This is a genomic window from Corynebacterium spheniscorum (genome assembly GCF_900113445.1).
In the GTDB taxonomy this organism is placed as follows: Bacteria; Actinomycetota; Actinomycetes; order Mycobacteriales; family Mycobacteriaceae; genus Corynebacterium; species Corynebacterium spheniscorum.
On record NZ_FOPJ01000012.1, the window covers coordinates 5402 to 63072 of the forward strand.

At 58.0% G+C, this 57671-nt stretch carries 51 protein-coding genes, 1 tRNA gene and 1 CRISPR repeat array (1 of these 53 cut by a window edge); of the genes, 30 read left to right on the forward strand and 22 right to left on the reverse strand.

Annotated features, from left to right (window positions below):
- The first annotated feature begins 2 nt into the window (after positions 1-2).
- Positions 3-1641: direct repeats of the CRISPR family, unit length 28 nt; unit sequence GTGTTCCCCGCGTGAGTGGGGATGATCC.
- Between the two features lie 414 nt (positions 1642-2055).
- Complete coding sequence (locus BMZ01_RS08625) at positions 2056-2295, forward strand: hypothetical protein (protein WP_092286488.1); 240 nt, start codon at positions 2056-2058, stop codon at positions 2293-2295.
- Positions 2296-2507: 212 nt separating this feature from the next.
- Here the strand turns inward: BMZ01_RS08625 and BMZ01_RS08630 are convergent, their stop codons facing one another.
- The 3 genes from BMZ01_RS08630 to BMZ01_RS08640 form a co-directional block, all read right to left on the reverse strand.
- The gene (locus tag BMZ01_RS08630) at positions 2508-3800 is read right to left on the reverse strand and encodes an MFS transporter (protein WP_092286584.1); all 1293 of its coding nucleotides are present in this window, start codon (positions 3798-3800) and stop codon (positions 2508-2510) included.
- Positions 3801-4012: 212 nt separating this feature from the next.
- The gene (locus BMZ01_RS08635; protein WP_092286490.1) at positions 4013-4561 is read right to left on the reverse strand and encodes a TetR/AcrR family transcriptional regulator; all 549 of its coding nucleotides are present in this window, start codon (positions 4559-4561) and stop codon (positions 4013-4015) included.
- Entirely contained in the window at positions 4548-6200 is a 1653-nt protein-coding gene (locus BMZ01_RS08640) for an MFS transporter (protein ID WP_092286492.1), read from the reverse strand. Before BMZ01_RS08640 ends, BMZ01_RS08635 begins: the two co-directional genes overlap by 14 nt.
- 184 nt (positions 6201-6384) lie before the next feature.
- Between BMZ01_RS08640 and BMZ01_RS08645 the strand changes: the two genes are divergently transcribed.
- The 4 genes from BMZ01_RS08645 to BMZ01_RS08660 all read left to right on the forward strand — a co-directional run bounded on the left by BMZ01_RS08645 (position 6385) and on the right by BMZ01_RS08660 (position 12339).
- Entirely contained in the window at positions 6385-8121 is a 1737-nt protein-coding gene (locus BMZ01_RS08645) for a pyruvate dehydrogenase (RefSeq protein WP_092286586.1), read from the forward strand.
- Between the two features lie 190 nt (positions 8122-8311).
- Entirely contained in the window at positions 8312-10048 is a 1737-nt protein-coding gene (locus BMZ01_RS08650) for a pyruvate dehydrogenase (RefSeq protein WP_092286494.1), read from the forward strand.
- Positions 10049-10232: 184 nt separating this feature from the next.
- Positions 10233-10934, forward strand: coding sequence for a response regulator transcription factor (locus tag BMZ01_RS08655; protein ID WP_092286588.1), 702 nt, complete (start codon positions 10233-10235; stop codon positions 10932-10934).
- 4 nt (positions 10935-10938) lie between these two features.
- Positions 10939-12339: a sensor histidine kinase gene (locus tag BMZ01_RS08660; RefSeq protein ID WP_223845927.1), complete on the forward strand. Its 1401-nt coding sequence runs from the start codon at positions 10939-10941 to the stop codon at positions 12337-12339.
- A 91-nt stretch (positions 12340-12430) separates the two neighbouring features.
- Here BMZ01_RS08660 and BMZ01_RS08665 read toward each other — a convergent pair whose 3' ends face one another.
- Together BMZ01_RS08665 and BMZ01_RS08670 are read right to left on the reverse strand one after the other, a co-directional pair.
- Positions 12431-13126, reverse strand: coding sequence for an esterase/lipase family protein (locus BMZ01_RS08665; protein ID WP_223845928.1), 696 nt, complete (start codon positions 13124-13126; stop codon positions 12431-12433).
- Positions 13127-13203: 77 nt separating this feature from the next.
- The gene (locus BMZ01_RS08670) at positions 13204-13629 is read right to left on the reverse strand and encodes an HIT family protein (RefSeq protein ID WP_092286500.1); all 426 of its coding nucleotides are present in this window, start codon (positions 13627-13629) and stop codon (positions 13204-13206) included.
- A gap of 82 nt (positions 13630-13711) precedes the next feature.
- On the opposite strand from BMZ01_RS08670, the gene purD reads away from it, so the two are divergent.
- Positions 13712-14965, forward strand: a complete 1254-nt coding sequence (gene purD / locus BMZ01_RS08675; protein ID WP_092286590.1) for a phosphoribosylamine--glycine ligase — start codon at positions 13712-13714, stop codon at positions 14963-14965.
- Entirely contained in the window at positions 14965-16404 is a 1440-nt protein-coding gene (purB, locus tag BMZ01_RS08680; protein ID WP_177180132.1) for an adenylosuccinate lyase, read from the forward strand. The genes purD and purB overlap by 1 nt, the downstream gene beginning before the upstream one ends.
- Before the next feature lie 151 nt (positions 16405-16555).
- On the opposite strand, the gene BMZ01_RS08685 is transcribed toward purB, so the two are convergent.
- From BMZ01_RS08685 to BMZ01_RS08695, 3 genes are all read right to left on the reverse strand, one after another.
- Positions 16556-16756 carry a type II toxin-antitoxin system antitoxin gene (locus BMZ01_RS08685; RefSeq protein WP_092286502.1) on the reverse strand — a complete coding sequence of 67 codons (201 nt, stop codon included), beginning with the start codon at positions 16754-16756 and terminating at the stop codon, positions 16556-16558.
- Positions 16757-16768: 12 nt separating this feature from the next.
- Positions 16769-17779 (reverse strand): SPFH domain-containing protein, encoded by a 1011-nt coding sequence (locus BMZ01_RS08690; RefSeq protein WP_092286504.1) that lies wholly within the window; start codon positions 17777-17779, stop codon positions 16769-16771.
- A 417-nt stretch (positions 17780-18196) separates the two neighbouring features.
- Complete coding sequence (locus tag BMZ01_RS08695) at positions 18197-19090, reverse strand: phosphoribosylaminoimidazolesuccinocarboxamide synthase (RefSeq protein ID WP_092286506.1); 894 nt, start codon at positions 19088-19090, stop codon at positions 18197-18199.
- Between the two features lie 156 nt (positions 19091-19246).
- Here BMZ01_RS08695 and BMZ01_RS08700 point away from each other — a divergent pair, with 156 nt between their 5' ends.
- The 7 genes from BMZ01_RS08700 to trhA all read left to right on the forward strand — a co-directional run bounded on the left by BMZ01_RS08700 (position 19247) and on the right by trhA (position 27846).
- Entirely contained in the window at positions 19247-19735 is a 489-nt protein-coding gene (locus tag BMZ01_RS08700) for a MarR family winged helix-turn-helix transcriptional regulator (protein WP_177180133.1), read from the forward strand.
- Between the two features lie 175 nt (positions 19736-19910).
- Positions 19911-21197: an MFS transporter gene (locus tag BMZ01_RS08705; protein ID WP_092286510.1), complete on the forward strand. Its 1287-nt coding sequence runs from the start codon at positions 19911-19913 to the stop codon at positions 21195-21197.
- Between the two features lie 10 nt (positions 21198-21207).
- Entirely contained in the window at positions 21208-23436 is a 2229-nt protein-coding gene (locus BMZ01_RS08710) for a S9 family peptidase (RefSeq protein ID WP_395891012.1), read from the forward strand.
- 312 nt (positions 23437-23748) lie between these two features.
- Positions 23749-23997, forward strand: a complete 249-nt coding sequence (gene purS, locus BMZ01_RS08715; RefSeq protein WP_092286514.1) for a phosphoribosylformylglycinamidine synthase subunit PurS — start codon at positions 23749-23751, stop codon at positions 23995-23997.
- On the forward strand, positions 23994-24659 hold the full coding sequence (gene purQ / locus BMZ01_RS08720; RefSeq protein WP_092286516.1) for a phosphoribosylformylglycinamidine synthase subunit PurQ: 666 nt from the start codon (positions 23994-23996) through the stop codon (positions 24657-24659). Before purS ends, purQ begins: the two co-directional genes overlap by 4 nt.
- Positions 24660-24669: 10 nt before the next feature.
- Positions 24670-26937 carry a phosphoribosylformylglycinamidine synthase subunit PurL gene (gene purL, locus BMZ01_RS08725; RefSeq protein ID WP_092286518.1) on the forward strand — a complete coding sequence of 756 codons (2268 nt, stop codon included), beginning with the start codon at positions 24670-24672 and terminating at the stop codon, positions 26935-26937.
- Positions 26938-27114: 177 nt separating this feature from the next.
- The gene (gene trhA / locus BMZ01_RS08730; protein WP_223845929.1) at positions 27115-27846 is read left to right on the forward strand and encodes a PAQR family membrane homeostasis protein TrhA; all 732 of its coding nucleotides are present in this window, start codon (positions 27115-27117) and stop codon (positions 27844-27846) included.
- Here the strand turns inward: trhA and BMZ01_RS08735 are convergent.
- Positions 27843-28856, reverse strand: a complete 1014-nt coding sequence (locus BMZ01_RS08735) for an acyl-CoA thioesterase (RefSeq protein ID WP_092286522.1) — start codon at positions 28854-28856, stop codon at positions 27843-27845. The genes trhA and BMZ01_RS08735 overlap by 4 nt on opposite strands.
- Positions 28857-28963: 107 nt before the next feature.
- A complete protein-coding gene (locus BMZ01_RS08740) occupies positions 28964-29320 on the reverse strand; it encodes an SdpI family protein (protein ID WP_177180134.1) in 357 nt (118 codons plus the stop codon).
- A 123-nt stretch (positions 29321-29443) separates the two neighbouring features.
- Between BMZ01_RS08740 and BMZ01_RS08745 the strand changes: the two genes are divergently transcribed.
- Genes BMZ01_RS08745 through purM form a run of 4 tightly spaced genes read left to right on the forward strand, consistent with a single transcriptional unit; the run spans position 29444 to position 34249 of the window.
- Positions 29444-31285, forward strand: coding sequence for a heavy metal translocating P-type ATPase (locus BMZ01_RS08745; protein WP_223845930.1), 1842 nt, complete (start codon positions 29444-29446; stop codon positions 31283-31285).
- Positions 31286-31290: 5 nt separating this feature from the next.
- The gene (locus BMZ01_RS08750; protein ID WP_092286528.1) at positions 31291-31668 is read left to right on the forward strand and encodes a sterol carrier family protein; all 378 of its coding nucleotides are present in this window, start codon (positions 31291-31293) and stop codon (positions 31666-31668) included.
- Between the two features lie 11 nt (positions 31669-31679).
- A complete protein-coding gene (purF, locus tag BMZ01_RS08755; RefSeq protein ID WP_092286530.1) occupies positions 31680-33188 on the forward strand; it encodes an amidophosphoribosyltransferase in 1509 nt (502 codons plus the stop codon).
- Positions 33188-34249 (forward strand): phosphoribosylformylglycinamidine cyclo-ligase, encoded by a 1062-nt coding sequence (purM, locus tag BMZ01_RS08760; protein ID WP_092286532.1) that lies wholly within the window; start codon positions 33188-33190, stop codon positions 34247-34249. Before purF ends, purM begins: the two co-directional genes overlap by 1 nt.
- Before the next feature lie 53 nt (positions 34250-34302).
- Here purM and BMZ01_RS08765 read toward each other — a convergent pair whose 3' ends face one another.
- Both BMZ01_RS08765 and ygfZ read right to left on the reverse strand, forming a co-directional pair.
- Positions 34303-34527 carry a DUF3073 domain-containing protein gene (locus tag BMZ01_RS08765; RefSeq protein WP_092286594.1) on the reverse strand — a complete coding sequence of 75 codons (225 nt, stop codon included), beginning with the start codon at positions 34525-34527 and terminating at the stop codon, positions 34303-34305.
- A 261-nt stretch (positions 34528-34788) separates the two neighbouring features.
- Positions 34789-35841, reverse strand: coding sequence for a CAF17-like 4Fe-4S cluster assembly/insertion protein YgfZ (ygfZ, locus tag BMZ01_RS08770; protein ID WP_092286534.1), 1053 nt, complete (start codon positions 35839-35841; stop codon positions 34789-34791).
- A 41-nt stretch (positions 35842-35882) separates the two neighbouring features.
- On the opposite strand from ygfZ, the gene BMZ01_RS08775 reads away from it, so the two are divergent.
- Positions 35883-36791, forward strand: coding sequence for an aminodeoxychorismate lyase (locus BMZ01_RS08775; RefSeq protein ID WP_092286536.1), 909 nt, complete (start codon positions 35883-35885; stop codon positions 36789-36791).
- A gap of 173 nt (positions 36792-36964) precedes the next feature.
- On the opposite strand, the gene BMZ01_RS08780 is transcribed toward BMZ01_RS08775, so the two are convergent.
- A complete protein-coding gene (locus BMZ01_RS08780; protein WP_092286538.1) occupies positions 36965-37633 on the reverse strand; it encodes a heme-binding beta-barrel domain-containing protein in 669 nt (222 codons plus the stop codon).
- 77 nt (positions 37634-37710) lie between these two features.
- Between BMZ01_RS08780 and BMZ01_RS08785 the strand changes: the two genes are divergently transcribed.
- On the forward strand, positions 37711-38757 hold the full coding sequence (locus BMZ01_RS08785) for a diacylglycerol/lipid kinase family protein (RefSeq protein ID WP_092286540.1): 1047 nt from the start codon (positions 37711-37713) through the stop codon (positions 38755-38757).
- Positions 38758-38763: 6 nt separating this feature from the next.
- Here the strand turns inward: BMZ01_RS08785 and BMZ01_RS08790 are convergent, their stop codons facing one another.
- Complete coding sequence (locus BMZ01_RS08790; protein WP_223845931.1) at positions 38764-39486, reverse strand: LmeA family phospholipid-binding protein; 723 nt, start codon at positions 39484-39486, stop codon at positions 38764-38766.
- A 30-nt stretch (positions 39487-39516) separates the two neighbouring features.
- On the opposite strand from BMZ01_RS08790, the gene mshD reads away from it, so the two are divergent.
- The 3 genes from mshD to BMZ01_RS08805 are packed head-to-tail and all read left to right on the forward strand — an operon-like array spanning position 39517 to position 44290.
- Positions 39517-40368 (forward strand): mycothiol synthase, encoded by an 852-nt coding sequence (gene mshD, locus BMZ01_RS08795; protein ID WP_177180135.1) that lies wholly within the window; start codon positions 39517-39519, stop codon positions 40366-40368.
- A 44-nt stretch (positions 40369-40412) separates the two neighbouring features.
- Positions 40413-43127, forward strand: a complete 2715-nt coding sequence (locus tag BMZ01_RS08800; RefSeq protein ID WP_092286542.1) for a GNAT family N-acetyltransferase — start codon at positions 40413-40415, stop codon at positions 43125-43127.
- Positions 43124-44290 (forward strand): acetoin utilization protein AcuC, encoded by a 1167-nt coding sequence (locus BMZ01_RS08805; RefSeq protein ID WP_223845932.1) that lies wholly within the window; start codon positions 43124-43126, stop codon positions 44288-44290. The genes BMZ01_RS08800 and BMZ01_RS08805 overlap by 4 nt, the downstream gene beginning before the upstream one ends.
- Before the next feature lie 29 nt (positions 44291-44319).
- Here BMZ01_RS08805 and BMZ01_RS08810 read toward each other — a convergent pair whose 3' ends face one another.
- Together BMZ01_RS08810 and BMZ01_RS08815 are read right to left on the reverse strand one after the other, a co-directional pair.
- Positions 44320-45078 (reverse strand): SDR family NAD(P)-dependent oxidoreductase, encoded by a 759-nt coding sequence (locus BMZ01_RS08810; RefSeq protein ID WP_092286544.1) that lies wholly within the window; start codon positions 45076-45078, stop codon positions 44320-44322.
- A 13-nt stretch (positions 45079-45091) separates the two neighbouring features.
- On the reverse strand, positions 45092-46261 hold the full coding sequence (locus BMZ01_RS08815; RefSeq protein ID WP_092286546.1) for an acyl-CoA dehydrogenase family protein: 1170 nt from the start codon (positions 46259-46261) through the stop codon (positions 45092-45094).
- A gap of 162 nt (positions 46262-46423) precedes the next feature.
- Between BMZ01_RS08815 and BMZ01_RS08820 the strand changes: the two genes are divergently transcribed.
- The 3 genes from BMZ01_RS08820 to BMZ01_RS08830 all read left to right on the forward strand — a co-directional run bounded on the left by BMZ01_RS08820 (position 46424) and on the right by BMZ01_RS08830 (position 49561).
- Entirely contained in the window at positions 46424-47020 is a 597-nt protein-coding gene (locus BMZ01_RS08820) for a TetR/AcrR family transcriptional regulator (protein WP_092286548.1), read from the forward strand.
- A 145-nt stretch (positions 47021-47165) separates the two neighbouring features.
- Positions 47166-48920 carry an AMP-binding protein gene (locus BMZ01_RS08825; RefSeq protein WP_092286550.1) on the forward strand — a complete coding sequence of 585 codons (1755 nt, stop codon included), beginning with the start codon at positions 47166-47168 and terminating at the stop codon, positions 48918-48920.
- 137 nt (positions 48921-49057) lie between these two features.
- Positions 49058-49561 carry a MarR family winged helix-turn-helix transcriptional regulator gene (locus BMZ01_RS08830; RefSeq protein ID WP_395891003.1) on the forward strand — a complete coding sequence of 168 codons (504 nt, stop codon included), beginning with the start codon at positions 49058-49060 and terminating at the stop codon, positions 49559-49561.
- A 54-nt stretch (positions 49562-49615) separates the two neighbouring features.
- Here BMZ01_RS08830 and BMZ01_RS08835 read toward each other — a convergent pair whose 3' ends face one another.
- From BMZ01_RS08835 to dusB, 4 genes are all read right to left on the reverse strand, one after another.
- Positions 49616-50395 (reverse strand): enoyl-CoA hydratase, encoded by a 780-nt coding sequence (locus BMZ01_RS08835; protein WP_092286552.1) that lies wholly within the window; start codon positions 50393-50395, stop codon positions 49616-49618.
- A gap of 23 nt (positions 50396-50418) precedes the next feature.
- Positions 50419-51399 (reverse strand): enoyl-CoA hydratase/isomerase family protein, encoded by a 981-nt coding sequence (locus BMZ01_RS08840; RefSeq protein WP_092286554.1) that lies wholly within the window; start codon positions 51397-51399, stop codon positions 50419-50421.
- Positions 51400-51410: 11 nt separating this feature from the next.
- Positions 51411-52571, reverse strand: a complete 1161-nt coding sequence (locus tag BMZ01_RS08845; protein WP_092286556.1) for an acetyl-CoA C-acyltransferase — start codon at positions 52569-52571, stop codon at positions 51411-51413.
- A gap of 108 nt (positions 52572-52679) precedes the next feature.
- Positions 52680-53825 carry a tRNA dihydrouridine synthase DusB gene (gene dusB / locus BMZ01_RS08850; RefSeq protein ID WP_092286558.1) on the reverse strand — a complete coding sequence of 382 codons (1146 nt, stop codon included), beginning with the start codon at positions 53823-53825 and terminating at the stop codon, positions 52680-52682.
- Positions 53826-54135: 310 nt separating this feature from the next.
- Here dusB and BMZ01_RS08855 point away from each other — a divergent pair, with 310 nt between their 5' ends.
- From BMZ01_RS08855 to BMZ01_RS08865, 3 genes are all read left to right on the forward strand, one after another.
- Positions 54136-54351: a hypothetical protein gene (locus BMZ01_RS08855; RefSeq protein ID WP_092286560.1), complete on the forward strand. Its 216-nt coding sequence runs from the start codon at positions 54136-54138 to the stop codon at positions 54349-54351.
- Between the two features lie 469 nt (positions 54352-54820).
- Complete coding sequence (locus BMZ01_RS08860) at positions 54821-56329, forward strand: succinyl-CoA:acetate CoA-transferase ScpC (RefSeq protein WP_092286562.1); 1509 nt, start codon at positions 54821-54823, stop codon at positions 56327-56329.
- Positions 56330-56451: 122 nt separating this feature from the next.
- Positions 56452-56527, forward strand: a tRNA-Lys gene (locus BMZ01_RS08865).
- 37 nt (positions 56528-56564) lie between these two features.
- Here the strand turns inward: BMZ01_RS08865 and BMZ01_RS08870 are convergent.
- Positions 56565-56876 carry a hypothetical protein gene (locus BMZ01_RS08870; protein ID WP_092286564.1) on the reverse strand — a complete coding sequence of 104 codons (312 nt, stop codon included), beginning with the start codon at positions 56874-56876 and terminating at the stop codon, positions 56565-56567.
- Positions 56877-56994: 118 nt separating this feature from the next.
- Here BMZ01_RS08870 and relB point away from each other — a divergent pair, with 118 nt between their 5' ends.
- Positions 56995-57222: a type II toxin-antitoxin system RelB family antitoxin gene (gene relB, locus BMZ01_RS08875; protein WP_092286604.1), complete on the forward strand. Its 228-nt coding sequence runs from the start codon at positions 56995-56997 to the stop codon at positions 57220-57222.
- Positions 57223-57631: 409 nt separating this feature from the next.
- Here the strand turns inward: relB and cydC are convergent, their stop codons facing one another.
- On the reverse strand, positions 57632-57671 hold the 3' end of the coding sequence (cydC, locus tag BMZ01_RS08885; RefSeq protein WP_092286565.1) for a thiol reductant ABC exporter subunit CydC. 1496 nt of this gene lie beyond the right edge of the window; only the last 40 of its 1536 coding nucleotides appear in the window; its start codon lies off the right edge, out of view; its stop codon occupies positions 57632-57634.

Here is a 57671-nt window from a genome sequence, read left to right on the forward strand (position 1 = left end):
CGGTGTTCCCCGCGTGAGTGGGGATGATCCGAACTTAGGGCTATGCAGTCGGTTGGCGCTTCGGGTGTTCCCCGCGTGAGTGGGGATGATCCGGTGCAGTTCCCCGGTCATTTCATCGAAGCCTGCGTGTTCCCCGCGTGAGTGGGGATGATCCTTATTAAACCCACCTGGGACGCGCTTGGCCAGGGGTGTTCCCCGCGTGAGTGGGGATGATCCCAACCCCAGGCGCGTATCCGCCCACGTACCGTCCGTGTTCCCCGCGTGAGTGGGGATGATCCCGAATTTCATCTGCTTGCCACGGTTTTTCCATGAGTGTTCCCCGCGTGAGTGGGGATGATCCCCCTTGCGGCGTGTAGTCTTTAGGGTCTGGTGTTGTGTTCCCCGCGTGAGTGGGGATGATCCGAACACCGACTCATCAACCTTCACGGTCGGATCAGTGTTCCCCGCGTGAGTGGGGATGATCCGACGTGCTCTACACCATCCTCGAGGAACAGAGCGGTGTTCCCCGCGTGAGTGGGGATGATCCCACTGGCAGCGCAACCGAATGGACGTGCGACAAAGTGTTCCCCGCGTGAGTGGGGATGATCCGTTCGGAGTGCTTCGACATGACGACTTCGTCCGCGTGTTCCCCGCGTGAGTGAGGATGATCCGCGAACCGGGGGCACCGCGCACCCCGGCAGCTGAGTGTTCCCCGCGTGAGTGGGGATGATCCGGCCCGCCACGACGGAGTTATCGAAGTGATCGCCGTGTTCCCCGCGTGAGTGGGGATGATCCTGCGCTGCCATAATCAAGCAAAACGCTAATAAGAGTGTTCCCCGCGTGGGTGGGGATGATCCGTACACGCTCGATGCGATTATGGGTGAGTTCATTGTGTTCCCCGCGTGAGTGGGGATGATCCGTACTCATTGACAGGTACGGCGATAGGCACGGCCGTGTTCCCCGCGTGAGTGGGGATGATCCCACGATTGACACAGGTCAACGCGCCGTTTGGGTGTGTTCCCCGCGTGAGTGGGGATGATCCGCGTCCGCAACTACCGGCTCTAGCCGCCCGGGGTGTGTTCCCCGCGTGAGTGGGGATGATCCCCCATTTCGATGCCGAGCACCCAAATGCGTAACCGTGTTCCCCGCGTGAGTGGGGATGATCCGAACGCCGACGATGGCCGCCACATCATCTGGGACGTGTTCCCCGCGTGAGTGGGGATGATCCTACGGAATACGATTTAGCCACTTTTCAGGTAGATGTGTTCCCCGCGTGAGTGGGGATGATCCGGCCGCGAGTGCTACCGCGGGGTCCTGGGTTTTGGTGTTCCCCGCGTGAGTGGGGATGATCCGCCGACATCACTGACCTGGAAACTATTGAGTATGGTGTTCCCCGCGTGAGTGGGGATGATCCCGTCCGCCATCACCGCAGCGACAGCCTGGAAAACGTGTTCTCCGCGTGAGTGGGGATGATCCCCACACCCCGATGCACCCATAGTGCAGGACTACCGTGTTCCCCGCGTGAGTGGGGATGATCCGAGCAGGTACCCCTCCGAAGAATCGAGACATCCAGTGTTCCCCGCGTGAGTGGGGATGATCCCGGACGATCCCGCCAGCCACCCTCCGCACACGGCGTGTTCCCCGCGTGAGTGGGGATGATCCGCCCATCTGGGACGCGCTGGCCACGGCTGCGAATGTGTTCCCCGCGAAAGCGGGGTTTTTCTTTTATGTCACTCAGGTACTCTCGCAACCCCTGCATTCGAACTGGTTTAAACGTCAACGCCGACTGTATGGACTCGCCTCAAGAGCCCCAGTACCAGTCGGCACCCCTGCTCAACCGCGTGCGCTTAGCTTTATGAAGAACTCATTTATGGCCTGCGTTGAAGTGCAGCTGCTCTCAAATGCGAGCATTCTCGACTTCCTATTTCTGGCGGTGGTTTCCCCCTTATTGCCTATCTCCGCATTCCTGGTCTCATTTCTCAGTGGCCGGGAAAATAATCGCTTGACTATTTGGTGTTCAGTGTTCTTCTAGTTGCTGCTAAAGTGTTAGCTAGTTGCTAAAAACTATGGTCGAACATGCAGGTAGTGGCATGGGGAGAGGTGGTTGTGGTGTCGGTATTCATTGTGGTTGTTTTGTTGATGGCGCTGGCGGTGTATCTGGCTCGTCGTACCGATAAACCGATCGTGCGTTACTTCTTGCTATTCATTGCTTTGCCGCTGGCGGTACTCTTCTTCATTTCCTACGCAATAGCATCACTGCTTATACCCAAGGATAAAGTGCGCGTACGTGAATATAGAAGATATTATTATGATTAAACTTAAATATCCGCATTTACATATGTGGAAACGCTAAGAGCCTCACCAAGTTTTGGTAAGGCTCTTTGTTTTCTTGCTACTCGCGTTGGAGACAAAGTGCGTGCGGCAGACCTTAGTCACCTGCCCTGCGCAGCGAATATGCGAGGGCCTTGCCCGCCGAGCTCGGGGAAAGCTTTAATGCGAGGCTCGGCGAGTGCGGACCTTAAGGGAACTTAAGGTTTGATGCGGGTGGGGTCTTGGACACGGATCAGTGCCAGGGCACCGGCGGCGAGGATGAGTGCGATGCCGAGGATGCCGGCGCGGTCGCCGCCGAAGAGTCCGGCGAAGATGCCGAAGGCGAGTGGGGCGAGCCAGCTGACGGCGCGTCCGGTGGTGGCGTAGAGGCCGAACATTTGGCCATCTTGGCCGTCGGGGGACAGACGGGAGAGGAAGGTTCGGGAGGCTGATTGCGCGGGGCCGACGAAGAGACAGAGGATGAGGCCGAAGATCCAGAACATTTGCGGGCCGTGGACGAAGTAGAGGACCGCGGCGTCGAGGATCATAAGCAGGAGGCAGGCCAAGATGATGGGTTTGGGGCCGATGCGGTCATCGAGCCAGCCGCCGACTACGGCGCCGATGGCGGAGACGACGTTGGCGACGACACCGAAGATGAGGACATCGCCGGGGTCGAGTTCGTAGACCGTGACGGCGAGGATGGCGCCGTAGGTGAACACACCGGCGAGGCCATCGCGGAAGATGGCAGAAGAGATGAGGAAGAAGATGCAGTTGCGGTCGTTATGCCAGAGGCCTTTGAGGTCGCGGAAGAGGTTGCGGTAGCTTTCGCCGACGGAGTCCGTTTTGCCGCCCGAGGGGCGGATTTCGGGGACGCGGAAGAATACCGGGAGGCCGAAGAAAAGGAACCAGCAGGCGGCAAGGACGGCGACCATGCGGATATTGAAGCCGTGCTCGGTGCTGAGTTTGAGGAGGCCGGCGGTGCCATCGCCATTGGTTTTAACGAAGCCGACGTAGCAGGCGAGTAGCAGGACGATGCCGCCGAAATAGCCCATGGACCAGCCATAGCCGGAAACTTTGCCGACGTTATCTGGAGTGGAGACCTGTTTGAGCATCGCGTAGTAGTTGACTTCCGCGAATTGGAAGGTCAGAGAGGCGATGGCCATGATGCTGACACCGAGGATGAACCAGATGGGGGCATCGTTGCGCACGAAATAGAGCGAGGCCATGAGCGCGAAGGTGACGAGTGTCCAGATGCGCACGGCTTTGCGGCGGGTGCCGCGGATATCGGTGCGACGACCCATGATGGGGGCGACACCGGCGATGGCGACACCGGATAGTGCCATGGCTAGTGAGTACCACTGCGTGGGGGTGAGTGCGCTTTCGCCGAGGGATTTGCCGACGGAGTCGGTGAGGTAGACGGAGAAGATGAAGGTGACTAAGACCGCGTTGAAAGCGGCCGAGCCCCAATCCCATAGTCCCCAGGCGGCGACGGTGACTTTATCCGTACGCATGGATTCTGGATCCCAACGATTAGCGATATAGGCTTCGCTGCCTATGCCGGTGGCGCTGGTGTGGAACGGGATCTTATTGCCCATCTCTTCGGCGGCGTTCATGGTGGCAACTTTAGCCGCCGAAGAGCTGCGGTATCACGCTGACGCACGGGGATGTGCGCGGTGGACAGCCGAGAAACCTTCGGTACCGAAGGTTACGGATGGGGAACTTATTAGTGCTTGCCTGTGGGTATCAGGTTAAGAACTGCTTCGGTGAGGGCATCTCTTTGGCCGGGGGTAAGGGGGGTGGCGTTGACGTGGTCGTGGAGCCAGAGGCCCTCTGCGAGGAGCTGCACGAGATAGGCGGTACGGGCAGCGTGGTCATCTTCGACCTGCGCGGGGTTGGGGGCCCAGCGGCGCATCACTGATTCCCAGGCTTCCGCGGCTTCGGGTTCTTGGGCGATATTGAGCGCGCAGACTAAGTCCGCACGGTTGGCGCTATGGGCCATGGTGCAGACGAAGGCGCGCAGCCGTGCTTCGGGAGTGAGTTCCGTGGCGGGAGCGCCGGCGATGGTGCAGAGTTCTTCTTCCCATAAGTCGGCGAGGTGTTGGTGCACGGCGATGATGAGTTGTTGGCGGGAGGGGAAGTGGTAGATGAGGCCGGATTTGGATAGGCCAGAGGCTTCGGCGAGGGAGTCGAAGGTGAGGGCATCGAGTCCGCCTTTTTCGCCGATGATGTGGATGGCGGCTTCGAGGATGTCGGTCTTTTTACTCGGGCGCATGAGGGGAAGGGAAGGGGTTGGTGTTGTTGGTTGGGGTGGTGGTTTGGGTTTGTGCGGTTGGGGCGGTGTCTGTTGTGTCCGCGGTGTCTGCAGTCATGCTCGGGCTGTGCAGGGCCGTGATGGCGGCGCGGGGGCTCTTCTTGGTGGTGCTGGCGTGCAGAATATCCGCAATGGTCTTGGGGTTGCCGCGGAAACAGATCAGCGCGGTGATAACACCCATGACCGCAAACAGACAGACCACCAACAAGACCTTCAAATAGCCTTCATCGAAGGCCTCGTCCGCTAGTGCACGGATGGCGGGATTTGGGTGCAAGGTACCGCGGGTGGGTTCTAGCGGCACCCCAGCAGGCACAGCGCGGGCGTAGAAGAAGGTTTGGAGACTACCGGCAACAGCAACCGCAATAAGTGTGCCGAACTCATAGGAAACATTCTCTACCGCAGCGGCCATGCCGGTGCGATGCGCAGGCGCGGCAGAAATAATTGCCGTAGACGCTACCGACCACACCAGGCCAGCACCGATCCCGGAGATCGCCAAGGCAATGATGAAAAGCCCAAGATGATCATGGATGGCACCCCATACGGCCACACCAACACCGGTGCCACTGATGAGGAATCCACCTCCGATGATGGCGAGGAAACCAAAGCGGTGCAGCCACATGCCACCAGCGATCGATGCCGGTAGCGCCATCAGCGCAAAGGCACTCATCAATACACCAGCTTGCAGCGGGGTGTATTCGGCCACCAGTTGGAAGCGTTGGGTGGTTAGTAGCTCCACGCCGGAAACACCCATCATGGATAGGGCTGCGGCAATGACACCGCCGGTGAAGAAACGATTGCCGAAAATATCGAAGCTTAGAAGCGGCTCTGACAGGATCTTTTGGCGGCGACTAAAGAGATAGGAGCCGATTAGTGCGCCAGGAATGGTGAGGTAGAGAACCCACCAGTGGTGCTCTGGGGCGGCGATTTCCTTAATGATCATCACCAAGGAACCCAAGGCGATCAGCGCATAGAAGCTAGATAGGGCATCCCAGTGTTTTTCTGGGTGCGGCATATTCGGCGGTGCCAAAACGATGGTGGCAATAATCGCGATAATGACGATCGGCACATTAATGAGGAAGACCGATCCCCACCAGAAGTAGTGCAGCAAAATGCCGCCCACAATCGGCCCGGCGGAGGCACCCACCAGGGCCACCGCACCCCAGATACCAATGGCGGTAGCGAATTCGCGTTCATGGATAAAGGTGATCCGGATGAGTGCAAGGGTGGCCGGCAGCATGGAGGCAGCACCAAAGCCTAGGGCTGCGCGGGCAGCTACCAGCCACCAAATAGTAGGCGAGAATGCCGCCATTAAGGAGGTGAGCCCGAAGATGACTAGCCCGATGAGAAAGAGCAGGCGGTGGCCGATCTTGTCGCCGAGAGTGCCGGTGCCTAAGAGCAAGCCGACCATCATGAGCGGGTAGATGTTAATGACCCAGAGTCCGCCGAGTTCGCTGGCGTGGAGTTGTTCACGCAGCACCGGTAGGGCGGTGAAGAGGATGGAGTTATCTAAGGCAATAAGAAAGAGCCCCATGGAGACAACCATGAGGAAAATCCAGCGCTGACGCGGGCTGGAGTCAACGTTTTGGGTGGGGACGTGCATAGTAAAGCAAACTGTACCGACCAGTCGTTACAGTTACAAATAATTGTCCTGGTATTTCCCGCACACTACCGGCATAATAGTGACTCAAAGCACACTTTATGTTCGGGTGCGTCACACCCCTTAGAGGCACCTTGAACGGACAGGAAAACATCCTGTTCTTCCCATGCTGAAGGAGTTGGCCGACATGGCTAAAACACTTGCCCAACACCTCGTCGAAACCCTCGAAGCCCACGGCGTAAAACGCATCTATGGAATCGTCGGTGACAGTCTGAACCCCGTATCCGATGCGGTCCGGGACTCCAGTATTGAATGGGTCCACGTCCGCAATGAAGAAGCCGCCGCTTTTGCTGCTGGCGCTGAATCCTTAATCACCGGCGGGCTGGCAGTCTGTGCAGCATCCTGTGGGCCCGGTAATACCCACCTGATCCAAGGCCTTTTTGATGCGCACCGCAATGGCGCAAAAGTGTTGGCCATCGCCAGCCACATTGCTTCCCGCCAGATTGGAAGTTATTTCTTCCAAGAAACCCACCCGGAACAACTCTTGCAGGAATGCTCCGGCTACTGCGAGATGGTCAACTCGCCCCAACAAGGCGCAACCATCTTGCACCACGCACTGCAATCCACCTTCGCCGGCAGGGGAGTCTCCGTGCTGGTAGTGCCCGGGGATATTTTCCCCGGGGAAGTGCAAGACACCACGTTCTTAAGGTCAGTGATCGCTAAAGGTAAGCCCACGGTGTACCCGGACCCAACGGAAGCTGCGGCTTTGGTCAACGCCATTAATGAAGCTGACAAGGTGACGCTTTTTGTGGGCAGCGGGGCGAAGGATGCCCGTGAACAAGTCATGGAGTTGGCGGAAAAGATTAAAGCCCCGATTGGGCATGCCTTGGGTGGGAAGATGTATTTCCAATACGACAACCCCTATGACGTGGGTATGTCTGGGCTTTTAGGTTATGGCGGATGCTTTGATGCGATAAGCGAAGCAGACTTGCTGATTTTATTGGGCACGGATTTTCCCTATACCGAATTCCTGCCGAAGGACAATGTTGCCCAAGTAGATATTGATGCCAACCAAATCGGCAGACGTACCTGCATTAGCTACCCCGTGGTAGGCGATGTGGGGGCAGTGCTAGACAATATCCTCCCGCATGTGGAGGAAAAGAAAGACCGCCGTTTCTTAGATCGCATGTTGAAAACACATCTAAAGAAACTCAATGCCGTGATCGAGGCCTATACCTCGAATGTGGAAACCCATGTGCCCATCCACCCGGAATATGCGGCGGACCTGATCGACAAACTCGCCGATGATGATGCCATCTTCGCCATTGATACCGGCATGTCCAATGTGTGGGCGGCCCGCTACATCACCGCCAATGGCAAACGCGAACAACTCGGCAGCTTCCGACACGGCACCATGGCCAATGGGTTGCCCCATGCCATTGGGGCTCAGGCCAGTAGCCCTGGCCGCCAAGTCATTTCCTTTAATGGTGATGGCGGTTTAGCCATGCTCATGGGTGAACTATTGACGGTAAAGCTGCACAAGCTGCCGATCAAGATGTTTGTATTCAATAACGGCTCACTGGGCATGGTGAAGCTAGAGATGCTGGTCCAAGGCCTCCCGGAATTCCAAACCGACCATGAACAAGTCAACTTCGCGAAGATCGCAGAAGGCGCTGGAATTAAAGCCATCCGGGTAGAAGACCCCACAGAACTAGAAGGCGTGATTGCTGAGGCCTTGGCCTATCGTGGGCCGGTGCTGGTGGATATTGTCACCGACCCTAATGCACTATCCATCCCACCGAATATCACCTGGGAGATGCTGGCGGGGTTCTCTAAAGCCGCTGCACGCACCGTATTCGGCGGTGGCGTAGGGCGCATGGTGGATCTAGCGCGAGCAAATCTACGCAATATCCCCAAACCCTAGGCCCTGCAGGCTAGTTGGTAGCTGCTGTTACCTGCGGGAAGCGCCAAGAAAGTCTCTTGGCGCACCATTGGGGGTGGATGCGGGAAAACTCACAGGAAAACTCCCTAGACCTTGGGCTAAAGCCGGGCGCACAATGGGACGAAGGGAAACATATTAATAATTCCGAAAGTCTTAAGGAGACCCGTACTCTATGGCCCAAAGTTATGCCCAGCAGCTCGTCGAAATGCTCGAAGCCCAAGGCGTGAAACGCATTTATGGTCTGGTTGGCGATAGCCTGAACCCCATTTCCGATGCAGTCCGCGACTCCAGCATCGAATGGATCCACGTCCGCAATGAAGAAGCCGCAGCCTTTGCCGCCGGTGCCGAATCTGAACTCACCGGCGGCCTTGCTGTGTGCGCTGGTTCCTGCGGCCCGGGAAACACGCACCTGATCCAAGGCCTTTATGATGCCAACCGCAATGGCGCCAAGGTGTTGGCCATCGCCAGCCACATTCCTTCCCGCCAAATTGGTTCGCACTTCTTCCAGGAAACGCATCCGGAACAACTCTTCAAGGAATGCTCTGGGTATTGCGAGATGGCCAACTCCGCCGAACAAGGCGCAGTTATTTTGCACCACGCCATCCAATCCACCATGGCCGGCAAGGGTGTCTCCGTGCTGGTAGTCCCCGGTGATATTGCCACCGGCGATGTGGAAGACACCACCTTCACCGAATCCACCATCGCCACTGGCCGCCCGGTGGTCTTCCCGGATCCGGCTGAAGCTGCTGCGTTGGTGAAGGCCATCAATGAAGCAGAAACCGTCACCCTGTTCTGCGGTGCTGGTGCCAAGCACGCCCGCAAGCAGGTCCTTCAATTAGCGGAAAAGATTAAATCCCCCATCGGCCACGCCCTTGGCGGGAAAATGTACATCCAATACGACAACCCCTTCGACGTGGGTATGTCCGGGCTGCTCGGCTACGGCGCCTGCCATGATGCCTCCAATGACGCAGACCTATTGATCCTGGTGGGCACGGACTTCCCCTATAACGACTTCCTGCCGAAGGAAAATGTCGCTCAAATCGACATTGATGGCTCCCACATTGGACGCCGCACCAAGATTAAATACCCCGTGGTCGGCGATGTCGCTGCCGTGATTGAAAATATCCTCCCGCACGTGGAGGAAAAGAAGAGCCGCCGCTTCCTCGACAAGATGCTCAAGGAACACCACAAGAAGCTCACCGACGTTATTGAGGCCTATACCCACAAGGTTGAGGACTATACCCCCATCCACCCGGAGTACGCGGCCGATCTGATCGACAAGCTCGCCGATGATGACGCCATCTTCACCGTGGATACCGGCATGTGCAATGTCTGGGGTGCTCGTTATATCACCCCGAATGGCAAGCGCGAACAAATCGGTTCCTTCCGCCACGGCACCATGGCTAATGCTCTTCCGCATGCCATCGGTGCACAGGCCAGCCACCCCGGCCGCCAGGTGATCTCCTTTAATGGTGATGGTGGCCTGGGCATGCTCATGGGTGAACTGTTGACCGTGAAGCTGCACAACCTGCCGATCAAGATGTTCACCTTCAACAACAGCTCCCTGGGCATGGTGAAGCTGGAAATGCTGGTCCAAGGTCTCCCCGAGTTCGAAACTGACCACGATCAGGTCAACTACGCCAAGATCGCTGAAGGTGCCGGCATTAAATCCTTCCGCGTGGAAGACCCGCACAAGCTAGAAAAGACCATCGCCAAGGCGTTAGCCTATGACGGCCCGGTGTTGGTGGATATTGTCACCGACCCCAATGCGTTGTCCATCCCGCCGAATATCACCTGGGATATGCTGCTTGGTTTCTCCAAGGCAGCTACCCGCACGGTGTTCGGTGGCGGTGTCGGTCAAATGGTGAATATGGCGAAAGCGAACCTGCGCAATATTCCGAAGCCGTAGGCATCGAAGCCGTAGGCACCGAAGCCATAAGGCACCAAGCCCTAGGGCACAACGCCTAGGCACAATGCTCCGCGGCCGCGCTGCAGCTTTAAAAATCGAAGCTCCTGCATTCACAGCTTTTACTCAGCCAGTATGCAGGAGCTTCGATGTGCATTGAGCTTCAATAGGCGGTATGAGTGTGGATATGGAGAAAAAACCTACGAGAGTCCTGGTCGTCGATGATGAACCTAATATCGTCGAACTACTCACCGTCAGCCTGAAATTCCAGGGCTTCGAGGTATTCACCGCCAGCACCGGCACCGAAGCCCTACGCTTAGCCCGCGAATGCGACCCCGATGCCCTCATCCTGGATGTCATGATGCCCGGGATGGACGGCTTCGAGGTGCTCACCAAACTACGAAATGAAGGCATCGACGCCCCGGTGCTTTTCCTCACTGCTAAGGATGCCGTCGAACATCGCATCCATGGGCTGACCATTGGCGCGGATGACTATGTCACCAAACCCTTCTCCTTGGAAGAAGTGATCACCCGCCTCCGAGTGATCCTGCGGCGCGGAAAAATCGCTGACCATGATCCCCACGACGCCACCATCACCTACGCTGACCTCACCTTGAATGATGAAACCCATGAGGTCACCAAAGCCGGCCAGATCGTGGAACTTTCCCCCACCGAATTCAACCTACTGCGCTACCTCATGCTCAACGCCGAAGTAGTGCTCAGCAAAGCCAAGATCCTCGATAATGTGTGGCACTATGACTTCGGTGGTGATGGCAATGTGGTGGAATCCTATATCTCTTACCTGCGCCGCAAGGTCGACACCCAAGAACCTCCACTAATCCACACCGTCCGCGGAGTGGGCTATGTCTTACGCACCCCGAGGCATTAGGCGCATGCGTCGCTACCTTACCCTGCGAACCTGGTTGGTGATCCTCATTGTCGCCATCTCAGGTGCCGGGCTAGCGGGCAGTGCCATGGCTGTGTCGTCGATTATGGCGGAGGTCATATATTCCCGGGTCGATGAGGATCTCTACAGCGCAGCCAATGGGTGGGCCCGAGATGTAGAAGCACTCACCACTGGCACAAATCCACGACCACCTTCGAATTATTACGTGGCTACGATCTTTCCAGACGGTAGCTCCATTGTCTTTAATGACACCACCTTGCGCCCCGATCTTAGCGTCAACTTAAGCGGTGGTGTTCCTCAAACCGTGGGGAGTCTCAACTCTCAGGATGAACCCCTTTCCGGTGCCCCACAGTGGCGCATCTTAGTTCGAGAAAATACCGATACTCACGGCCAAAGCATTCTTACTATTGTCGGCCGCTCCCTCGGGGGTGAATCTCTGCTGCTTGCACGCCTCAATGTCGTCCAACTTATTATCGGCATGCTGGTGCTTGTGGTGCTTGCGGTGGTTGCTTACCTTGCTATCCGCAGAGCACTCAAACCCCTGCGTACGGTAGAAAAAACCGCCGCGCGGATCGCCGGCGGTGAGGTCGGTCAACGTGTCCCGGAGTGGCCTGCCAATACTGAGGTCGGCAGCCTCTCCCAGGCACTTAATATCATGTTGGAACAACTCCAACGCTCCATTGAAGAAGCCACCAATAAAGAAGCCCAGATGCGGCGCTTCGTAGGTGATGCCTCCCATGAGCTGCGCACCCCGCTGACCTCTATTCGTGGCTATACCGAGCTCTATCAATCCGGTGCTACCCAAGACGCCAACTGGGTCTTAGAAAAAGTCCAAGAAGAATCCACCCGCATGTCGGTGCTCGTGGAAGACCTTCTCGCCCTTACGCGTGCGGAAGGTAATGAAGTGGATCTGCGAGATGTGGATATCCTCGAAGTCGCCCTAGCAGTAGTGACCTCGGCGAAGGCCGCTTACCCGGGCCGAAGCATTAAGGTCAACGCCGAAACCTCAGGGGTCCCCATTGTCCGTGGTGATGCCTCTCGACTGCATCGTTTACTCCTGAACTTGGTCAGTAATGCTTTGGTCCATGGCGGCCCGGACGCTGAGGTGCAGATTCTTATCCGCGATGAAGAAGAGCAGGTCGCCATTGATGTTCAAGATAATGGCCGTGGCATGTCTGAAGAGGTGGCAGCGCATATTTTCGAGCGCTTCTACCGCGCCGATAGTTCGCGTTCTCGGGCATCCGGTGGTTCTGGTTTAGGCCTGGCCATTACCCGCACCTTGGTGGAACAACACGGTGGCAGCATCAGCGTGGAATCTGAGGAAGGGGAGGGCTCCACCTTCCATATCCAGCTGCCACACGCACCTGCCACGCCCCCGAAGGCATAGCCCCGAAGGCATAGCCCACGAAGGCATAGCCAACCTGCTAAGCACACCAAACGCCCCGAGGCGCCTCAGCCACTAGCCACTAAACAGCCCTTTAGCGCCCCAACGCCGTTAAAATCGCCCCGGCTTGGGTCGGCAACTGGGCATGCGGCACCGGCTGATCCAAATACGCCACCTGTACACCACGGCAATCCTTAGGGCTTAAGTCTTCTGGCACCTGCCGCATCTCATGGCCTTCCACATGGATAATTGGCTCCGCTGGGGGCTCATAGCCCTCAATCTGGTCACGGCTAGCCAGAGTTGGGTCCGCCGAAACCGGCGGCACCACCGTATCCCCAGGTGAGACCACCGCCACCACCTTCAACCCTTCCGGGATCGGCGGTAGGGCACGCAGCTCCTGGCACATCAGATCCACCATGGAGCGTCCCACCGTCCACCCCAAGGGCTTATGCATCATCTTTGCGGCCGCCCGTGGCACCCCAGCTGGTTCTGGGATGCCACGCCAGGGCGTACCCAAACCCACCAAGGTTCGTACCGCCCCATCACCTAAGCGGTGCGCCAGCTTCAAGCCCAATAACCCACCTAGGGAGTGCCCAACAATGTCGATCTGCCCGCATTGTTGAACAATCACCGACAGTGGGCCGATTAATTCATCCAGGCATTCTTCAATCCCGGCGGTGCCGCGGTGACCATATGCCGGTGCTCGCACCGGCACTCCACGAGCTAAAAGCGCCTCAATGGGTGCCAAGAAGTTACCAGGCGAGGCTACCATGCCATGCAGAAATATCACCGGGGTATCCGCAGATAGCGGTGGTTCACTTAAATCCGGGAGCTCCCCGCGCGGTGGGAAGATACGCGTTGCGAGACTCAGTGTGGGTATCCCTTTTCATCGGTGTCCAAGATTTTACGAATCTTGGCAGCAGCTTCATCCATTTTCTCTGGATCCGTCTCATCCATCTTCATGACATTGGCGAAGTTATAGTCCTCCAAGCCATGGGATGGGAACACATGAATGTGGGTATGCGGAACTTCAAATCCGGCAATAATATAGCCCGCCCGTGGGGCATCAAAGGCTTCAATGACGGCGCGACCAACATTCTGGGCCACTTCATTAATCTGAGTCCACGCGCGGGGCGAGATATCCGTCCACCGATCTACTTCCTCGACCGGAACAACCAGGACATGCCCATAGCGAAGCGGCTCAATAGTTAAGAAGGCCACAACAGTCTCATCGCGATACACGAATCGACCGGGTAGTTCGCCGTTGATGATCTTGGTGAACACACTACTCATGGGCTTCAGCGTACCCCTTTCGGCGCTGCCCGAAGCTCCTTTTCCCCACATCAGGTGTCCCCGCTTAGCTATGCTCAGCCCCATGCGCATCCTTCTCATTGGCTCCGGCGCGCGCGAACACGCCCTGCTCCGCGCCCTGGCAGCTGACCCCACCGTCACCGAGATCCTCTTTAGCCCCGGCAACGCTGGCGCCACAGACACCCCCAAAGCCACCCGCCTTGCTGGCGACCCCCTAGAGATCGCCCGCGAACACAACCCAGACCTCGTGGTCGTCGGCCCCGAACAACCCCTGGTCGCAGGCCTTGCCGATCAGCTTCGCGACGCCGGTTTCGCCGTCTTCGGCCCCAGCGCCGAGGCCGCCCGCATCGAAGGTTCCAAAGCCTTCGCCAAGGATGTCATGAAGGCTGCCGGCGTGCGCACCGCAGAAGCGCAAACGGTCACCAACGTTGTCGATATTGATGCTGCCCTCGATCGTTTCGGCCCCACCTGGGTCGTCAAAGACGATGGCCTCGCCGGCGGCAAAGGCGTGGTGGTTACCCCCGATCGGGAGGTCGCTCATGCCCACGCCGAAGCCGTCATCGCCGCCGGCAACCCGGTGCTTTTTGAAAGCTTCCTTGAAGGTCCCGAAGTCTCCCTCTTCTGCCTCGTCGATGGTGAAACCGTCGTCCCCCTTCTGCCCGCCCAGGACCACAAACGCGCCTATGACAATGACGAAGGCCCCAACACCGGCGGCATGGGCGCCTACACCCCGCTGCCCTGGCTTCCCGCCGACGGCGTCCAACGCATCGTCGACGAAGTCTGCCTCCCGGTCGCCAAAGAAATGAAAGCCCGCGGCTGCCCCTATTCGGGCCTGCTCTACGCGGGCATCGCCTGGGGCCCGGAAGGTCCCGCGGTGGTGGAATTCAATTGTCGCTTCGGGGACCCAGAAACCCAGGCTGTCCTGGCATTATTGGAAACCCCCTTGGCTGGAGTTTTATATTCCGTTGCCACCGGAGCTTTGTCCGAGATCGAGGCTTTGCGTTGGCACGATGGTGCGGCTATCACCGTGGTGCTCGCTGCCGCTGGTTATCCCACTAATCCCGCGATTGGGGAAGAAATTCGTGGTGTCGAAGGGCCCGAGATCCTCCATGCCGGAACCGAAGAAGTTGATGGGAAAATCATCTCCACCGGTGGTCGTGTGCTCAATGTGATCGGTACCGGCAAGGACCTTCATGAGGCCCGCGAGAACGCCTATGCCCGCATCGCCGACATTGAGATGGAAGGTGGCTTCTACCGCAGCGATATTGGACTCGCCGCCTGCGAAGGCCGCATCAGCATTCCCGATGAGGTGCGATAATGGCAGGCGTGGCTGAAAAGAAAATGATCGCTAATGTCCTGTCCTCGCGCTATGCCTCCGCAGAACTATCCAACCTGTGGAGTCCAGAACACAAGATCGTGCTGGAGCGCCAACTCTGGATCGCGGTGATGAAAGCCCAGCGTGACCTGGGAGTCGATATCCCCGCCGAAGCGATCACAGCCTATGAAAAAGTCATTGGCCAGGTAGATCTCGCCTCCATTGCAGATCGCGAACGCATCACCCGACACGATGTCAAAGCCCGCATTGAAGAGTTCAATGCCCTTGCTGGCCATGAACATATCCACAAGGGCATGACCTCGCGTGACCTCACCGAAAATGTTGAGCAGCTGCAGATCTACCGCTCGCTCGAGCTGATCCACTTCAAGGCTGTTGCAGTACTTGCCCGCATTGCTGAACGCGCCGATGCTTATCGCAGCCTGGTGATGGCCGGACGCTCCCACAACGTGGCCGCCCAAGCCACCACCTTAGGTAAGCGTTTTGCCACCGCCGCTGATGAAATGCTGGTGGCTGTTGAACGCCTGGAGAACCTCTGCGCCCGCTACCCACTGCGCGGCATTAAAGGCCCCATGGGTACCGCCCAAGACATGTTGGACCTCATGGGTGGGGATGAAGCCAAACTTGCCAGCCTAGAATCCCGTATCGCTGAACACCTCGGCTTTAGCCGCGTCTTCGACTCGGTTGGTCAAGTCTATCCCCGCTCCTTGGACTTCGATGCACTATCTGCACTCGTGCAGCTCGGCAGCGGCCCCAGCTCGCTAGCTACGACCATCCGGCTGATGGCCGGCACCGAAACGGTTACCGAAGGCTTCAAGGAAGGCCAAGTCGGTAGCTCCGCTATGCCGCATAAGATGAACGCGCGTTCCTGCGAACGCGTTGGCGGCATGCAGATCATTCTGCGCGGCTACCTCACCATGGTGGCTGACCTGGCAGGCCAGCAGTGGAATGAAGGCGATGTGTTCTGCTCCGTGGTGCGCCGCGTGGCACTACCGGATGCCTTCTTCTGCATTGACGGCATGTTTGAAACCTTCCTCACCGTGTTGGAAGAATTCGGTGCCTTCCCCGCCATGATTGAACGCGAACTAGAACGCTACCTACCTTTCTTGGCCACCACCCGCATCCTGATGGCTGCGGTGCGCGCCGGGGTTGGGCGTGAAACCGCGCATGAAGTCATTAAGGAAAACGCCGTTGCAGTGGCGTTGGATATGCGCGAAAAAGGTGCCGAGCAGGACCTTGTCCAGCGCCTTGCCGCAGATGATCGCCTGCCGATGGGGGAGGCGGAACTCAATGAGGCACTGCGGGATCGCCACGCATTCATTGGTTCTGCTGAATCTCAGGTTGATCGCGTGCTTGCACGTGTAAACGACCTGGCTCAAGCAATCCCTGGGGCGGCTGCCTACAAGCCAGGGGACATTCTTTAAAGAAGAAGGTTCTGAAGTTTTCCGATTCGCGCCGGATGAGCAATCTTGGTGCGGCATAGCTTAACCCGCGCCCTAGCGGAAGAATTTTCCTGCGGGCGCGGGTTTGCCGATCTCGGGGAAAGCACTGCCTGAAGCCTGGAAGCTGCGGACGTTAGTTTCCCTCTTGCTTGGGTGGGCGCCCGCGCTGCGGGATCTCGCCAACGTTTTTGGGCAGGCGCCCGGCTTTGCGGAGGGAATCGCGAAGCAGCACTTCGATTTGGGCGTTGACGCTGCGAAGGTCATCAGCTGCCCAGCGGGCGAGGGCATCGTGCACCGCTGGGTCTAAGCGAAGGGAAATAACTTTGCGCGCCATTGCCTGTCAACCTTAGGTGTAGAGACCACCGGTGTTGATCACAGGCTGCGTATTGGAGTCAGAACACAGCACCACCAAGAGGTTAGAGACCATGGCGGCGCGGCGCTCGGGATCAAGCTCGACGATATCGCGCTGCTCGAGGGAATCGAGGGCGGATTGCACCATGCTGACTGCACCATCGACGATGGTTTCGCGGGCATCCACAATGGCGGCGGCCTGTTGGCGCTGCAGCATGGCCTGTGCGATTTCCGGGGCGTAGGAGAGGCTGGAGATGCGTGCCTCGATGATCTCGAGGCCAGCCACTGCGACGCGTGCGGCGACCTCATTGGCAAGCTCTGCGGAGACCTCATCGGTGGAGCCGCGCAGGGAGGAGCGGCCATCGACCGGGGAGTCATAAGGGTGCTGGGTGGCGACGTGCCGCAATGCGGATTCGGCTTGAGAGTGGATGAACTCGTCATAGTCTTCTACCGCGAAGACTGCTTTGGCGCTATCGGCGACCTGCCACACCACGATGGCGGCGATGACCACGGGGTTGCCGTTGTAGTCATTGACCTTGGTTTCGGTGGTTTCGAAGTTGCGGGCTTTAACCGAGACTTTCTTTGCGGAGGTAAGCGGCGGCACCAGGGAAATGCCGACCGTGCGCAGGGTGCCGACGTAGTTACCGAAGAAGTTGAGCACGCGCACATGGCCGGGGGATTGCACCTTGACCATGGTGAGCATCAACAAGATGCTGAGCACAAAGGCGATGATGCTGGCAGCCATGATGAACCCAGTGCTGGTGGTTCCCTGGCCGGCGTCGAGGAGGTTCGCGGCATAAACGAAGCCCCAGATGCTAAGCCCAAAGATCACCAGGAGGAGCAGTAATGCCAGGCCGGCGAGGGCGCCGCTGACGCTCCAGATGGGGCCTTTTTCGGAGATGAGGACACGGGTGCCGTCGTGACCGACAGGTTCTTCTTTGGGGATGGGGCTTGGTGGGAGGCTATCGCCATCAGCGGTGGGTGGGTTTTGTGGATCGAGGCTCATTAGAGGCTCCTATACGGCGGTTATGTGGTTAAGGCGGCTGGGCAGCTGGAGCTTGCGGCTGGATAGCTGTGCTTTGCGGCTCGGAGGTCATGTGGCTCGGCTAAGTAGCTTGGCAGCTATTCAGCTTGCTAACCATGCAGCGAATTAATGTGACATCAAAATAATATCAGATTGTTGGGTGCGGCATAGAGTGCTCGGGAAAAATTTTTGGCGGGGTGTGGGTGCGGGTTGCCGGAGCGAGTTGCGTGGGTGGGATGCGTGAGGAAGGTTGCTTGGAGAGGGTTGCGCGGGTGCCCTAGAAACGCGAAAGGCCGTGCAAGCTAAGAAACCTGCACGGCCGGGCGCGATGAAAACTCGTGGGAATTTTGTGGGATTTTTTATTTGCTCTGTGTGGGTGTGTGAGGCGATCAGCGGCTGCTAGACGCAGCAGCCAATCCAATCCCCGAACTTCTTATCGGAGAGCCGCTCATAGGCCTCGATATAGCGCTCGCGAGTAGCTTCCACCACGGAGCCGGGTAGGGCTGGGGGAGCGGTATAGGATTCGCGATCCCAACCAGACTTGGGGCTGGTCAGCCAGTTGCGAACATATTGCTTGTCGAAGCTGGGCTGCACCTTGCCTTCCTCATAGCCTTCGGCAGGCCAATAGCGAGAAGAATCCGGGGTCAATACCTCATCGGCGAGTACCAGCTCACCTTCAGCGTCGATACCGAACTCCAGTTTGGTATCAGCCAAGATCAGGCCCTTCTCCTCAGCCATGGCGGCGGCTTGAGAATAAACCTTCAAGGTTGCTTCGCGTAGTTCCTCAGCCCGGGCTTCGCCGAGCTTATCCACCATGTACTCGAAGCTGACATTCTCATCATGATCACCCTGCTCTGCCTTAGTGGCCGGGGTGAAGATGGGTTCTGGCAGGCGAGAAGCCTCAGTAAGGCCTTCGGGAAGCTCAATCCCGCAGACCGTTCCGGTTTCCTTATATTCAGCCAGAGCTGATCCGGTGAGGTAACCACGGGCAACACACTCAAAAGGCACCATCTTCAAACGACGGCACATCATGGCACGGCCCAAGATCTCCTCGGGGATACGAGGATCATCCAGCGGGCCAGCAAGGTGGTTAGGGAAGTCCAAGGCGTCGAAGAAGAAAGCGCTCATCGCGGTGAGCACTCGACCCTTATCGGGGATCTCGGTGTCTAGGACATAGTCGAAAGCAGAGATGCGATCAGAAGCCACCATCAGGAGGGTGTCTTCGTCGATTTCGTAGATTTCGCGCACCTTACCTGCGGAAAGGTGGTTGTACTCGGAGAGTTCAGGGCGCATGTGTAGGCAGTCTAGCGTCCTTTATACCGTTGGGGAAACGGAGGCTAGCAAGGCATCTGGTAGTACCAGCTTCACCTAGTAGGCCAGAGGAGTACACACATGTGGGGGTAGGGTGGACTTTTAAGTTAAGACTCTTAAGCAGTAATGTGGTGCATTGTGTCAGAGAATAAAGATTTACCTATTGTCAGCAGTGAGCTTCGGTCTGTACTGCGTCAGGGCTCCTATGTGATGCGCCTTTTGGATCATGGGGATTCCCTGTTGACGACCCGTAATCTCGCAACCCTGAACACCCTGGCGAACCGCCCGCTCTCGGTGAGTTGGATAGCCCGGATTAATGGGTTCACCCAAGCGGCCGCCAGTCAACTCGTCAATCGCTTAGAAGCAGACGGGCTAGTTATGCGCCGCACTGATCCCCAGGATCGCCGCGGCGTGCTCGTCGAGGTGACCCCCAAGGGGCATGAGTCGCGATTGATTGAAGCCCAACGACGCAATTCCGCCTTGAAGGAATACCTTCAGGACCTTAATGACGAAGAGTTGCACAAACTCCGCGAGGCATTGCCTTTATTGAATCGCGTGTTCAGCGCATGTATCGCGGAGTGGACCCCGCCGGAAATGGTTCCTCCAGCGGCGCCCGATAATTACTAGCGCTTTCTAGCGCAGCACTCACTCCCCTCGGCACATTTGCCAGGGGCGTGATTTTTTAACCCTTTCACGTGTCTGGCCAGGCATGGAGGGGGTTTCACTACGCCCAAATTTTGCATAATCACGCTTAAGTATTGAACGACCTGCCACAGGCCAGAAAGGACCATTAGGAACTCCCATGACACAGGCCACCGAGCAGCTCGCGCAGCAGATCGCGGAACCTGCGCATAAAAAGAAGCAACCCAAAGGCGTTTGGGCTGTCACCGTTGCCTCCATTTTCGCGTTTATGGGCATCGGACTCGTTGACCCGATTCTTCCTTCTATTGCCAAGAACCTGCATGCAACTGAATCACAAACTTCACTGCTATTTACCAGTTACCTGATCGTCACAGCATGCATGATGCTGGTTACTGGTGCGATTAACTCCCGTATTGGCGGAAAGCAGACTCTCCTAGTCGGCTTGGCTGTAATTGTGGTTTTCGCCTCACTTTCGGGTACCTCCGGCACCGTTGCACAACTCGTGGGATACCGCGCCGGATGGGGCTTCGGCAACGCACTTTTCGCCGCCACCGCCTTGGCCGTGATCGTCGCGGTAGCTACTGCCGGACGCTCCCAAGCAATCGTTCTCTACGAAATGGGTATTGGCATCGGCATGGCCACCGGCCCGCTGCTCGGTGCTTTCACCGGTGCCATCCACTGGCGCGCACCCTTCTACGCCACCGCCGCACTTATGGCCTGCGCCTTCATTGCCCTGGTTGTTCTTCTACCTGAGATCCCCCGTCCAGCCACTCCGATTAAAGTCACCGCCCCGATTAAAGCCTTAGGCGATCGCGGATTAAGCAGCGTCGGTATTGCCGCGCTCTTCTACTACTGTGCCTTCTTCGCCATCATGGCCTACACCCCCTTCATCCTTGGGATGGGGCACCTAGGTATTGGCCTCGTCTTCTTCGGCTGGGGTACCGCCTTGGCGATTACCTCCACAATGATCGCCCCGCGCCTGCACAACCGCTTCGGCATTATTGCTTCTGCCAGCGCCTCGCTGGTGGGCATGATGATCGTCATGATCGCCATTGGGCTAATCGCCGGCCATGGCCACGTCAGCGATGCCCGCCGCACCGGGCTAGTGATCTGCGTGATCGCCGCGGGTGCTGTGATGGGTGTGTGCAATACCTTGTTCACGGACCTCGCCATGAGTGTCTCTGATCACCCGCAATCTGTTGCCTCCGCAGGCTATAACTTCCTGCGTTGGCTCGGCGGCGCAGCCGCTGCCTACCTGGCACCGCTGCTCGGTGAAATCTACTTCCCGGCTATTCCCTATATTGCTTTCGGCGTCTTGATGATCATCTCCATTGGTTTGTTGCTGACCCTGCGGGGGCGCATGGCAGCTCGAAACCACCAGGAAGAAACCCGCATCATTGAATCCACCGAACCGACTGCCGAGGAAGCTGCGCACCTAAAACACTAAGACATATACGATCAAGGACATGTCTGAACAGAATGCCCCGGTCGCCAAAAAAGAACCCACAACTCGCGTCCACCACGGACGCGAGTTTGTTGATAACTACGAGTGGCTACGCGAAAAAGAAAACCCCGAGGTCATCAAGTACCTCGAGGAAGAAAATGCGTTCACCAAACAACAGACCGCGCACCTGGACACCCTGGCGGAAAACATCTACCAAGAGATTAAATCTCGAGTAAAAGAAACCGACCTTTCCGTCCCGGTGCGCCGCGGCGACTATTGGTACTTCTCGCGTACCCAAGAAGGCAAAGACTATGGTCTTTCGTGCCGCGTGCGCGCCGATGACCCGGCATTACAAACCCAGGCCGAGGCCTTCGCCGATAACCCCACCGCGGTTGCCGAAGCACACTCCAGCAGCATCGACGCAGACCCCAGCCAACGCCTTCGCGAATGGCTACCGCCGTATATCCCGGAAGATGAAAAACTCCCTGGTGAAGAAATCCTGCTTGATAGCAATGAGCTAGCCGAAGGCCACGAATTCTTCTCCCTCGGAGCACTGAGTGTTAGCCCCGGGGCGGGCCTTCTGGCTTACTCCGAAGACATCAACGGCGATGAGCGCTTCACCCTCAGAATCAAAAACCTCAGCACCGGGGAGCTCCTCGAAGATGAACTCACCGAACTGTTTTATGGTGCGCTCTGGGCTAATGATGAGGTGCTCTTCTACCTCACCGTGGATGAATCCTGGCGCCCCAACCGCATCTGGCGGCACAAGGTCGGCACCCCACAATCTGACGACGTATTGGTCTTCCAAGAAGACGACCCCCGCTTTAGCGTCGGGGTAGGGCAGTCGCACTCTCGTGACTACCTCTTTATTGAGGCGGGCTCTAAAACCACCAACGAGATCTACGCCCTTCCCACCGAAGATGCGGAAGGCGAATTCAAATTACTATGGCCGCGAGAAACCGGAGTGGAATACCAAGTCGAACATGCCTTGGTGGCTGGTGAAAACCGCTGGCTAGTACTGCACAACACCGAGGGCGAAAACTATGCCCTCGGTGAATGCGCGGCCGTTTATGGCAACGAGCTGCCCAGCCTCAAGGAGCTTCGCAGCCTGGTACCGCACCGCAGCGATGTTCGCCTAGAAGGTGCTGAGCCTTGCCGGGATCATATTGTGCTCAGCTACCGCGCTAATGCTCTAAGCACTGCCGCGGTGATGAAACTTGATGAGCAGGGCTACACCACCTTCGAGGAATTACCGAGCGAAGAAGAGCTCTACACCCTCGGCCTTTCTGGCCTCGCAGAATGGGATGCCCCCACCTTGTGGCTGGGCTATGGCTCCTATGTGACCCCCTACCGGCTCTATAGCTATGAGGTGGCCACCGGAGAAAAGACGCTGCTAAAAGAACAACCCATCCTGGGTGAATACGACCCCACCAAATATGAGGCGAAACGCCATTGGACTGAGCTAGCCGATGGCACCCGCATTCCGGTCTCCATCATTCACCGCAAGGACTTGGATCTTTCCACCCCGCGGCCAACCATCCTTAGCGGCTATGGCTCCTATGAGATCAGCTCTGATCCTTCGCTATCTATTGGTCGGCTTTCCATGCTTGATCGCGGCATGATCGTGGTCTTCGCGCATGTTCGCGGCGGCGGCGAAATGGGGCGCGCCTGGTACGACCACGGCAAGATGCTGAAGAAGCGCAATACCTTCACCGACTTCATTGCCGTGGGCCGTGACCTGGTTCAGATGGGGCTCACCTCACCAGAGAAACTGGTGGCCAATGGTGGTTCGGCTGGTGGTCTTCTTATGGGTGCAGTGGCCAATATGGCCCCGGATCTTTTCCAGGCCATCCAAGCCGATGTGCCCTTCGTCGATCCGCTGACCTCCATGCTCATGCCTGAGCTTCCGCTGACCACCGGGGAGTGGGAAGAGTGGGGCAACCCCTTCGAGGATGTTGAAGTCTATGACTACATGGCTTCCTATTCGCCCTATGAGAATGTCAGTGCCCAGAATTATCCCAACATCATGGCGGTGACCTCCCTTAATGACACCCGCGTGCTCTATGTGGAACCCGCCAAGTGGATCGCCAAGCTGCGCGATACCGCAACCGGCGGCAACTTCCTACTGAAAACAGAGATGGCAGCCGGCCACGGTGGTGTCTCCGGACGCTATGCACGTTGGCGTCAAGCCGCCGAAGAAATGGCATGGCTGATCAACCAAGCCACCGGGGTAGAAGCCTAAACTACCAACGCGGCACCCCTCTGGGCTCATACCAAGCCCACGTGAACCACGACAAAGCTCGCGGAACTCTGGCACAAACCTCACGTGGGCACCCCACAACCCCGCATGCCGAGCCCTGCCTCGGGCCCGGTTTAGCATCCTGCTAAGCGCTGCGTCGGGCCCGGTCTCGAACCTGTCCAACCCCACTTCCCACCCGGGGCTCCACCCCCTTTTTCTCCCCCTTGGAAGCGCCCACAATCTGATTCAACCCTGCAGCTCAGATAGGCTGTGTGGACGGACGTCCGTTTCTGGCGAAGAAAAGGGAAGATAACTGTGGCCCGTGTAGTGGTAAACGTTATGCCGAAGACTGAGATCCTGGACCCCCAGGGGCAAGCCGTAGTCCGAGCACTCGGACGCATCGGAATCAGCGGCATCAAGGATGTGCGTCAAGGCAAGCGCTTTGAAATCGAGGTCGAAGACGGCGCGGACATTAGTCGCGCCGACCTCGAAAAAATGGCAGAGCTTCTGCTGGCAAACACTGTGATTGAAGACTTCGAGGTCATCGAGGGGGAGACCGAGTGACCAACGCCCGGATCGGAGTCATCACCTTCCCCGGCACTCTGGATGATGTGGATGCTGCCCGCGCAGTCCGCATCGCCGGGGCTGAAGCTGTCGCACTCTGGCATGCCGACAGCGACCTTAAAAACGTGGATGCTGTCGTGGTGCCCGGCGGCTTCTCCTATGGCGACTACCTACGTAGTGGCGCCATCTCTGCGCTCGCCCCAGTCATGCAATCGGTCATCGACCGCGCCAAAGAAGGCATGCCCGTACTTGGCATTTGCAATGGTTTCCAGATCCTCACCGAAGCTGGCCTGCTCCCCGGTGCTCTTACCCGCAACCAAGGCCTGCACTTCCACTGCGTGGATACCTACCTCGAGGTAGCCAACAACCGCACCGCTTGGACCAGCAACTATGCGGAAGGCCAAAAAATCCTGATCCCCGCTAAGCATGGTGAAGGTCGCTTCCAAGCCGCCGCAGACACCATCAAGGAGCTGGAAGAAGAAGGCCGCGTGGTGTTCCGCTACACCGATAATTTCAATGGCTCCATCAATGCCATTGCCGGTATCAGCAGCGCCGATGGCCGTATCGTCGGCCTCATGCCGCACCCCGAGCATGCTGTCGAAGCACTCACCGGGCCCTCCACCGATGGCCTGGGAATGTTCCTATCCGCTATCGGTGCCTAAGGAGTTCTCGATGTCCATTCATAATGACACCGTCGAAGCGGCAATCGCTTCCCCCGAGCAAGAACAGCCCTACCTCCAGCTCGGCCTCAAAGAGGATGAATACCAACGCATCCGCGAAATCCTCGGCCGCCGCCCCACGGACGCAGAACTCACCATGTACTCCGTCATGTGGTCCGAGCACTGCTCCTATAAATCCTCCAAGGTGCACCTACGCTACTTCGGCGAAACCACCACCGAAGAAATGGGCGAGAAAATCCTCGCCGGCATCGGCGAAAACGCCGGCGTGGTGGATATCGGCGACGGTCACGCCGTCACCTTCCGCGTGGAATCCCACAACCACCCCTCCTATGTCGAGCCCTACCAAGGTGCCGCAACCGGCGTAGGCGGCATTGTCCGCGACATTATGGCCATGGGAGCACGCCCCATCGCGGTCATGGATCAACTCCGCTTCGGCCCTGCCGATGCCCCCGATACCCAACGCGTCCTCCCAGGTGTGGTGGCCGGTGTTGGCGGCTATGGCAACTGCCTAGGTTTGCCCAATATCGGCGGCGAGACCGTCTTCGACGAATCCTATGCACAAAACCCCCTGGTCAACGCGCTTTGCGTAGGCACCCTCAAAGTCGAAGACCTCAAACTCGCCTTCGCCTCTGGCCTTGGCAACAAGGTCATGCTCTTTGGCTCCCGCACCGGACTGGATGGCATTGGTGGTGTCTCCGTGCTGGCTAGTGAGAGCTTCGAAGAAGGCGAGGAACGCAAACTCCCGGCCGTGCAGGTCGGCGATCCCTTCGCCGAAAAGGTGCTTATCGAGTGCTGCCTCGACCTTTACCGCGCCGGTGTGGTCGTCGGCATCCAGGACCTCGGCGGAGCCGGCCTTGCCTGCGCTACCTCCGAGCTCGCCGCCTCCGGTGATGGCGGCATGGAAATCAACCTCGACAAGGTTCCGCTGCGCGCCAAGAACATGACCGCCGCCGAGATCCTGGCCTCCGAATCCCAGGAACGCATGTGCGCTGTGGTCACCCCGGAGAATGTTGAAACCTTCAAGGAAATCTGCGCCCACTGGGATGTCACCTGCGCCGAAATCGGTGAGGTCGCCGAAGGCAAACACCTCATCATTCGCCACCAAGGCGAAGTAGTTGTAGATGCCCCCGCTCACACCATCGCCAATGAAGGCCCCGAATACGAGCGTCCTTGGGCACGCCCCAGCTGGCAGGATGAACTCCAATCCGGCGGCGAGGTTCAAGCCCCCGAAGACCTCCGCCAAACCATGCTGGACATGGTCTCCTCCCCAGCGCTGTGCTCCCGGGACTTCATCACCGAACAATATGATCGCTACGTCCGCGGCAACACCGTCAAAGCCAAGCACTCCGATGCCGGCGTGCTGCGCATTGATGAAAACACCAGCCGCGGCATCGCAGTCAGCGCGGATGCATCCGGGCGCTACACCAAGCTCGACCCCAATATGGGTGCCCGCCTGGCACTCGCTGAGGCCCACCGTAATGTTGCGGTCACCGGTGCCCGCCCCGTCGCAGTCACCAACTGCCTCAACTATGGTTCGCCGGAAAACCCCGATGTCATGTGGCAATTCCGCGAATCTGTCCACGGCCTCGCCGATGGCTGCGTGGAGCTCAACATCCCGGTGTCCGGCGGCAATGTGTCCTTCTATAACCAGACCGGTGAGGAACCCATCCTGCCCACCCCGGTTGTCGGTGTCCTCGGTGTGATCGACGATGTGCACAATGCCTTCGGCCATGACGCCAACCCCAACCAGGACCTCATCCTGCTCGGCGACACTAAAGAAGAATTCGGCGGTTCTATCTACCAGCAGGTCGTCCACAACGAGCTGCGCGGCCTCCCGCCGCAGGTGGATCTCGCCAAGGAAGCCGCCCTCGCGGACTTCTTCGTCGGCAACACCGATATCGCCGCCGCCCATGACCTTTCCGAAGGCGGTTTCCTCCAAGCCCTGGCAGAGATGTGCTTCCGCAATAACGTTGGGGCCAACATTGATCTGACACGTATTCACGAAACCCCACACGTGGCTCTCTTTAGCGAGAGCGCTTCCCGAGCTCTGGTGGCTTGTGCCCCAGAAAAGACTGAGGCGCTACTCTCCCGCGTTAGCCGCGCCGGGTTGAGTGCAACGCGAGTAGGAAACACCACCGATTCCACTGAACTCGATTTCGGCGTGGTCTCCATTAAGGTGGCAGAACTTCGCAAAGCCTGGGCAGAAACCCTGCCCCGACTCTTCGGTCATGCCGCTGGCGCCAACTCCGTGGTCGCCTAGGTTCCTTTCGGCACCTCAGCCGCCTCGCCCCGCTTCCTTCGCCTAGAGAGCGGGGCTACTTTCGTCTCAAACGATTGTGTGATCCCACGACACTGCGTAGACTACGGAACAGTAACTTACGTTATCGAAGGTTGATGGAGCAGCACGCATCACTTCGGGCACATAGAAAGTTTTGCCTTGTCTCGCACCAAAACCAGCATCGAGCCTTTCCAGCTCACCCCACAAACCCGGTGGGTGATTGACCGTGGCATCCGACCGCACGCCCGCGGCTGGTTCCACCTCGTCACCGCACTAGCCTCAGTTATCTCCGGCACCGTACTAACCACCTATGCCTGGATGACCCTGAATACCCTGTGGGCTATCGGCGTGACCATCTATACTTTATGTTTCTTCCAGCTATTCGCAGTATCCGCCGCTTACCACCGCGGCCCTTGGGCCAGCCAAAAAACCGTCACCTGGTGGAGGCGCGCCGACCACGCCACCATCGGCGTTTTCATCGCCGCCACCTACACACCTTTATGCATGATTGTGCTTGCACCACACCAGGCTGCCTGGATGCTCGCACTCGCCTGGTTCGGCGCCTTTATCGGCGTGATCTTAAACCTCGTATGGATCGACCACCCACGCTGGATCGACCCCGTCGTCTTCCTACTCTTAGGGTGGCTGATCATCCCACTGCTCCCAGAACTATGGAGCAACGCTGGCCCCACCGTGGTGTGGCTGCTCTTTGCTGGTGGTGTGGTCTACTCCGTCGGCGCACTCGTGTACGCCTTCAAATGGCCCGGCCGTGAAGCCACCTGGTATGGCTTCCATGAACACTTCCACACTGCCACCATCGTCGCTGCAGTCCTACACCTCACCGCCGTGTGGATGGTCATCGTCCAAACCGGCGGGCCCTGCACCTGTTAACTCAAATGCCGCGGCAATCCCGGGGTAATCAACGGTTGCGGGGAATACTTCGCACGAAGCTTCCGCAAGGTCGTGGCGTGTTCCGCTAGGCGCTTATCCTCTTCTGTCACCGGCTCAAAATGCCGTGCCGGAAGAGGATTATTATCATCATCCACCGCAATATAAGACACCGTGGCATGGATGGCATCCTTGAGCTCATCGCGGCCACCACGCGGAGCACCCGAACGCACATGCACCGACATCTGCATACTGCGGCTATCAGTACGCATCATGCGCGCATCCACCTCGATTAAATCGCCAATCGCAATCGGACGATAGAAGCGGATCCCACCGGCATACACCGCCACGGTGTGCTCCCCAGACCACTCCATGGTGCACGCCGCACCGGCCTCATCAATCCACTCCATGGCCGTGCCACCATGCACCTTGCCGCCCCAGTTCACATCCGAGGGCTTCGCCAAGAAGCGGGTAATCAACCGCGGAGCATGAGATTCGCCATCATAGGTTTGCTCGAGCATCTCGGTCTCAATGGCTTGACGCAGCTCAATCCGCGAAAGTGCAGCTTCTCGCACGCGCTCTTCTTCCGCATTCTTCGGAATGAAATCCGGCACTTTCACGGTCTTCCCGGTTTCAGTATCCTTCGCCACGAAGATCACCAGGCAATCACAGGCCCGGGTGAAGATCCCTTCGCGCGGGTCCGCAGAGAACACCTCATTGACAATATGCATGGAGCTACGGCCAGTCATCGCGATCCGCGACCGCACCTCCACCATGTGGCCCGAAGGAATCGGTCGGGTGAAGTGAATGTGGCCCACATATGCCGTCACACAGTAGGTGCCAGACCATTGCACCGCACAGGCATACGCCGCCTTATCAATCCACTCCAATACGCGACCGCCGCCCACACCATGGCTACCAGCAAGTAACACATCAGTTGGGGCGGCCAGGAAACGAAGTGTTAATTCAGCCGAACGGTGACTTTTTTCAGTAAATAATTGAACTTCAGTCATAGGGTAGATCTTTCCTGAAGAGAAGGGGCGAGGGGAATGCTCAACATCATGCCTTACCTGTGGGGCAGGGCACATTAAATTTAGGCTAAGACGGGGGTGTATGACGTTCACTGCTGCAAACTCTGTGCGGCAGAATCTGCTTTCATTAACGCCATCAGCACCACAATGCAGCCCACGGAAATCACAATCGCAGAGAAAATCCCCAGGTCCATGGTGCTTTTGGCCAAAGCCAAAACAAAAACCAACGCCCCGGCGGAAGCAAAGTACAGCGCTAACCCCTCAAAATAAGTTGTCACCGCTGCATGCCCGGCTTTCCAGGCTTTCTGGGAACTCAACAGTCGCGGTGTTCTTATTCCTGGTAGGTGCGAATAGGAAATGCCGCGGTATTCACCTTTGGGGCAGACTTTGGCCACGAATAATGCCCAGGCGCTTAGTAGCGCGAAGATGATGATCAGGAAAGTCACGGCCGTCCCCACTCTGCTAGGTATCACCTCTCTCTCACTATGCCTTAGCTAACTGGACTTAGGCAAGAGCATCCTAGCTGGTGAAAGCATATTTCTTTGAGGAATATAAGAGTTGTGATGGAAATGAGAACCAATTCCAACTTTTTTGCTTCCCGTGATGGCATCATCGCCACCGCCACCTTAGTAGCGATAATTATCCACCTCATCCTGCGTTACGCTATCGGTCTACAATCCCCCGCCGACTGGCCACTTATGTTGCTGACCTTGGTCGCCGGGGTGCCGTTGACCATCGACGTTATTAAAGGCGCCATCGCCGCCCGCGGCGGCGCGGACCTTTTAGCCGCTGTTTCTATTGTCTCCGCAGCAATCCTTGGGGAATGGCTTGTCGCCGCCATTATCGTGCTCATGCTCTCTGGCGGTGAAGCCCTCGAAGAGGCTGCCTCCGCCAAAGCTTCCAGCACGCTCAAAGCCCTGGCTCAGCGAAGTCCAAGTATTGCGCATAAAGAAACCCCCGAAGGGTTAGTGGATATCCATGCCAACGATATTGTCGTCGGCGATGAAATCATCGTCTTAGCCCATGAACTCTGTCCCGTCGATGGGGTAGTGGTCAGTGGACGTGGGTCAATGGATGAGTCCTTCCTCACCGGTGAGCCCTATGTGATCCCCAAATCCTCCGGCTCCGCGGTGATCTCCGGTGCTGTCAATGGCGATACCGCTTTAAAGGTCCGCGCTGAACGCCTCGCCCAGGATTCTCGCTACGCCCAGATCGTCGGGGTGCTCAAAGAAGCTGAGGAAAACCGCCCACCCATGCGCCGCCTCGCGGACCGACTTGGTGCCTGGTACACCCTGGTGGCCCTTAGCCTCGGCGCTCTTGGCTGGGTTATTAGTGGCGACCCTTCCCGCTTCCTAGCCGTCGTTGTGGTGGCTACCCCCTGCCCGCTACTCATTGGCGTACCAGTGGCCATTATTGGCGCCATCTCGCTCAGCGCTCGCCGGGGCATCATCATTAAGAACCCCGCGATGTTAGAAGATGTGGGCCGCACCCAGACCATCATCTTCGATAAAACCGGCACTCTTACGTATGGCCGCCCAACACTTAGTGCCATTGACACCCCCCGGGATGAAAAGGAAGTCCTCGCCTTAGCTGCAGCTGTCGAGGAATACTCCCGACACCCCTTAGCCCACGCTCTTATAGAGGCCGCCAAGGGCTTGGAACAACCTACCGTCACCGAAGTCCGTGAAGAACCCGGCAAGGGGCTTATCGCCCAAGCTGGTGGGCATGAGGTGCGTTTAACCAGTCGCGCCGCAGTCCCTAACCTGCCGCAGGCTAAGGCTGAAACCGGCATGGAATCCATCATGCTGATCGATGGCGAATATGCCGCCACCTTCACCTTTCATGATGAACCTCGCAGCCAAGCTAAAGAGTTCATCTCTCATCTGCCACGCCAGCATGCAGTGCAGCGCTCCATGATCCTATCGGGTGATCGTCAAGCTGAAGTGGAACGCTTAGCCAACAGCGTGGGCATCAGCGAAGCTCGCGGAAATATGTCTCCAGAAGAAAAACTCGCCATCGTTAAGGACTGCGCCGCCGGTGGCCCCACTCTCTTCCTCGGCGATGGGATTAATGATGCCCCGGCTATGACCGCAGCCACCGCTGGTGTTGCCTTCGGGGCGTCCTCGGATATCACCATGGAAGCTGCCGATGCGGTGGTGCTGGATTCCTCCTTAGAACGTGTTGATGACCTGATCCACATTGGTCATCGCATGCGCCGCATTGCCTTACAATCAGTGCTCGGCGGAATGGGGCTGTCCATAATCGGCATGCTCTTGGCTGTCGGTGGTGTACTGACCCCACTATTAGGTGCCATTGCGCAGGAAGTCATCGACATCTTGGCGATCCTTAATGCCGCGCGGGTGGGGATGATCCGCAAGAACCTCTCTGACTTTGATCAGGACATAGAGTAAGAAGCATGGCGAAGATTGATCCTGCTGAGGTAGTGGAAGCAGTTCAGGCAATAGCCGCGTGGATCCGCGATCCTCAGGGAGAAGCGGAACCAACCCGGATGGAGTTAGCCCGCGCAGTTCGTTTAAGTGCGCGGATGCTGGCACAGGAATCCCCGGGCCATTCCGTCGAAGTACGAGTACCCCCGTTTGTGGCTGTCCAATGTGTCGAGGGCCCGCGCCACACCAGGGGGACCCCACCGAATGTTGTGGAATGCACTCCACTCGCATGGCTGCAGCTAGCAACCGGAATTGCGGATCTAGAAACGCTTCCAGACGTAAGTGTTTCCGGCACCCGCGCACAGGAGATTTCCCACAGCCTGCCGGTAGTTCGTTTGTCCACATAGAACCAGCTACCATGGCAAACGTGGTAACCAACGACCTGTCGCGGGCCTCGGACCTTGATGACCATGGCGAACAGCCACCCAAAGAAGAATGTGGTGTATTCGGGGTATGGGCCCCCGGTGAAGAAGTCTCCAAACTTACCTACTTTGGTCTATTCGCCCTCCAACACCGCGGCCAAGAAGCCGCCGGAATAGCAGTCGGTGACGGCGAAAGAGTCGTCGTATTCAAAGACATCGGCCTGGTCTCCCAAGTATTCGATGAAACCTCCCTCGAAGCCCTCCAAGGCGATATCGCCATCGGCCATACCCGCTACGCCACCACCGGCAGCGCGGATTGGAATAATGTGCAACCCATCTTCGGTGTTGCACCCGATGGCACCGACATCGCGCTGTGCCATAACGGCAACCTCATCAACTCCGCCGAACTCTTAGTAGAAGCCCAAGAATACGGGCTCATCCGCGGCGATGCGTGCACCTCCGATACCAATATCCTGGTGACGCTGCTGGCCAAGGAAGTAGATGAAAACACCAGCGTATTTGATGCCGCACGCAAGATCATGCCGCGGCTCGAAGGCGCTTTTTGCTTCACCTTCACCGACGGCAAAACCCTCTACGCTGCCCGCGACCCACACGGGGTACGCCCCCTGGCTTTAGGCCGACTAGAACGCGGCTGGGTAGTGGCCTCAGAAACCTGTGCCCTCGATATTGTGGGCGCCTCCTTTGTTCGCGAAATCGAACCCGGCGAAATGGTCGCCATTGATGCCGCCGGCGTGCACTCGGAACGCTTCGCACCAGCCACGCATAAAGGCTGCGTTTTTGAATACGTCTACCTCGCCCGCCCAGACTCAGTGATCCGCGGCCGTGATGTGTACTCCTCCCGCGTGGAAATCGGGCGACGCCTAGCCCGCGAGCACCCAGTGGATGCGGACCTGGTCATCCCCGTGCCAGATTCCGGCACCCCAGCAGCCGTGGGCTATGCCAGCGAATGCGGCATCCCCTTCGGCCAAGGCCTGGTGAAGAACGCCTATGTGGGCCGAACCTTCATCCAGCCTTCCCAAACCCTGCGCCAGCTAGGTATCCGCCTTAAGCTCAACCCGCTGCGCGACATGATTGAAGGCAAGCGTCTGATCGTGGTGGATGACTCCATCGTGCGCGGTAATACCCAACGCGCGCTGATCCGTATGCTGCGCGAAGCTGGGGCAGCAGAAGTGCATGTGCGGATTGCCTCCCCGCCGGTGAAGTGGCCATGCTTTTATGGCATTGACTTCGCCAGCCCCGGGGAATTGATCGCTAATTCCGGCAGCCCCGGTGGGGAATCGGAAGTCATTGAGGCGGTATGCACCGCCATCGGGGCTGATACCCTGGGCTTCCTTTCCCTCGGGGACATGATTGAAGCCACCGAGCAGCTACCGCAGGATCTCTGCGCGGCTTGCTTCGATGGGCATTACCCCTTGGGCTTGCCGCAACTAAATAAAAACGCTGATTTGGTGCGCCGACTCCAGGGCACGACGACAGGAGAATAATGAGCAAGCAAGAAGGTGCTTCATACGCCGCCGCCGGTGTCGACATTGAGGCCGGAGATCGCGCCGTCGAACTGATTGCCCCGCACGCTAAACGCGCCACCCGTCCCGAGGTCCGCGGAGGCCTGGGTGGTTTCGCTGGACTCTTTGCCTTAGGCAAATACAAAGAACCACTGCTGGCCGCAGGCTCTGATGGTGTGGGCACCAAATTAGCGGTGGCACAGGCCATGGATAAGCATGACACCATCGGCATTGACCTGGTGGCCATGTGCGTGGATGACTTGGTGGTCTGCGGTGCCGAACCGCTCTTCCTGCAGGACTATATTGCTATCGGCAAGGTCGTCCCAGAACATATTGCGCAGATCGTCTCCGGTATTGCCGAAGGCTGTGTGCAGGCTGGCTGCGCACTACTGGGCGGGGAAACCGCTGAACACCCAGGGGTTATGGAACCGGAAGAATACGATGTCTCCGCCACCGCCGTGGGTGTGGTGGAAGCTGAAGAACTCCTTGGCCCCGATAAAGTGCGTGCCGGAGATGTGCTGATTGGGATGGCCTCTTCCGGGCTGCACTCCAATGGTTACTCGCTTGCGCGCCATGTGCTCTTAGAGCGTGCCGGGTTGAGCTTGGATGCCTACATGGAAGAGTTCGACCGCACCCTAGGTGAAGAACTCCTGGAGCCCACCAAGATTTATGCCAAGGACTGCCTCGCCCTGGCCACTGAATGTGAGGTGCATACCTTCTGTCACGTCACCGGTGGCGGGTTGGCCGGAAACTTGGCGCGGGTGATCCCGGATGGGTTGGTGGCTGAGGTTTCGCGTAGCTCCTGGACCCCGGGGCAGGTGTTCCGCACCATTCAGTCGCTAGGGAATGTGTCCCGCGAGGAGATGGAGAAGACCTTCAATATGGGTGTGGGGATGATTGCGGTGGTGGCACCAACAGATCGCGACCGTGCCTTGGCGATGCTGACCGCACGCCATATTGATTGCTTTGAGCTAGGTACCGTACGCAGCGCCCAGGATGGGGATGAGTCTGTGCTGATGAGCGGGGAGCACCCCGGCTACTAGAGCGCACGCCAAAAGGCGGTGCGCGCAGTGCGCACCGCCTAGTAGCGAGTTAACTAGCCTTGGCCGGAGACCTTGCGGTTTCCGTCCTCATCACGCCAGTATTCCGCGTACGGATCCGAGTAGTACTCCTCTTCGTCATGAGAGCTGCTCTCATAAAAACGGCGGGAAGACTTCCCAGCGAGCTCGCGCTGGAGCGACTCGAGGTCCATTTGCGGAGTGTTGTACTTCAGTTGGCGAGCAACTTTGGTCTGTTTTGCCTTCGCGCGACCGCGACCCATGCCTTGACCCCCTTGGAGTGTCCAGGGCAATCCCGGGATATTCGGATGCCCCATCGGCTTAACGTGTCTGTCTGTTCCTGCTGAATACCATAGCCCGAACGCGCGAAAAATTCCCCTCTGCATCTTGAGCTGCGGAGATGAGTCGCGGTTGTGGTGGCAAGTGATAGATAAGCGGAGGCGCAGCGCCGGGCGGGTAATGGGCACAAAGTGTGAGGCACTTTAGCGCCAAAGCGACGCTACCCCTTTGTGGGGGTGAAGCGGTTAAGAGCGTCCCTTGAGGCGATCGATGGCCTTGCGTCCGGCTTGTTCGGATTCCTCTGCGGGGAGGGAATCAGGATCAACATTTATGGCCACGCCTTCTGCCTGAAGTTCAGTGGAGTCCAGCGCAGATCGTTTCACCAAAGCCAACGCCATGGGGCCGTAGTCGCAGTCTTGTATCACTTCGCCTAAACGCCCCACGGTGCGCCGGCCCGCTTTAATTTCAGCGCCGGTAGGCGGCAGCTCTGGGGCGGAGCCATCGAGATGCACAATCACCAAAACCCGTGGGGAGCGACCGAGGTTCTCGACTCGCGCTACGGTTTCTTGGCCGCGGTAACAACCCTTATTCAGGTGCACCGCACCAAGCCGGCCATGGCGACCAATCCAGGAAGGAACCTCATGGGGGATGGATTTATGATCCAGGTCTTTTAAAGGATCGGGGATGACGGCGCGGGTGCGTATGGCATCAAAAGTCATGGTGCCGGCAAGACTCACGTGATGCCCAGCGAACCAGCGGACCACATCAAGCATGTCCTCACGCCGCACCAGCAGATCTCGACGGGCAACCCCCGGCCATTCATGAACGGCATCGGAGACTACTGATTCATAGCGGGGTGCTTCTCCGAGGATGGTGAGCAGCGCAAGGTCCGTACGGGAGATTTCCACCTTCGCCCAGAAGATCATCATGGAGAGGTATTTTTCGAGGGAATCGGCTTGGGCAGGATCCACATCGAGGTAGAAAGCGTCCGGGAGGCGGACGATGCCGGTGTGGTGGAGGATGCGGCCATTCATGTCCAGGTCGAGGGCCTCGGTGCGAAGATTTTCGGGGAGGTCATCGAGTTTTTGGGAAAGAAGGCGGTTGAGGAAGTCGGGGGCATCCTCGCCACTGACTTTGAAGATGATGCGGTCGGAGCGGTCGATAAGCACCGCGCGGGACTCGAGGGCGCGCTGTTCGCCGAGCGGGTTGCCATAGTGCCAAGCGACAGTGGAACCATCGGGGCGCGGCTGGCCGCCATAGGCTTGCGCGATGGGCGAAAGGGAAAGATCACTACGCACAAGCCTGATGTTAATGCCCCAGCCAAGGCATAATCCATAACATGGCTTTAAATTCGCCCAGTCCCGTGGTCCTTCAGGTTGAACCCTTTGGTGGCTCCACCCGCCGCCACAACACCTCCTTACCGCATCTGTACTGGGATGATGCTGCTGTCACGCGAGGCGAAGGTGTTTTTGAGACGCTGCTGATACATGATGGGAAGGTCGCGAATTTTCAGCGGCATATGAAACGTCTTCAGGCTTCGGCCACCCAATTGGGGCTAGCGGTCCCGGATGCGGAGCACTGGGGGCAGGCCGCGGCGGAGGCGGCGGCGGATTGGTGCGGGCAGATCCCGGGGAAGAAGAAACCCCAAGCCGCAATGACGTGGACCTTAACCGGTGGGCGGGCGAGCACCGGAGTGCCGAGCGCGTGGATTACCGTGCGAGCGCTGAGTGATACGCAATTAAAACAACGCGAAGAAGGCGTAGCCGTGATGACTGCGGAGCGTGGGTTTAGCTTCCAGATTTCGCCGACGAAGAAGCAAAAACCGTGGGTCAGTTTGGCGGCGAAGTCTTTGAACTACACCGCGGCGATGGCGGCACTGCGGGAAGGCCGCGCGCAGGGATTTGATGATGTGCTGTGGGTCGAGGGAGACCGCGTACTGGAGGCGGCGACCTCGAGTGTGGTGATTGTGAAGAAGGATAAGCGGCTGCGTAGTCCGGAGCCGGCGGGGGAGATTATTGCTGGGACCGCGGTGGCCGCACTTTTTGAGTTGGGGGAGAAGAAGGGCTGGCGCTGTAAGCACAAGGAGCTTTCGGTGTCGGACCTGTATGAGGCGGAATCGGTGTGGTTATTAAGCTCCGTGCGGATGGGGGCGCGGGTGACCCGGATTAACGATAAGGAGCTGGGAAGCCCGGGGAAGGACTCGTTAAAGGCAGTGCGGGGGCTGATTGAGGAGGCGTTGACGCGCTAGCGGGCGCTGTGTGGTGCGGGTGCAGTGGTACCGGGGTGCTGTGGCGTTGTGGCACCGTAGCGCTGGAAAAAACGAACGCCACCGCGATAGCCCATAGGGAGCTAGGAGGTGGCGTTCGTCGCATGGTGTCGGGCTACTAGTGCCGACACCGCTTGTTAGTGTAGCTGCTTGGTTTAACCGGCGACTCGGTGGAGTTGGGCTGACATCCGTGGGTGCAGCTCACCATCGACGAGGCGCTCATCGACCCAGCCGAGATCATTGTTGGGGAGCAGGCCATAAAGACGCTTGCCGGGGCCTAAGGTGGTGGGCCCGGAGGCGGTGACCATGGTGCTGGCGGATTCCAGCTCCCAGGCGCGCTCGTTCATGGGTTGGCCATAAAATATTTCTACCGCGCCGGTGGAGTGCGTGCAGATGACTTCCATTTGGTCTTTGAGGTCGATGCGCCAAAAACCGGATTCGCGCTCGATGGTGCCGTGGGCGTTGCCTTCCTCATCGAGACGCCAGATGCGGGAATCATAGGTGAGGTAGTTCTCGCCATCGTGGGCGATGATCAGCTGCTGGCCGAAAGCGAATTGGCCATCTGCTGGGGTATCGGCTTGGCCTTCGCCGCGCCACACGCCAACTAGCGGCAGGAGGGCTAAAAGACCGTCGTGCAGGTTCGGGCCCTGACGAAGGTTGGCGGTGTCATCTTCGATGGGAAGATCGAAGAGTTCCTTCATGCCGGGGATATTCAGGTGCGCGGTTTTCTTCGCTGATTCCGCAGCTTGGTTGACTGCAGCATTCCCATCAAGGCGGGGGGTATCAGCTGGTGGGGTGGGCTGGTTATTATTCTCTTCGCTCATGGCGACCATGCTACTTGTTGGGGTGAATCGCCCGTGGGGCAAGGGCACTGAATCGAACTAAAGGTAGGCTAGGCGGAATGAAGGTCCTCATGATCGCGAATCCGAACTCGACGAGCCAATCGCCCGCCTTGTTCAGCTCGATCGTCCCGACTTTGATGGAAGTCCCGGACCTGCATTTGCTGAGTAAATTCACGCACTATGCCGGGCATGCGGAAGAAATGTGCCGCGCCATTGTGGAGGACCCAGATTCCGATATTGACGCAGTGTTGGTGCTCGGTGGGGATGGCACCGTCAATGAAGTAGTCAATGGGCTTTTAGGGCCCGCAGATAAACCAGTGGAATCACGCCGCATCCCCGCATTAGCAGTAGTACCCACCGGATCAGCCAATGTTTTTGCTCGCGCCTTAGGTTTCCCGGCGGATGCCGAAAGTGCGGTGGAAACCCTGGCTGGGACCTTGGCGGGGAACCTCACCCGCGATATCACCCTAGGTACCTGGAATGACCGCTGGTTTGCGGTGAATGCTGGCTTCGGCATTGATGCGGAAGTTATTGCCGGGGTGGAAAGAGCACGAAGCTATGGTTTTGCGGCTTCGCCTTTGGTGTATCTGAATGTGTCTTTGCGCGCCTGGATGCGGGCGCGCCGGGAACCCCCACAGATTTCTTTGCAGACACGCACCAAAGATGGTGAAGAGGTGGTTTGTGAGGATATTCCCTTGTGCGTGGCCTCCAATACCAACCCGTGGACCTTCCTCGGCCCGCTGCCGGTGGTCACGAACCCAAGGAACTCCTTTGATCGCAACCTGGGGATCTTTGGGTTAAGCGATATCTCTGGGATTAAGGGTGCTGCTGGGATGTTGCACCTGATTGGTTTTGGGTATCGCAAATATTTTGGGCAGTGGATTCGCCAAAATATGATCCGCGTGGATGATGTTGTGGAAGTGACACTGAGCTGCCATGAACCGCGGCGCTTCCAAGTAGATGGGGAATCAGCCGGGGTGCGCCAAAGCGTGGTGTTGCGTAGCGTGCCGGCGGCATTGAAGGTTTTTGCGCCGACGGTGGCGCACCATAAAAAGTTTTCCCGCCGGCCCTGGCAAGTGGTCCGCGACCTGGTGCGCATCCGCTAAACCAGGCTACTTGGCGAGCGGGGCGAGTTTGGAGAACTCCAGGGCGGTATTGCGAACCTCGGCGGAAAAGCGGATGCTGCCGCCATCCAAGGTCACTGATTGTGCCTGGGAGGCAAGGGGAAGCTCGCGGGTATCAAACTCGTAGGTGAATGCCTCACGGATTTCTTCCTCGCGCTCAGGAAAATCAATCACCCGCGGGGTCATGCGGAACATCGGCCCATCAAGACGCAGCGCCACCACCACCGAGATGGGGCGCTCAAATTTTTCTGGGGTACCGGTGAGCTTAGCTTCCGTGACAGAACCACCGGCAGGGGAAATGTCATAGGGGTTGGCGATATCGAGATCCATGATCCCTAATTGACGCCCCAAAGACACCCCATCAAGACTGATGGTTCGGCGAAGTAACTCGGTTTGTGCACCTGCCAGATCACCGCTGAGCACCTGTGCCGGGGAGGCCTCAACATTGATGGCCTCGGTGCGGGCATTAACCATGCCGAAGGGTGGGAGATCAACGTCATACACATCCGCAGACACCTGCGGCAGCGTGCCGCTTAAAAGCGCGGCGGTATAGGGGGTGCCACCGGCGGATACTCGTGGCGCTACCTCTAAATTCGAGTAGTTTTCCACAATAGTGGCGATGCGTTTTTCCACGCGGATGGCAATAATCCCATCAGCTACCCACAAGATGAGCAGCAGGGAAGCGATGAGATAGAGGAGTCGGCGTGGCACAAATACTCCGTGAAGGTAGCGTGGGTGAGCATGGACATTAAGCAATATAACGAGTTAACAGATGAACTAGCCACTGCCGCTAAGAAGCTCTGCGAAGAGGTAGCCGCCCACGATGGGGTAGAACCACTCAGCGAACAATTCTTATTAGGGCTTGATGACCCTCGGCTTGGGCACAAGCACTACCTGGCCTTTAAGGATGAGAAATTGGTGGGCGTGGGTGCGTTTGATGGGCAGTCCGCGGAATTAACGGTGCGGCCTGATGCCCGCAGGTTAGGTATTGGGGAAGCGCTGTGGCATGCGCTCGGAAGCGTGCCGACCTGGGCCCATGGGAATCTTCCCGCAGCCCAGGGTCTCGGGAAAAGCCTCGGGCTAGAAATTAAGCGGCGGCTTTTAGTAATGGAATTAACCGGGGACGCATTGGCGCAGGTAGAAGGTGCTGATGGCCTGGTGAGCTTGGCGGAATACCAGGCGCCGGATGCGCAGGAACAATGGTTGAAGGTGAATAATGAGGCCTTTGATTGGCACCCGGAGCAGGGCGGATGGGACTTAGAGCGGCTTGCGCGCGCCCAAGATACCGAATGGTTTGACCCGGAAGATGTACTCTTTTTAGTGGATGAGCGGGGAATTATGGGCTTTCATTGGTTGAAGGTTCATGGTGAAGGGCTGGGCGAGATTTATGTGGTGGGCCTGGGTAAACGTGCGCGCGGACGTGGGTTGGGGGACCCCTTATTGCGCGCCGGGATTGTGCATTTGCGGGATCAGCGCAAGGTCAAGCGCGTGATTTTGTATGTGGAGGATGATAACCAGCCGGCGGTGAAGGCCTATGAGAATTTAGGTTTTGAGATTGCCGAAGAACATGTGTTGTTTTCCCTGCGCACCTAGTTTGTTCTAGGTAAGCTTCCCAGAAACTGCGAAAGGGCCCGCACATGAACTGGGAAGCCGACATTGTTCTTGCTGATGGTGGGGTAGCGCACCTGCGGCGAGTGGAGCCGGAGGATCGCGAACGCTTCATTGAGTTTTATGATCGTGTATCCGATACCTCCAAGTATTTGAGGTTTTTTAGCGCGCACCCCACACTCGGCGAAGATGACCTGGACCGCTGGGTGAATGTGGATCACCATGATCGCGTTACCCTGGTGATTACTGAACGCGACCGCATTATTGCCACCGCCCGCTATGAAATTGTGCAGCAATTTTTACCCGCGCGGGTAGGGGATGTGTCCTTCTTGGTACAAGACGATCACCATGGGCGCGGGGCCGCGAATATTTTATTGGAGCACTTAGCGCAGATCGGGCGCGAGTGCGGGGTGGAGCGTTTCTTCGCAGAGATGTTGACTCAAAACCGCTCGATGGTGCAGGTGTTTGTGCGCGCCGGGTACCTGGTGAAACCGGAGTTAGAAGATGGCTTCATCACGGTGGATTTCCCGATTGATCCCACGCAGCGCTCGAAGGAAGTGATGTTGCAGCGCGAGCACCGCGCGGAGGCCAGTGCGATTCGGCGGCTCTTGGAGCCACGGCATGTGGCGGTAGTGGGGGATGTAGAAGAGATGCGCAGCATTGTTGCTGGCATTGTGGACAGTGGTTTCCGCGGGGAGTTGCATGTGGTGACCAGCGCGGCGAGGGATGAGGCTGGGGTTGTGGAGGGGGAGGTTGCGGCCGAGCCTTCCTCGGCGGAGGAATCCTCCCTGGCAGAGCCCTCCCGCCCGCGTTCCGCCGCGAGCCTCCTCCAAGGTCTGCCCGGGGTAGTGGACCTGGTGGTGGTGGCCTATCACAAGGAAACCCTCGATGAGATCCTGGCGGCCGCCGCCGCGAAAGAAGCCCGCGGCCTAGTTGTTGTCGCCCAAGGTGGGAGCCCCGGGCTTCGCGGTGAAGAGATCCGCGAGTTCGTGGAAAAGGCGCGCTCCTATGGGTTGCGTGCTTTCGGACCCGCCTCCTTGGGGGTGATTAATGCCGACCCGCGAGTGCGGCTTAATGCCTCCCCGGCGCCCATGCCGCGCCCAGGTTCGGTGGGGCTGTTCACGCAATCGGCGGGTGTAGCCACCTTGGCGCTTGCCCGAGCCATTGAGCGCCGCTGTGGGTTGAGCACCTTCATCGCCACCGGGGCGTTTGCGGATATTACTGCTAATGACGTCATCCAATTCTGGGCGGAAGATGCCGATACCCAGATCTGTCTTTTATCCCTAGATGCCATTGGTAACCCACGGAAATTCTTCCGGGTTCTTAGGCGCCTGGCCTTAGAAAAGCACGTGGTGGTGTTTACTCCTTCGCGGGCATTGGGCACCGCTCGGCACTATGACCTTCCCGGTTTGATCAGTGCCCCAGCTGGGGCTTTGGATGAAGTGATTAGCCGCTCTGGGGCGATGGTGGTGCAACGCCGCGACACCATGTTTGATATCGCGCAGATCCTGGCGCGCCAACCTCTTCCCCGCGGAAGGAAAGTTGCGCTGATCGCCAACTCCAAGGGCTTGCTCAGCCAAATGCACCAAGCCGCGCTGCGCTTTGATCTTCAACCAGATCCGCGGATGAGCCACGGCAGCACTCTTGCCGAAGCCACCCAAGAAGCCCTCGCCGAACCAGGGGTCCACGCGGTACTCGTGGCAGTGGTGGATATCCGCGGCGAGAACACCCAAAACTATTATGAGCTGCTGCGCGAACTCGCTGCCGGCACTACCCGCACCCCGCTGATTGCTTCTTTTGTGGGCTTTAAACAACCGCACACCTTTGGTGCCCGCAACCCCGAAAGCGCGGAAGAACAAGGCGAACTGCCTATCTTCGCCACCTACGCGGATGCCTTGGAGGCGATCTCTTTGATTCGCCGAAATGAAGAGATGCGTGCCGCGGCCCGCCCCACGGTGGAAGAACTGGAAGAACGCCATGACCTGCGGGAAGAGAAAGTCCTGCAGATGGTGGCCGAGATGAACTTAGAAGAAGCGCGCGCCGCCACTGATGAGGAATGCGCTGCGATTTTAGCGGCCTATGGGATTGACCTGGTGCCCTGGGTGCCAGTGGAAAACCTCGAAGAAGCCACCGAGGCGGCTGCCGGCATGGGGTGGGGCGTGGTGCTTAAAGCACTTAGCCCAGTGGTACGTGGCCGCCCGGAGCTTTCCGCGGTGGTGCGTCACATTGGGGATCCCACCAGCATGCGCCAAGCCTGGGCCTCGCTTGGGCGTATTGCTGTGGAACTTGGGGTCGCCGGAGAACCAGACCCCAGCGTGCTTCAACCCGTCATTCAGGCAACCGTGCCAGCTGGTGCATCCCTATCCATGCGCGCTATTGAAGATCCTGTGCTTGGCCCCATGGTCAGTGTCGGTGCATCCGGGCTGGCCTCTGATTTGGTGGGGGATCGCGCCTGGCGGGTACCACCTTTAAGGCGAAGCGATGCCAGCGCCATGTTGGAACAACTCGCGGCCGCGCCCATCCTGCACGGCTACCGCGGGGCCACCCCCTCCCGGCTCGATAGCATCGAGGACCTGCTCATTAAGCTCGCGCGACTGAAAGATGATATCGCCGCCTTAGTGGAAATCGAGCTCACCCCCGTGGTGGCCAGCGCCGATAACACCTACGTGGTGGGCGCCCGGATGCGGGTCGCCCCGCTATCTACTGAACGTGATCCCCTCGCCCGCGGACTTTCAGCCACATGATGCGCCGCGAAAAGAAACGCCCGCTCCTGGTCTATGGGGAGGCGCTGGATCACTATAGCTTCGGGCCCTTCCACCCCATGGGGCCGCGCCGGGTTCGCCTGGCCATGCACCTCGCCGAAGCCTTGGGGGTGCTAGACCACTTCGACATTATGGAACCCCCACCGGCGCGCGACCGCCTGCTGCGCCTGGTGCATAGCGATGACTACCTCCAGGCCTTAGCTAGTGGGGAGCCGAAACCAGAACTAGGGATCGGGGATGCCGATCACCCCGTGGTTCCGGAGCTACCGCGAGTAGCTGCCCGCGTGGTATCCGCCACCGTGGCGGCCGTGGAAGAGGTATGGGAAGGCCGCTATGACCGTGCCGCAAATATGGCCGGCGGCCTGCACCACGCCCATGAAGGTTCCATGAGTGGGTTTTGCATGTTCAATGATGCCGCGGTGGCCATTAAGTGGTTGCTTGATCGCGGCGCTAGCCGGGTGGCTTACCTGGATCTTGATGCGCACCACGGTGATGGGGTGGAAAAAATCTTTTGGGATGACCCCAGGGTGCTTACTATCTCGGTGCATGAATCAGGGCTGCATCTTTTCCCCGGCACTGGCTTCGCTAATGACATTGGTGGGCAGCGCGCCTTAGGCACCGCGGTGAATGTGGCTCTTGAGCGCCACACCGCGGATCTTGATTGGTTGCGGGCCGTGCACGGCATTATCCCGCCGCTATTGCAGGTCTTTAAACCAGAGATCATTGTTAGCCAGCACGGTGCTGATGCTCACCGTGCTGACCCGCTAGCGGATCTGGATTTATCCATGGATGCCATGGCCCGGGCTTATCGTTCGGTGGCTAGCTGGGCTGATCGTTTTGCTGGCGGCAAGTGGGTGGCCATTGGTGGTGGCGGTTATCTGCGCGATTCCGCGGCGCGCGCCTGGACCCACACCCTAGCGGCGATGGCGGATATGCCTTTAGAGGCCGCGCACCCCACCCCGAAGGATTGGGCGCAGGTAGTCCAAGGCCCCGTTGCCGCCACCATGGGCGACCCCGGGGCCGAAGGATTATTGGCGCATTATCGCCCTGAACGTGTGCTCACTGATGCCCCCGGCGCCCCCATGGTGGCAACCTCCCGAGCGGTGTTCCCCTACTGGGGGTTGCGCCCCTACCACCAGAGCTAGGAGCGGAAGCAAGGAGCCCGGGTAGCGCTCTAACGCGGGGGCATCCGCAGCGCGCCGTCGAGGCGGATGGTTTCTCCATTGAGGTAATCATTTTCCGCCAAGGCCACCACCAAATCCGCGAACTCCGTAGGCTTCGCCATGCGCTTCGGGAACACCACCCTGGCCTGCAATTCCTCCCGGAACTCCTCGGTAATCCCAGCCATCATGGGGGTCTCCACAATGCCCGGCGCAATGGAATTCACGCGGATCCCCAACCCCGCCAAATCACGCGCCGCAGTAATGCTCAAGGCATGCACCCCGCCCTTACTGGCGGCATAGGCGGCCTGCCCAACCTGCCCTTCAAAGGCAGCCACAGATGCAGTGGTCACCACCAACCCGCGTGCCCCATCCTCATTAATGGGTTCCTGCGTGGACATCACATCGGCCGCCGCCGCCATGACACTAAAAGTGCCCACCAAATTCACATTTAACGTAGTGGCAAACAGCCCCACATCATGGGTGCCCTTGCGCCCCACAATCCGCGCCGAAGGACAAATCCCCGCGCAGGTCACCGCCAACCGCAAAGGCGCAGCTTCGGCAGCCTGGCGCACAGCCTGACGTACCTGTTGCTCATCGGTGACATCCGTGGCGATATAAGTAATGTTGTCTGCCGCTTTGCCTTCGATGCTTTGCTCGAGATCGAGGGCGAAGACATGCACGCCCCTGGCGGCTAGCTCGGCACAGGTTGCCGCGCCTAATCCTGAGGCACCTCCTGTGACAACAGCTGAGGTGGTGGAATCAAGCTTCATTAGGTTCTCCCCTCTAAACGAATGCAGACATGCCGGTAATTGCGCGACCAACAATCAGTGAATTGATGTCATAGGTGCCCTCGTAGGTGTAGAGCACCTCCACATCATTGAAGAATTTGCTGAGCTCATACTCAGTCAAAATGCCATTACCGCCGCCCAGTGCACGGGCCGCCGCAGCAGATTCCCGCGCTAAACGCGTAGCAGTGGCCTTGGCCAAGGCAGCGTGCGGCATCTCCATGACACCCTTTTCCTGCATCCACGCCACCTGCGCCAACATCGCCAAAGAGGCACTGGCATTGCCCAAAATGCGGCTCAAAGCTTCTTGCACCAGCTGGAACTTCGCAATCTTCTTGCCGAATTGATCGCGGTTAACCGCATAATCACGGGCCGCATCAAAAATGCCCAGCTGCACACCGGCGGCCTGCCAGCCCACCCACGCTCGTGAGGTCTTCAACATAATGTTGGTTTCTGCAAAGGACTCCGCCCCGGGGATGAGGTTCTCCGCTGGAATCAGCACATCCTTAAAATCCAGGTTCGCATTTTGCATACAGCGCAGCCCGGACTTACGGGAGATCTTCTCCTTGCTGACCCCCTCGCGATCCAGCTCCACAATGAAGCCCTTGATGCGATTGTCCTCGGTATCCCGGGCAAAAACGATGGCGAAGTCAGCGAAGGTCCCGCCACCAATCCAGCGCTTGGAACCATTAATCACCCACCCCTGATCAGTGCGCTTGGCTGAGGTAGCCAAACCACCAGCAATATCAGAGCCATGGTCTGGTTCTGTTAGCGCGAAGCAACCCAGCTTGGTGAATTGGCGAAGACCAGGCAACCACTGATCCTTTTGCTCCTTAGAGCCAAGCTGGTCGATGAGCTCAACGACCAGCTCATTATGGATTCCCACCAATGCCGATACCGAGACATCCACCCGGGTGACTTCTGCATAGGCCAGGCCCTTAAAGAGCCGTGAGGTGCCATCCAAGGCAATTTCGCCAAGACCCTGCTCAGCAAGTTTGGGCAATAACTCGAAGGGGAATTCCTCACGGTCCCAATACTCGCCCACCACGGGGCGCACTTCAGCTTGGAGGAACTCGTGGAGTTTTTGGAGGCGCTCCCGCTCCTCGGGGCAGAGCTGGTCTGCCACCTGAAGGATGTCGGCCTCCGGGAAGGGGATGGAGTGGTTCATGATGACCTTCCAAGGTGTGTGATCTAGAGAACAGTACGATATGAGCGCAAAGTGTACAGGAGCATTTCTCCGCGGGGGAGGTTTTCAACATTTTTCGCCCAAAGGTGGTCGAATAGGTGAAGCAATATATGAATCGAAGAAGAAACGACGGAGAACCACACCATGTCTCATAGTTTTGATACCGAAGTTCTCACCGCGCGACAGCGCGAACTTTTTGGTGCCCTCCTTGAAAGCTTCTTGGCTGAGGGCTTCGCCGATTTCACCATCGATTCCGCAGTCAAACGCTTCCGCTGTTCCAAGTCCACGCTCTACGCCCTAGGCGATAGTGTCGATGAAATTGTGCGCCGAACCCTCATTAGCTTCTTCCAAGAAATTTCGCGCCGCACCCACATCGCACTCCAAGGTCACCGCACCAAACGTGCCGAACTAGAAGCCTATTTTCGCTGCATATCGAATTGTTTAGAGCCCGTTTCCCCGGCCTTTATGTGCGACCTCGCAACCCGCCCGCTAGCCCGCGAACTCTATGACACCAACACCAAAGCCGCCACCGCCCGCATTAGCAATATGATCCGCGCTGGCATTGAGAACGGAGAGTTCCGCCACGCCTCCCCAGAGTTCCTCGGCATCATCGTCGAAGGTGCCATGCAACAAATCCAACAAGGCCGCATCGCCGACGCCGTGCCGGCGGCCCAGGCCTATCGCGAACTCGGCCGCCTCGTGCTCTACGGCCTTGTCGAAGAAAAGAAGTTTTACATCTAAAAATCGCTGGGTGCCCCACCCAACGGGGGCGATTTCGGGGGATCCTCGGGGGTAACCTTTGTCACAAGAAAGTTGCCCAAACCCTCGCAAATACTTTGAAGGTCAACTAAGCTCCAGTGTCACCCGGATCACACTAAGGAGCCTCATGACCCAAGCATCCGATTCCACCCAGAATGTGACGCAGCGTTTTCGCGAAGCCCGCGATCTCCTCATGGACCTGCGTGAGGACTACCAGGCTGCCCGCGATCAATTCGAGTGGCCGCGTTTCGAGCACTTCAACTTCGCCCTGGACTGGTTCGACCACCTAGGTAGCGACCCGGAAACCGCTGATCGAGAAGCCCTTGTTATCAGTGAAATGGATGGGCGTGAGACTCGCCGCACCTTCCGTGATCTCTCCCGCCGCTCCTCGCAGCTGGCCACCTGGTTCCGCAGCCTCGGCATGAAACGCGGTGACCGCGTCATGCTCATGCTCAACAACCAAGTCGAGTTATGGGAAACCATGCTCGCGTGCATCAAGGGCGGCTTCGTCCTAAACCCCGCTACCGCCATGCTCGGCCCAGCGGACCTGCAGGACCGCACCGACCGCGCCGAAATCTCTTGGGTTGTGGTCAACCCAGAAGACGCCGAAAAATTCGGCCCGGTCACCGGCGACTTCACCATCATCCAGGTGGGGGATGCCGCCCCAGCCCAAGAATCACACCCCACCATCTCCTACCAGGATTCCTACGAAGGACCAGAAGAGTTCGAGGTCGAATGTCCCACCAAGGCTGATGAGACCCTCCTGCTGTACTTCACCTCTGGTACCACCTCCAAGGCGAAGCTGGTGGAGCACACCCACACCTCTTACCCCGTCGGGCACCTATCCACCATGTACTGGATCGGACTACAACCCGATGATGTGCACCTCAACGTAGCCGCCCCGGGTTGGGCCAAGCACGCCTGGTCCAACTTCTTCGCACCCTGGATCGCCGGGGCAACCATCTTCCTCTATAACTATGCGCGCTTCGACGCCATTGCCCTGATGGACAAGATGGCAGAAGAAAGGGTCACCAGTTTCTGCGCCCCACCCACCGTGTGGCGCATGCTGGTTCAAGCCAAGCTCTCGCACCTGAAAACCCCACCCACCAAGGTGGTGGCAGCTGGTGAACCACTTAACCCTGAACTCATCTCCGTGGTCCAACGCGAATGGAACACCACCGTGCGCGATGGTTTCGGCCAAACCGAATCCTCCGTGCAGGTCGCCAACCCACCCGGACTGCCAGTGAAGTCCGGTTCCATGGGTCTACCGCTTCCTGGTATGGATGTGGTGCTCATCGACCCCGCCACCGATGAGATCGGTGATCACGGTGAAATGTGCCTGCGCCTTGATCCGCGACCGGTGGGGCTTACCCCCGGATACTTCGGCGATGATGAAAAGAACGCCGAAACTTTCCGCGACGGTTTCTACCACACCGGTGATATCGCCGAACGCGATGTAGATGGTTACCTCACCTATGTGGGCCGCTCCGATGACGTCTTCAAAGCCAGTGACTACCGCCTATCTCCCTTCGAGTTGGAATCCGTGGTCATCGAGCACCCCTCGGTCGCCGAAGTTGCGGTCGTGCCTTCTCCTGACCCCATCCGCCTGGCAGTACCCAAGGCCTATGTCAGCCTCGTTGCCGGGGTAGAGCCCAACGCAGAGGTTGCTGAGTCCATCCTCAAACACTGCCGTGAAGGCCTAGCCCCCTATAAGCGCATCCGCCGCCTGGAGTTCTTCGAATTGCCGAAGACCGTTTCCGGCAAGATCCGCCGCGTGGAGCTCCGCCGTCGCGAAACCACCATCCATGGTGCGGATGGCAGCTTGAATAACACCGAAGGTGTCGAGTACTGCGATACCGATTTCCCTTCACTGAAGGGATAATCCCTTCCTAAAGGGGGTGCCCAGGGCAGATAGCCCTGGGCATTTCCTTATATATAAGGCGCTAAGTACTCACGACATCAGACCTGTGATTAAGTAAAGAAGCAACCCGCAGCGCATAGTGAGAAAGGCTTCGACCTTTGGCCCCCAATACCGCCCCGAATACTGACTTCATTGCCGCCGCTAAAACGAATTGGGAAAAGCACGGCTGGGGCGATGCCGCCAGCGGAATGGCCACCTTAACCTCCGTGGTCCGGGTAGCCCAGATGATGCGCACCCGCTGCGAGCAAACCCTGGCCCCATTTGGAATTAGCTTCGCCCGCTATGAACTGCTCACTTTACTGCACTTCACCCGACACGGTGCTCTGCCAATGAGCAAAATCAGTGAACGCCTACAGGTTCACCCAGCCTCCGTTACTCACACCGTGGCACGTTTAGAACGCGATGGCCTGGTTCGCCGCGGAAGCTCCGCAGAAGATAAAAGAGTCATCCTCGTCAGCATCACTGACCAGGGCATTGCCCTAGTCAAAGCCGCCACCCCGGAACTTAATGCAGTGTTTCGAAACCTGGGTTTAACCAAGGATGCCCAAGAGGATCTCTACCAGATCTGTTCCGATTTCCGCCGGATCGCCGGAGACTTCTAAACACGAAAGCGCCTCCTTCTCAGAAAGTCAGTAAGGAGGCGCTTTGGCGTATCTCTAGCGGTGCTTGAATTCCGGCTTTTGCTTATTCACAAAAGCCTCCATGCCGATCGTTTGATCCTCGGAAGCAAACACCGAGTTAAAGACGCGGCGCTCATATTGGACACCCTGGGTCAGAGTCGTTTCGTATACGGCATTAACAACATCCTTGACCATGGTGGACGCCACCTTGGAACGCGAGGCAATTACTTTCGCGGCTTCCAATGCTTCCTCCAGTGCCTTACCAGCTGGCACCACCCGCGCCACTAAACCTAGGGTTTCTGCCTCATCGGCTTTCATATTGCGGCCAGTCAGGCACATTTCCATGGCCTTGGCTTTACCAATGGCGCGGGTTAGACGCTGGGAACCACCCATACCTGGGATAACGCCTAAGTTAATTTCCGGTTGACCAAAAACAGCTTTTTCGCTGGCGATAATGAAGTCACACATCATCGCTAGTTCGCAGCCGCCACCCAGGGCATAGCCATCCACCGCGGCGATAATTGGGGTGCGCAGACGAGTGAACTCATCCCAACCACCAAAGAAGTCGCTCATGTACATATCAGTGGCGGATTGAGTGGACATTTCCTTAATATCCGCGCCAGCGGCAAAGGCTTTATCCCCAGCACCAGTGAGCACAATGCAGCCCACAGAATCATCGGTGTCCAATTCCCGGCCCGCAGCTACTACCTCACGCATCGTGGTGCTATTGAGGGCATTGAGGGACTTGGGGCGGTTCAAGGTGATGATGGCGACGCGGTCTTGGCGTTCAACCAGAATGTTTTCGTAGTCAGACATGATTTTCCTTTCAGGGGGTTGTCTTAGGCAAAAGGATATTCGCAGTCCACGGGGCTGAGTATCTCTTCGATGGCTTCCTCATGGACATCATCAAGAAAAGCCGGGCACCAGGCAGGGGAGCGGTCCTTATCAATAATTTGGGCGCGCACTCCTTCCACGAAATCAGCGCGAGCTTGCATCCTCAAAGAGACACCAAACTCCGCATTCAAAGCTTGCTTCAGATCCATGTTGGCGGCACGCTGCAAGCTAGCCAAGGTCACCGCCAACGCGGTAGGGCAGTGCTGCCGGATGCGCTTAGCATCATCCTCATCGAGGTTAGCCAGAATCTCGGCCACGGTTTCACCCACGCACTTTGATGCATCAACGCCTTCTTCTTCCAGCGGCTGAGCAAAGTCATCAATTACTGAAGGCAAACCGGTGGCACAGAGCTGTCCGAGCAATTCCTCAAGGCGCTCTTCTGGCACATACACATCAGCTAGACCTGAGCGGATGGCATCAGCAGCTCCCACATGCCGAGCACTTAAGGCCAGGTAACGGCCCAGCTCTCCGGCACGGGAAAGCAAATAGGTACCACCGACATCAGGAACAAATCCGATGCCAACTTCTGGCATACCGATGCGCGTGGAGTCAGTGACAATGCGGTGGCTGCCATGGGCGGAGACACCCACCCCGCCGCCCAGCACAATGCCGTGCATGATCGCAACGTAGGGCTTGGGGTAGTTGGCGATGAGGTCATTTAAGCGATATTCATCGCGCCAGAATTCTTCGCCTAAGCTGCCGCCTAATTTGGCATCCTCGTAGAGGCTGGCGATATCCCCGCCAGCGCACAAGGCGCGTTCCCCGGCCCCGCGGAGAACCACCATGGTGATGTCCTCATCATCACGCCATTCCTGAAGCACCCGAGTCATTTCCTTGACCATCTCATGGTTCAAGGCATTTAAGGCTTTCGGGCGATCAAGGGTGATGACCGCGGTGTGGTTGTGAATACTGGTGTGGATACTCATATCTTCCTTCTTTAGACAGAGGCCTCGAAAAGGAGGGCTTCGCCTTGGCCGCCACCGCCGCATAGTGCGGCTCCGGCGCGGCTGATCTTCCCGGCGGCAATCTGGTGTGCCAAGTGCACCGCTAGGCGGGCGCCGGAAGCACCAATCGGATGGCCCATCGCAATCGCACCGCCGTGGATATTGACCTTCTCCCACTCAATACCCAATTCGCGGGCGGAATACACGGCCACCGCCGCAAAAGCTTCATTAATTTCAATAGCGTCCAGGTCACTTGCCTCCCAGCCTTGGCGCTTCAAAGCTCGCTCTAAGGCACGGGCTGGTTGGTGTTGCAGGGAGGAATCAGGCCCCGCAACTTGGCCTGGGGCGCGCACTACCGCCAAAACCCTTAGGCCATGGGCATCGGCGTATTCGCGCCGGCATAGCAGAAGAGCTGCGGCACCATCGGATAATTGCGAGGCATTACCTGCCGTGATGCTGCCATCAGCAGTAAACGCGGGGCGTAGTCTGCGAAGCGATTCTGCGCTGACTCCCTCGCGCACACCTTCATCATGGTCCAGGCCTTCAACCTCAACGATTTCCTTAGCGAAGGTGCCGTCTTTACGTGCCTTTAATGCACGTTCATGCGAGAGCACGGAGAAGGCATCTTGATCTTCGCGGGTGACAGGGTAGCGATCGGCATAGCGTTCGCTGAGCTCACCCATGGCGATATCCAAGTCTGCGGCACGTAAACCATCATGGGCTAGATGGTCGATCAGGCGGGCATCCCCATAGCGCAGCCCAAACCGAGAACGCGGCAGAAGATGCGGGGATTGACTCATAGATTCCATACCCCCGGCAACCACCACATCTGCTTCCCGGCTACGCAGCAAACGAGCAGCATCAATGACCGCGGTTAACCCAGATAAACACACCTTATTTACCGTCAAGGTATGCGCATTCGGGGTGATACCAGCAGCAAGGGCTGCTTGTTTGGCGGGGTTTTGGCCTACTCCGGCTTGAAGCACTTCGCCCATAATCACGGCGTCAACGCGTTCGCCGGGGAAGTCCCCCAGGGCACCTGCGATCGCGTGCGCACCTAATTGTGGTGCGGCGATATTCGCGAGGCTCCCCAGAAAGCGGCCGGTTGGGGTGCGTGCGGCGCCGGCAATAACGATGTCGTCTTGTGTGTTCATTTTCTCCCCACAGGCTCGGTAGCACGATGTGATCGCTGAGCGTACCGTGCCAGAATGAGTCCTGCGCCACACTTCGGGAGAGTGAACCCCGTTTACCCCCGAAACTACTTAGCCACCAGAGTGCATAATGTCAGCACCCTCCGGTACCGTCTCATCCTCCGGATCATCTAACCAGCCCTCCGGCAACAGCACCTTAGCTGGGGAACCCTGACGTCCCCGCGGACCTTCGGCGTCATTAGCTAGCTCCATTGAATCCGTATACGGGGCCAAGGTGTCCTCCAGCTGAGCCAAAGACCCAATCTTGGAAAGCTGCGCGCGCAACTCCCCACCAACCGGGAAACCGCGAAGATACCAACCCATGTGCTTACGTAAATCACGGCAAGCGCGATCCTCCCCATCATGGGCAATCAATAGCTCAGCATGACGGTGAATGATCCGGGTCACCTCACCCAACGTCGGTTCAGAGGGCAGAGGCAGCCCACGCAGCTCGGCCGAAAGCTCCGCAAATAACCAGGGGCGCCCCAAACAACCACGGCCAATAACCACACCGTCGCAACCCGTTTGAGCCATCATCGCGCTGGCATCACGGGCCGCAAAAATATCGCCATTTCCCAACACCGGCACCCCGGTATGGCCCAGGTGGTCCTTCAAGCGTGCAATCTCACCCCAATCTGCTTCTCCGGAGTAACGCTGAGAAGCAGTACGGGCATGCAAAGCAACCGCCGCGGCACCTTCCTCAATCGCAATCCGCCCAGCATCTAAGTGCGTATGGTGCTCGGCGTCGATCCCCACCCGGAATTTCACGGTAACGGGAATATCGGTCCCCTCAGTAGCCCGCACCGCGGCAGCCACAATATTGCCGAATAGTCGCCGCTTATAGGGCAGCGCGGAACCCCCGCCGCGCCGGGTTACCTTCGGTACTGGGCAACCGAAGTTCATATCAATGTGGTCGGCGAGATCCTCATCCACGATCATCTTCGCGGCCTTATAGGTGTACTCCGGATCAGTGGTGTACAGCTGCAAGCTACGGGGGGATTCCTCCGGGGCGAAGGTGGTCATATGCAAGGTCTTTTCATTGCGTTCCACCAATGCACGAGCAGTCACCATCTCGCACACATAAAGACCAGAAACCGTGCCGGTTTTCTCCAACTCCAATTCGCGACAGAGCGTGCGAAAAGCAACATTGGTCACCCCAGCCATAGGGGCGAGCACCACGGGGGAGGAGAGTTTATGCGGTCCGATTTTCAAGGTCACAGGCAGGTATTGTTCCCGCTACCTCCAACCAACAGCAAACCACGCCGGCATCACCGGAAAAGGCGCTGCCATCACCAACACCATGTTGGGCCCCTGCTTTGGGGGTTCTCTTAGTCCAAAGCCGAGGGGCAGATGGTAGAAAAGTCCATATATCTCCCATTAAAGCGGGGGATAGATGAGCTCGACTCCGCGGCGACCTAAGCCCGCGACCGCACGACCACCTTTCAGGATGACGACCTCTAAGGAGATGTTGGTGCCCAAACTCTCTACCCCTCGACCCGCTGTACTGATGGGAGAAGGTGCATAGACCATGAAACGCTTCCTGATTCTTCTTATCGCGTTCATTGTTTTCCTCAACGTGGTCATGTTCATCATCGCCGGGATCATGGCTGCTCTTGGTGTGAATGTCGGCCCCGTGGAGCTCGCCCTCTTCTTATTGGTCGCGATCAGCATTTCTATCTTCGGCACCAAGAAAGTTGCGCGGCGACTCGATCAGGCAGAAAAAGAGCCACCCACATACGGTTAGTACGCTTGCCGCGAGCTACCGGCGCCCCACGCCACCACCCCCACGCCAACCAAGCCCCACGGCACCAAGCTCACACCACCACCCACACAGCACCACCCACACACCCCTAAGCAGCACGAAAGCCCTATGGTCGCCGCCGCATCACGCTTTAAGGTGGCCCACACTTGACCCCTAAATGTGACCCAGGCGGCGAAGTGAGGCGCAGTCGACTAATGTGGTGGAGGTAACTGAAAAGTCGATTGCGGAAACCTGCTCAACCAAACCCTCCTCCAAGGGGCAAAGCTACAGGTAAAGTGCAGTTGAACTCAGAACATAAAACAAAATATTCCCGCACCTTCCCCGGAACACCCAGCACTCTTATTCGCTGAGTGTTTTCTTGTACATGCCCCAATCGGGGGTATGTCACGTAACTCCGTGGAAGGCCAAGGCACGATACGCGCCTCGCGGGGACATGACACTAGGAGGATTAATGTCCGACAGGATTGCCAACGCCGCTCTGCGTTCCAAGGTGATGACCGCCGAGGAAGCTGTCCAGTTCGTCAACAATGGTGACAAGGTAGGCATCTCCGGCTTCACCGGTGCCGGCTACCCCAAGGCCATGCCCGAAGCCATCGCTGAGCGCGCTAAGGCCGAGCATGCCAAGGGCAACGATTATGCCATTGAGCTTTTCACCGGTGCCTCCACCGCTGACAACTGCGATGGTGTGATGGCCGAAGCTGATGCCATCTCCTTCCGCACCCCCTACCAGTCCGACCCGGTGATGCGTAACAAGATCAACGCCGGCAAGATTCGTTACGCCGATATTCACCTCTCTCACCTGGGCCAGATGGTGGAAGAAGGCTTCTTCGGCCAGATGAATGTCGCCATCGTTGAAGCAACCCGCATTACCGAAGACGGCAACATTGTCCCCTCCTCCTCCGTTGGCAACAACGTCGAATTCCTGCGCGCCGCAGAGCGCATCATTATTGAGGTCAACTCCTGGCAGTCCGAGGACCTCGAGGGCATGCACGACATTTGGACCGTTCCGGCTCTGCCGAACCGTGTCGCCATCCCGATTAACAACGCTGGTGACCGCATCGGCAAGACCTACATCGAGATCGACACCGACAAGGTTGTCGCCGTTATCGAAACCGATGCTCCGGACCGCAACGCCCCCTTCAAGCCCGTCGACGAGGTCTCCCAGAAGATCGCCGGCAACTTCCTCGACTTCCTCGAGGGCGAAGTTGCTGCTGGTCGCCTGAGCTACGACGGCTATGTCATGCAGTCCGGCGTGGGCAACGTCCCCAACGCCGTGATGGCTGGCCTGCTGGACTCCAAGTTCGAGAATATCCAGGCCTACACCGAAGTCATCCAGGACGGCATGGTTGACCTGATCGACGCCGGTAAGATGACCGTTGCTTCGGCCACCTCCTTCTCCCTCTCCCCGGAGTACGCCGAGAAGATGAACGCTGAGGCCAAGAAGTACCGCGAGAGCATCATCCTGCGCCCGCAGTCCATCTCTAACCACCCCGAGGTCATCCGCCGCACCGGCCTGATCGCCACCAACGGCCTGATCGAAGCCGATATCTACGGCAACGTGAACTCCACCAACGTGGCCGGCACCCGCATGATGAACGGCATCGGTGGTTCCGGTGACTTCACCCGCAACGGCTACATCTCCTCCTTTATCACCCCCTCGATTGCCAAGGACGGCGCGATCTCCGCGATCGTCCCCTTCGCCTCCCACATCGACCACACCGAGCACGATGTCATGGTCGTCATCTCCGAATACGGCTATGCCGACCTGCGTGGCCTCGCCCCGCGTGCCCGCGTGGAGAAGATGATCTCCATCGCTCACCCGGACTACCGTCCGGCCCTGCAGGAGTACTACGACCGCGCCACCAGCGGCGACAAGGCATTCCTGCAGACCCCGCATGATCTGGCCACCGCCTTCGATTTCCACCGCAACCTGGTGGAAAAGGGCTCCATGAAGGGCTAGAAAACCACCCGTCTCCCCCGTGATTCCTGCGGGGGAGGCATGCGATTTACCTCAGCGGGCATCCACCCGTTATGATGGAACGCGTCCTAAGCGCGCCCCTTCCGCGGGGGCGTTTATGGCGTGGGCCTCTAGCTCAGTTGGTAGAGCTACGGACTTTTAATCCGCAGGTCGTGGGTTCGATCCCCACGGGGCCCACCAACACATTTCCCCTGGTCATCAACGGCCAGGGGATTTGTCATATCGGCACCACCAGACCTGGTTGTTGGTTTTTTGCTTTCCCCGAGATCCTGAGGTGCGGGTCCCGCCGCCCGCTGCAGGCAGGCCAGAATTCCAAGGTTTGCCGCGCCTCTTTCTTCTTCTCACGCGAATAGGTCATATTCAACCGTAGAATCCCAAAACCCAGGGCTTCGGATTCTTCCGCGATGTCTTCGTGGAAAGTGTCGTTTACTAGCAGCCAGTTGGGTTTGTCGGCGTAGAGCAGGGCTTGGATACGGTACTTGTCGAAGTTCCTGAATCCGCATCCGATGCGTTTGATGAGGCTACTCATTGATGGGGTGATGTTGTCGGATGGGTAGCTGGCCTGTTAGCAAGGATCGGTCATTTCAAGTTGGCGGACCTCTTATAGGGTCTTCCCCAAACTCCTATCAGTCCTTACAGTGTTTTGCATGAGTGATCTTATTAGCCTCTGGCTGCCACAATGTGACAACCAACGCTTAGATCGAGTGTCCGAGCTAACCGGTCGATCCCCTGACTCTTATGTTCGTGAGGCACTACGCAAGTACTTGGATGACTTCGAGTATGTCTCCACAATCCGTGCCGAGGTTGAAGCCGTTCGTAAGGGCGAACTGAAGGCCATCTCGCTGGAAGAACTTGAGCGTGAGTTTGAGTGTTAAGTTTATCCCGCAAGCTGAGCGCGAGCTTCGCAAGCTAGACAAGCCAGTACGAAAACGAATAACGGGCTTCTTGAAAGAAGTATCAACGTTGGGGGATCCCCGTCTACGGGGTAAAGCACTAACCGGCAACTGGGCAGATTTTTGGCGCTGGCGTGTGGGGGGACTATCGGGTGGTTGCAACTTTGGAAAACAATGATCTGATTATCCTTGTCGTTTCCATTGGTCATCGTTCGTCGGTCTACAAGAGATCGCAGTTACGCGACTATTAGTAACTCAGCAGCGGCTGGATTAGTGCCGTTAGGGGAGGGGGTGAATTTTCGGGATCAGCGTAAAGACCGCACCTTATATAATCGCGATTTTCATGGTCTAAGCAGCGCGAATCCCGAAAACCAGACACACTTTTTGCTACTTAACCTTGGTCAAAAGCCAAGACCGGCAATTGGCCGCTG

Bases quoted from the DNA above. Each gene is read 5' to 3' on its own strand.
- BMZ01_RS08625 (WP_092286488.1), top strand. From the start codon at position 2,056: ATGCAGGTAGTGGCATGGGGAGAGGTGGTTGTGGTGTCGGTATTCATT.
- BMZ01_RS08630 (WP_092286584.1), bottom strand. From the start codon at position 3,800: ATGCGTACGGATAAAGTCACCGTCGCCGCCTGGGGACTATGGGATTGG.
- BMZ01_RS08635 (WP_092286490.1), bottom strand. From the start codon at position 4,561: ATGCGCCCGAGTAAAAAGACCGACATCCTCGAAGCCGCCATCCACATC.
- BMZ01_RS08640 (WP_092286492.1), bottom strand. From the start codon at position 6,200: ATGCACGTCCCCACCCAAAACGTTGACTCCAGCCCGCGTCAGCGCTGG.
- BMZ01_RS08645 (WP_092286586.1), top strand. From the start codon at position 6,385: ATGGCTAAAACACTTGCCCAACACCTCGTCGAAACCCTCGAAGCCCAC.
- BMZ01_RS08650 (WP_092286494.1), top strand. From the start codon at position 8,312: ATGGCCCAAAGTTATGCCCAGCAGCTCGTCGAAATGCTCGAAGCCCAA.
- BMZ01_RS08655 (WP_092286588.1), top strand. From the start codon at position 10,233: ATGGAGAAAAAACCTACGAGAGTCCTGGTCGTCGATGATGAACCTAAT.
- BMZ01_RS08660 (WP_223845927.1), top strand. From the start codon at position 10,939: ATGCGTCGCTACCTTACCCTGCGAACCTGGTTGGTGATCCTCATTGTC.
- BMZ01_RS08670 (WP_092286500.1), bottom strand. From the start codon at position 13,629: ATGAGTAGTGTGTTCACCAAGATCATCAACGGCGAACTACCCGGTCGA.
- purD (WP_092286590.1), top strand. From the start codon at position 13,712: ATGCGCATCCTTCTCATTGGCTCCGGCGCGCGCGAACACGCCCTGCTC.
- purB (WP_177180132.1), top strand. From the start codon at position 14,965: ATGGCAGGCGTGGCTGAAAAGAAAATGATCGCTAATGTCCTGTCCTCG.
- BMZ01_RS08685 (WP_092286502.1), bottom strand. From the start codon at position 16,756: ATGGCGCGCAAAGTTATTTCCCTTCGCTTAGACCCAGCGGTGCACGAT.
- BMZ01_RS08690 (WP_092286504.1), bottom strand. From the start codon at position 17,779: ATGAGCCTCGATCCACAAAACCCACCCACCGCTGATGGCGATAGCCTC.
- BMZ01_RS08695 (WP_092286506.1), bottom strand. From the start codon at position 19,090: ATGCGCCCTGAACTCTCCGAGTACAACCACCTTTCCGCAGGTAAGGTG.
- BMZ01_RS08705 (WP_092286510.1), top strand. From the start codon at position 19,911: ATGACACAGGCCACCGAGCAGCTCGCGCAGCAGATCGCGGAACCTGCG.
- purL (WP_092286518.1), top strand. From the start codon at position 24,670: ATGTCCATTCATAATGACACCGTCGAAGCGGCAATCGCTTCCCCCGAG.
- BMZ01_RS08735 (WP_092286522.1), bottom strand. From the start codon at position 28,856: ATGACTGAAGTTCAATTATTTACTGAAAAAAGTCACCGTTCGGCTGAA.
- BMZ01_RS08745 (WP_223845930.1), top strand. From the start codon at position 29,444: ATGAGAACCAATTCCAACTTTTTTGCTTCCCGTGATGGCATCATCGCC.
- BMZ01_RS08750 (WP_092286528.1), top strand. From the start codon at position 31,291: ATGGCGAAGATTGATCCTGCTGAGGTAGTGGAAGCAGTTCAGGCAATA.
- purF (WP_092286530.1), top strand. From the start codon at position 31,680: ATGGCAAACGTGGTAACCAACGACCTGTCGCGGGCCTCGGACCTTGAT.
- purM (WP_092286532.1), top strand. From the start codon at position 33,188: ATGAGCAAGCAAGAAGGTGCTTCATACGCCGCCGCCGGTGTCGACATT.
- BMZ01_RS08765 (WP_092286594.1), bottom strand. From the start codon at position 34,527: ATGGGTCGCGGTCGCGCGAAGGCAAAACAGACCAAAGTTGCTCGCCAA.
- BMZ01_RS08775 (WP_092286536.1), top strand. From the start codon at position 35,883: ATGGCTTTAAATTCGCCCAGTCCCGTGGTCCTTCAGGTTGAACCCTTT.
- BMZ01_RS08780 (WP_092286538.1), bottom strand. From the start codon at position 37,633: ATGAGCGAAGAGAATAATAACCAGCCCACCCCACCAGCTGATACCCCC.
- BMZ01_RS08785 (WP_092286540.1), top strand. From the start codon at position 37,711: ATGAAGGTCCTCATGATCGCGAATCCGAACTCGACGAGCCAATCGCCC.
- mshD (WP_177180135.1), top strand. From the start codon at position 39,517: ATGGACATTAAGCAATATAACGAGTTAACAGATGAACTAGCCACTGCC.
- BMZ01_RS08800 (WP_092286542.1), top strand. From the start codon at position 40,413: ATGAACTGGGAAGCCGACATTGTTCTTGCTGATGGTGGGGTAGCGCAC.
- BMZ01_RS08805 (WP_223845932.1), top strand. From the start codon at position 43,124: ATGATGCGCCGCGAAAAGAAACGCCCGCTCCTGGTCTATGGGGAGGCG.
- BMZ01_RS08810 (WP_092286544.1), bottom strand. From the start codon at position 45,078: ATGAAGCTTGATTCCACCACCTCAGCTGTTGTCACAGGAGGTGCCTCA.
- BMZ01_RS08815 (WP_092286546.1), bottom strand. From the start codon at position 46,261: ATGAACCACTCCATCCCCTTCCCGGAGGCCGACATCCTTCAGGTGGCA.
- BMZ01_RS08820 (WP_092286548.1), top strand. From the start codon at position 46,424: ATGTCTCATAGTTTTGATACCGAAGTTCTCACCGCGCGACAGCGCGAA.
- BMZ01_RS08825 (WP_092286550.1), top strand. From the start codon at position 47,166: ATGACCCAAGCATCCGATTCCACCCAGAATGTGACGCAGCGTTTTCGC.
- BMZ01_RS08835 (WP_092286552.1), bottom strand. From the start codon at position 50,395: ATGTCTGACTACGAAAACATTCTGGTTGAACGCCAAGACCGCGTCGCC.
- BMZ01_RS08840 (WP_092286554.1), bottom strand. From the start codon at position 51,399: ATGAGTATCCACACCAGTATTCACAACCACACCGCGGTCATCACCCTT.
- BMZ01_RS08845 (WP_092286556.1), bottom strand. From the start codon at position 52,571: ATGAACACACAAGACGACATCGTTATTGCCGGCGCCGCACGCACCCCA.
- BMZ01_RS08855 (WP_092286560.1), top strand. From the start codon at position 54,136: ATGAAACGCTTCCTGATTCTTCTTATCGCGTTCATTGTTTTCCTCAAC.
- BMZ01_RS08860 (WP_092286562.1), top strand. From the start codon at position 54,821: ATGTCCGACAGGATTGCCAACGCCGCTCTGCGTTCCAAGGTGATGACC.
- BMZ01_RS08870 (WP_092286564.1), bottom strand. From the start codon at position 56,876: ATGAGTAGCCTCATCAAACGCATCGGATGCGGATTCAGGAACTTCGAC.
- relB (WP_092286604.1), top strand. From the start codon at position 56,995: ATGAGTGATCTTATTAGCCTCTGGCTGCCACAATGTGACAACCAACGC.